General features: G+C 60.8%; 60 protein-coding genes, 2 tRNA genes and 1 pseudogene (1 of these 63 cut by a window edge). 24 read left to right on the plus strand and 39 right to left on the minus strand.

Features of this window, described 5'->3' with window-relative positions; all coding sequences use genetic code 11:
* Positions 1 to 414: 414 nt before the first annotated feature.
* A complete protein-coding gene (locus tag P3C29_RS06410) occupies positions 415 to 1,722 on the minus strand; it encodes an MFS transporter (RefSeq protein WP_275964116.1) in 1,308 nt (435 codons plus the stop codon).
* Between the two features lie 412 nt (positions 1,723 to 2,134).
* Between P3C29_RS06410 and P3C29_RS06415 the strand changes: the two genes are divergently transcribed.
* The 5 genes from P3C29_RS06415 (at position 2,135) to P3C29_RS06435 (ending at position 6,979) form a co-directional block, all read left to right on the plus strand.
* Positions 2,135 to 2,428 carry a hypothetical protein gene (locus P3C29_RS06415; RefSeq protein WP_010171453.1) on the plus strand — a complete coding sequence of 98 codons (294 nt, stop codon included), beginning with the start codon at positions 2,135 to 2,137 and terminating at the stop codon, positions 2,426 to 2,428.
* A 246-nt stretch (positions 2,429 to 2,674) separates the two neighbouring features.
* On the plus strand, positions 2,675 to 5,389 hold the full coding sequence (mgtA, locus tag P3C29_RS06420) for a magnesium-translocating P-type ATPase (protein ID WP_010171455.1): 2,715 nt from the start codon (positions 2,675 to 2,677) through the stop codon (positions 5,387 to 5,389).
* A 60-nt stretch (positions 5,390 to 5,449) separates the two neighbouring features.
* Positions 5,450 to 5,653, plus strand: a complete 204-nt coding sequence (locus P3C29_RS06425) for a hypothetical protein (protein ID WP_275964117.1) — start codon at positions 5,450 to 5,452, stop codon at positions 5,651 to 5,653.
* A gap of 31 nt (positions 5,654 to 5,684) precedes the next feature.
* Positions 5,685 to 6,032, plus strand: a complete 348-nt coding sequence (locus P3C29_RS06430) for a DUF2493 domain-containing protein (protein WP_010171459.1) — start codon at positions 5,685 to 5,687, stop codon at positions 6,030 to 6,032.
* Positions 6,033 to 6,175: 143 nt separating this feature from the next.
* Positions 6,176 to 6,979 (plus strand): hypothetical protein, encoded by an 804-nt coding sequence (locus P3C29_RS06435; RefSeq protein WP_275964118.1) that lies wholly within the window; start codon positions 6,176 to 6,178, stop codon positions 6,977 to 6,979.
* Between the two features lie 175 nt (positions 6,980 to 7,154).
* Here the strand turns inward: P3C29_RS06435 and P3C29_RS06440 are convergent, their stop codons facing one another.
* Positions 7,155 to 7,874 carry a tellurite resistance TerB family protein gene (locus tag P3C29_RS06440; RefSeq protein ID WP_201124308.1) on the minus strand — a complete coding sequence of 240 codons (720 nt, stop codon included), beginning with the start codon at positions 7,872 to 7,874 and terminating at the stop codon, positions 7,155 to 7,157.
* 124 nt (positions 7,875 to 7,998) lie between these two features.
* On the opposite strand from P3C29_RS06440, the gene P3C29_RS06445 reads away from it, so the two are divergent.
* On the plus strand, positions 7,999 to 8,526 hold the full coding sequence (locus P3C29_RS06445) for a DinB family protein (protein ID WP_201124309.1): 528 nt from the start codon (positions 7,999 to 8,001) through the stop codon (positions 8,524 to 8,526).
* Position 8,527: 1 nt separating this feature from the next.
* Here P3C29_RS06445 and P3C29_RS06450 read toward each other — a convergent pair whose 3' ends face one another.
* Together P3C29_RS06450 and P3C29_RS06455 are read right to left on the minus strand one after the other, a co-directional pair.
* Positions 8,528 to 8,983, minus strand: coding sequence for a GFA family protein (locus P3C29_RS06450; protein ID WP_169388626.1), 456 nt, complete (start codon positions 8,981 to 8,983; stop codon positions 8,528 to 8,530).
* A 77-nt stretch (positions 8,984 to 9,060) separates the two neighbouring features.
* A complete protein-coding gene (locus P3C29_RS06455) occupies positions 9,061 to 9,900 on the minus strand; it encodes an SDR family oxidoreductase (protein WP_275964119.1) in 840 nt (279 codons plus the stop codon).
* A gap of 100 nt (positions 9,901 to 10,000) precedes the next feature.
* Between P3C29_RS06455 and P3C29_RS06460 the strand changes: the two genes are divergently transcribed.
* Together P3C29_RS06460 and P3C29_RS06465 are read left to right on the plus strand one after the other, a co-directional pair.
* Positions 10,001 to 10,966, plus strand: a complete 966-nt coding sequence (locus P3C29_RS06460; protein WP_275964120.1) for an AraC family transcriptional regulator — start codon at positions 10,001 to 10,003, stop codon at positions 10,964 to 10,966.
* Positions 10,967 to 11,065: 99 nt separating this feature from the next.
* Positions 11,066 to 11,350 (plus strand): hypothetical protein, encoded by a 285-nt coding sequence (locus P3C29_RS06465; protein ID WP_201124312.1) that lies wholly within the window; start codon positions 11,066 to 11,068, stop codon positions 11,348 to 11,350.
* 188 nt (positions 11,351 to 11,538) lie between these two features.
* Here the strand turns inward: P3C29_RS06465 and P3C29_RS06470 are convergent, their stop codons facing one another.
* Positions 11,539 to 11,730 (minus strand): hypothetical protein, encoded by a 192-nt coding sequence (locus P3C29_RS06470; protein WP_023658809.1) that lies wholly within the window; start codon positions 11,728 to 11,730, stop codon positions 11,539 to 11,541.
* Between the two features lie 115 nt (positions 11,731 to 11,845).
* Between P3C29_RS06470 and P3C29_RS06475 the strand changes: the two genes are divergently transcribed.
* A complete protein-coding gene (locus P3C29_RS06475; RefSeq protein ID WP_275964121.1) occupies positions 11,846 to 12,367 on the plus strand; it encodes a GNAT family N-acetyltransferase in 522 nt (173 codons plus the stop codon).
* A 5-nt stretch (positions 12,368 to 12,372) separates the two neighbouring features.
* Here P3C29_RS06475 and P3C29_RS06480 read toward each other — a convergent pair whose 3' ends face one another.
* The 8 genes from P3C29_RS06480 to deoR form a co-directional block, all read right to left on the minus strand.
* Positions 12,373 to 13,062: an HAD-IA family hydrolase gene (locus P3C29_RS06480; protein WP_201124314.1), complete on the minus strand. Its 690-nt coding sequence runs from the start codon at positions 13,060 to 13,062 to the stop codon at positions 12,373 to 12,375.
* Positions 13,063 to 13,072: 10 nt separating this feature from the next.
* On the minus strand, positions 13,073 to 14,101 hold the full coding sequence (locus P3C29_RS06485) for an ABC transporter permease (protein ID WP_275964123.1): 1,029 nt from the start codon (positions 14,099 to 14,101) through the stop codon (positions 13,073 to 13,075).
* The gene (locus P3C29_RS06490; RefSeq protein WP_010171472.1) at positions 14,098 to 15,594 is read right to left on the minus strand and encodes a sugar ABC transporter ATP-binding protein; all 1,497 of its coding nucleotides are present in this window, start codon (positions 15,592 to 15,594) and stop codon (positions 14,098 to 14,100) included. The genes P3C29_RS06485 and P3C29_RS06490 overlap by 4 nt, the downstream gene beginning before the upstream one ends.
* Positions 15,587 to 16,573 (minus strand): sugar-binding domain-containing protein, encoded by a 987-nt coding sequence (locus P3C29_RS06495; RefSeq protein WP_010171473.1) that lies wholly within the window; start codon positions 16,571 to 16,573, stop codon positions 15,587 to 15,589. Before P3C29_RS06495 ends, P3C29_RS06490 begins: the two co-directional genes overlap by 8 nt.
* Complete coding sequence (locus tag P3C29_RS06500; protein ID WP_201124315.1) at positions 16,570 to 18,090, minus strand: FGGY-family carbohydrate kinase; 1,521 nt, start codon at positions 18,088 to 18,090, stop codon at positions 16,570 to 16,572. The genes P3C29_RS06495 and P3C29_RS06500 overlap by 4 nt, the downstream gene beginning before the upstream one ends.
* Positions 18,091 to 18,189: 99 nt before the next feature.
* On the minus strand, positions 18,190 to 19,206 hold the full coding sequence (locus tag P3C29_RS06505) for a galactitol-1-phosphate 5-dehydrogenase (RefSeq protein WP_275964124.1): 1,017 nt from the start codon (positions 19,204 to 19,206) through the stop codon (positions 18,190 to 18,192).
* 93 nt (positions 19,207 to 19,299) lie between these two features.
* Positions 19,300 to 20,274, minus strand: a complete 975-nt coding sequence (locus P3C29_RS06510; protein WP_275964125.1) for a substrate-binding domain-containing protein — start codon at positions 20,272 to 20,274, stop codon at positions 19,300 to 19,302.
* Positions 20,275 to 20,446: 172 nt separating this feature from the next.
* A complete protein-coding gene (deoR, locus tag P3C29_RS06515; RefSeq protein ID WP_201124316.1) occupies positions 20,447 to 21,205 on the minus strand; it encodes a DNA-binding transcriptional repressor DeoR in 759 nt (252 codons plus the stop codon).
* 143 nt (positions 21,206 to 21,348) lie between these two features.
* Here deoR and deoC point away from each other — a divergent pair, with 143 nt between their 5' ends.
* Positions 21,349 to 22,029: a deoxyribose-phosphate aldolase gene (deoC, locus tag P3C29_RS06520; protein WP_275964126.1), complete on the plus strand. Its 681-nt coding sequence runs from the start codon at positions 21,349 to 21,351 to the stop codon at positions 22,027 to 22,029.
* A 127-nt stretch (positions 22,030 to 22,156) separates the two neighbouring features.
* On the opposite strand, the gene P3C29_RS06525 is transcribed toward deoC, so the two are convergent.
* The 10 genes from P3C29_RS06525 to P3C29_RS06570 all read right to left on the minus strand — a co-directional run bounded on the left by P3C29_RS06525 (position 22,157) and on the right by P3C29_RS06570 (position 29,921).
* Positions 22,157 to 22,579 (minus strand): TonB family protein, encoded by a 423-nt coding sequence (locus tag P3C29_RS06525; protein WP_169388635.1) that lies wholly within the window; start codon positions 22,577 to 22,579, stop codon positions 22,157 to 22,159.
* 65 nt (positions 22,580 to 22,644) lie between these two features.
* Entirely contained in the window at positions 22,645 to 23,067 is a 423-nt protein-coding gene (locus P3C29_RS06530; protein WP_201124318.1) for a hypothetical protein, read from the minus strand.
* 126 nt (positions 23,068 to 23,193) lie between these two features.
* The gene (locus P3C29_RS06535; RefSeq protein WP_201124319.1) at positions 23,194 to 23,604 is read right to left on the minus strand and encodes a RidA family protein; all 411 of its coding nucleotides are present in this window, start codon (positions 23,602 to 23,604) and stop codon (positions 23,194 to 23,196) included.
* Between the two features lie 71 nt (positions 23,605 to 23,675).
* Positions 23,676 to 24,641, minus strand: coding sequence for an agmatinase (locus tag P3C29_RS06540; RefSeq protein WP_275964127.1), 966 nt, complete (start codon positions 24,639 to 24,641; stop codon positions 23,676 to 23,678).
* A 62-nt stretch (positions 24,642 to 24,703) separates the two neighbouring features.
* Entirely contained in the window at positions 24,704 to 25,471 is a 768-nt protein-coding gene (locus P3C29_RS06545; protein WP_275964129.1) for an amino acid ABC transporter ATP-binding protein, read from the minus strand.
* Between the two features lie 12 nt (positions 25,472 to 25,483).
* Positions 25,484 to 26,128 carry an amino acid ABC transporter permease gene (locus P3C29_RS06550; protein WP_201124321.1) on the minus strand — a complete coding sequence of 215 codons (645 nt, stop codon included), beginning with the start codon at positions 26,126 to 26,128 and terminating at the stop codon, positions 25,484 to 25,486.
* Positions 26,129 to 26,138: 10 nt separating this feature from the next.
* Positions 26,139 to 26,795 carry an amino acid ABC transporter permease gene (locus P3C29_RS06555; RefSeq protein ID WP_078742485.1) on the minus strand — a complete coding sequence of 219 codons (657 nt, stop codon included), beginning with the start codon at positions 26,793 to 26,795 and terminating at the stop codon, positions 26,139 to 26,141.
* On the minus strand, positions 26,792 to 28,177 hold the full coding sequence (locus P3C29_RS06560; protein WP_275964130.1) for an MmgE/PrpD family protein: 1,386 nt from the start codon (positions 28,175 to 28,177) through the stop codon (positions 26,792 to 26,794). Before P3C29_RS06560 ends, P3C29_RS06555 begins: the two co-directional genes overlap by 4 nt.
* Positions 28,178 to 28,179: 2 nt before the next feature.
* Positions 28,180 to 28,980, minus strand: a complete 801-nt coding sequence (locus tag P3C29_RS06565) for a transporter substrate-binding domain-containing protein (protein WP_201124323.1) — start codon at positions 28,978 to 28,980, stop codon at positions 28,180 to 28,182.
* Between the two features lie 65 nt (positions 28,981 to 29,045).
* Positions 29,046 to 29,921 (minus strand): MurR/RpiR family transcriptional regulator, encoded by an 876-nt coding sequence (locus tag P3C29_RS06570; protein ID WP_275964131.1) that lies wholly within the window; start codon positions 29,919 to 29,921, stop codon positions 29,046 to 29,048.
* Positions 29,922 to 30,366: 445 nt separating this feature from the next.
* Between P3C29_RS06570 and P3C29_RS06575 the strand changes: the two genes are divergently transcribed.
* On the plus strand, positions 30,367 to 30,918 hold the full coding sequence (locus P3C29_RS06575; RefSeq protein WP_275964132.1) for a DUF2569 domain-containing protein: 552 nt from the start codon (positions 30,367 to 30,369) through the stop codon (positions 30,916 to 30,918).
* Positions 30,919 to 31,020: 102 nt separating this feature from the next.
* Here P3C29_RS06575 and P3C29_RS06580 read toward each other — a convergent pair whose 3' ends face one another.
* From P3C29_RS06580 to pstS, 6 genes are all read right to left on the minus strand, one after another.
* Positions 31,021 to 31,665: a hypothetical protein gene (locus P3C29_RS06580; RefSeq protein ID WP_275964134.1), complete on the minus strand. Its 645-nt coding sequence runs from the start codon at positions 31,663 to 31,665 to the stop codon at positions 31,021 to 31,023.
* Positions 31,665 to 32,363 carry a hypothetical protein gene (locus P3C29_RS06585; protein WP_275964135.1) on the minus strand — a complete coding sequence of 233 codons (699 nt, stop codon included), beginning with the start codon at positions 32,361 to 32,363 and terminating at the stop codon, positions 31,665 to 31,667. The genes P3C29_RS06580 and P3C29_RS06585 overlap by 1 nt, the downstream gene beginning before the upstream one ends.
* A 31-nt stretch (positions 32,364 to 32,394) precedes the next feature.
* Positions 32,395 to 33,156, minus strand: a complete 762-nt coding sequence (pstB, locus tag P3C29_RS06590; RefSeq protein ID WP_010171496.1) for a phosphate ABC transporter ATP-binding protein PstB — start codon at positions 33,154 to 33,156, stop codon at positions 32,395 to 32,397.
* A 76-nt stretch (positions 33,157 to 33,232) separates the two neighbouring features.
* Entirely contained in the window at positions 33,233 to 34,126 is an 894-nt protein-coding gene (pstA, locus tag P3C29_RS06595; protein WP_201124328.1) for a phosphate ABC transporter permease PstA, read from the minus strand.
* The gene (pstC, locus tag P3C29_RS06600) at positions 34,123 to 35,091 is read right to left on the minus strand and encodes a phosphate ABC transporter permease subunit PstC (RefSeq protein WP_010171502.1); all 969 of its coding nucleotides are present in this window, start codon (positions 35,089 to 35,091) and stop codon (positions 34,123 to 34,125) included. The genes pstA and pstC overlap by 4 nt, the downstream gene beginning before the upstream one ends.
* Positions 35,092 to 35,165: 74 nt before the next feature.
* Positions 35,166 to 36,197, minus strand: a complete 1,032-nt coding sequence (pstS, locus tag P3C29_RS06605) for a phosphate ABC transporter substrate-binding protein PstS (protein ID WP_029615931.1) — start codon at positions 36,195 to 36,197, stop codon at positions 35,166 to 35,168.
* 188 nt (positions 36,198 to 36,385) lie between these two features.
* Between pstS and ppk2 the strand changes: the two genes are divergently transcribed.
* From ppk2 to P3C29_RS06620, 3 genes are all read left to right on the plus strand, one after another.
* Positions 36,386 to 37,303, plus strand: coding sequence for a polyphosphate kinase 2 (ppk2, locus tag P3C29_RS06610; protein WP_010171505.1), 918 nt, complete (start codon positions 36,386 to 36,388; stop codon positions 37,301 to 37,303).
* A 131-nt stretch (positions 37,304 to 37,434) separates the two neighbouring features.
* Positions 37,435 to 37,998, plus strand: coding sequence for a phospholipase D family protein (locus tag P3C29_RS06615; RefSeq protein WP_242487078.1), 564 nt, complete (start codon positions 37,435 to 37,437; stop codon positions 37,996 to 37,998).
* A 518-nt stretch (positions 37,999 to 38,516) separates the two neighbouring features.
* Positions 38,517 to 38,927, plus strand: a complete 411-nt coding sequence (locus P3C29_RS06620; protein WP_275964136.1) for an Imm70 family immunity protein — start codon at positions 38,517 to 38,519, stop codon at positions 38,925 to 38,927.
* A gap of 80 nt (positions 38,928 to 39,007) precedes the next feature.
* On the opposite strand, the pseudogene P3C29_RS06625 reads toward P3C29_RS06620, so the two are convergent.
* The 7 genes and pseudogenes from P3C29_RS06625 to P3C29_RS06655 all read right to left on the minus strand — a co-directional run.
* A pseudogene (locus P3C29_RS06625) lies at positions 39,008 to 39,192 on the minus strand (integrase arm-type DNA-binding domain-containing protein); the annotation flags it as partial.
* 145 nt (positions 39,193 to 39,337) lie between these two features.
* Positions 39,338 to 39,424, minus strand: a tRNA-Leu gene (locus tag P3C29_RS06630).
* 449 nt (positions 39,425 to 39,873) lie between these two features.
* Positions 39,874 to 40,494: a LysE family transporter gene (locus tag P3C29_RS06635; protein WP_201124393.1), complete on the minus strand. Its 621-nt coding sequence runs from the start codon at positions 40,492 to 40,494 to the stop codon at positions 39,874 to 39,876.
* A 367-nt stretch (positions 40,495 to 40,861) separates the two neighbouring features.
* Positions 40,862 to 41,905 (minus strand): hypothetical protein, encoded by a 1,044-nt coding sequence (locus P3C29_RS06640; RefSeq protein ID WP_275964137.1) that lies wholly within the window; start codon positions 41,903 to 41,905, stop codon positions 40,862 to 40,864.
* Positions 41,906 to 42,069: 164 nt separating this feature from the next.
* A complete protein-coding gene (locus P3C29_RS06645; protein ID WP_275964138.1) occupies positions 42,070 to 42,678 on the minus strand; it encodes a LysE family translocator in 609 nt (202 codons plus the stop codon).
* Positions 42,679 to 42,777: 99 nt separating this feature from the next.
* On the minus strand, positions 42,778 to 43,701 hold the full coding sequence (locus P3C29_RS06650; protein ID WP_275964139.1) for an alpha/beta fold hydrolase: 924 nt from the start codon (positions 43,699 to 43,701) through the stop codon (positions 42,778 to 42,780).
* A gap of 139 nt (positions 43,702 to 43,840) precedes the next feature.
* Positions 43,841 to 44,164, minus strand: a complete 324-nt coding sequence (locus P3C29_RS06655; RefSeq protein WP_275964140.1) for a helix-turn-helix domain-containing protein — start codon at positions 44,162 to 44,164, stop codon at positions 43,841 to 43,843.
* Positions 44,165 to 44,414: 250 nt separating this feature from the next.
* Between P3C29_RS06655 and P3C29_RS06660 the strand changes: the two genes are divergently transcribed.
* The 3 genes from P3C29_RS06660 (at position 44,415) to P3C29_RS06670 (ending at position 45,864) form a co-directional block, all read left to right on the plus strand.
* Entirely contained in the window at positions 44,415 to 45,044 is a 630-nt protein-coding gene (locus P3C29_RS06660; protein WP_201124397.1) for a CatB-related O-acetyltransferase, read from the plus strand.
* Positions 45,045 to 45,046: 2 nt separating this feature from the next.
* Positions 45,047 to 45,262, plus strand: a complete 216-nt coding sequence (locus P3C29_RS06665; RefSeq protein ID WP_275964141.1) for a hypothetical protein — start codon at positions 45,047 to 45,049, stop codon at positions 45,260 to 45,262.
* Positions 45,263 to 45,480: 218 nt separating this feature from the next.
* Positions 45,481 to 45,864: a DUF1090 family protein gene (locus P3C29_RS06670; RefSeq protein WP_275964142.1), complete on the plus strand. Its 384-nt coding sequence runs from the start codon at positions 45,481 to 45,483 to the stop codon at positions 45,862 to 45,864.
* 118 nt (positions 45,865 to 45,982) lie between these two features.
* On the opposite strand, the gene P3C29_RS06675 is transcribed toward P3C29_RS06670, so the two are convergent.
* Complete coding sequence (locus P3C29_RS06675; RefSeq protein WP_275964143.1) at positions 45,983 to 47,485, minus strand: PLP-dependent aminotransferase family protein; 1,503 nt, start codon at positions 47,483 to 47,485, stop codon at positions 45,983 to 45,985.
* Positions 47,486 to 47,562: 77 nt separating this feature from the next.
* Between P3C29_RS06675 and P3C29_RS06680 the strand changes: the two genes are divergently transcribed.
* Positions 47,563 to 49,233: a M24 family metallopeptidase gene (locus P3C29_RS06680; protein ID WP_275964144.1), complete on the plus strand. Its 1,671-nt coding sequence runs from the start codon at positions 47,563 to 47,565 to the stop codon at positions 49,231 to 49,233.
* Between the two features lie 47 nt (positions 49,234 to 49,280).
* Here the strand turns inward: P3C29_RS06680 and P3C29_RS06685 are convergent, their stop codons facing one another.
* On the minus strand, positions 49,281 to 50,225 hold the full coding sequence (locus tag P3C29_RS06685) for a helix-turn-helix domain-containing protein (RefSeq protein WP_275964258.1): 945 nt from the start codon (positions 50,223 to 50,225) through the stop codon (positions 49,281 to 49,283).
* Positions 50,226 to 50,409: 184 nt separating this feature from the next.
* Between P3C29_RS06685 and P3C29_RS06690 the strand changes: the two genes are divergently transcribed.
* The 3 genes from P3C29_RS06690 (at position 50,410) to P3C29_RS06700 (ending at position 52,081) form a co-directional block, all read left to right on the plus strand.
* A complete protein-coding gene (locus P3C29_RS06690) occupies positions 50,410 to 51,342 on the plus strand; it encodes an alpha/beta hydrolase (protein WP_275964145.1) in 933 nt (310 codons plus the stop codon).
* Positions 51,343 to 51,433: 91 nt separating this feature from the next.
* Positions 51,434 to 51,583: a hypothetical protein gene (locus P3C29_RS06695; RefSeq protein WP_275964146.1), complete on the plus strand. Its 150-nt coding sequence runs from the start codon at positions 51,434 to 51,436 to the stop codon at positions 51,581 to 51,583.
* Between the two features lie 234 nt (positions 51,584 to 51,817).
* Positions 51,818 to 52,081, plus strand: coding sequence for a hypothetical protein (locus tag P3C29_RS06700; protein WP_201124401.1), 264 nt, complete (start codon positions 51,818 to 51,820; stop codon positions 52,079 to 52,081).
* A 179-nt stretch (positions 52,082 to 52,260) separates the two neighbouring features.
* On the opposite strand, the gene P3C29_RS06705 is transcribed toward P3C29_RS06700, so the two are convergent.
* A tRNA-Cys gene (locus P3C29_RS06705) sits at positions 52,261 to 52,334 on the minus strand.
* A 344-nt stretch (positions 52,335 to 52,678) separates the two neighbouring features.
* On the opposite strand from P3C29_RS06705, the gene P3C29_RS06710 reads away from it, so the two are divergent.
* The 3 genes from P3C29_RS06710 to P3C29_RS06720 all read left to right on the plus strand — a co-directional run.
* Positions 52,679 to 53,482, plus strand: a complete 804-nt coding sequence (locus P3C29_RS06710; RefSeq protein WP_275964147.1) for a LuxR C-terminal-related transcriptional regulator — start codon at positions 52,679 to 52,681, stop codon at positions 53,480 to 53,482.
* A gap of 86 nt (positions 53,483 to 53,568) precedes the next feature.
* Positions 53,569 to 54,705: a class II histone deacetylase gene (locus tag P3C29_RS06715; RefSeq protein WP_275964148.1), complete on the plus strand. Its 1,137-nt coding sequence runs from the start codon at positions 53,569 to 53,571 to the stop codon at positions 54,703 to 54,705.
* On the plus strand, positions 54,702 to 54,898 hold the 5' portion of the coding sequence (locus P3C29_RS06720) for an MFS transporter (protein ID WP_275964149.1). It continues 973 nt past the right edge of the window; the window shows 197 of its 1,170 coding nt (coding positions 1-197); the start codon lies at positions 54,702 to 54,704; its stop codon lies beyond the right edge, outside the window. The genes P3C29_RS06715 and P3C29_RS06720 overlap by 4 nt, the downstream gene beginning before the upstream one ends.

Below are 54,898 nucleotides of genomic sequence, written 5' to 3' on the forward strand. Positions count from 1 at the left end.
TATTGAAAAACTGTTCGACTTGGCCAGTAGTGCTGACGAATGAGTCGAGCTTGTTTTTGGAAACATCAATTCCGACGAACGCAGAGTCATGGTCCATAGCGTTTTTCCTCACGTCCAACCTTGCAGAATCGGGCTTTGCGCCCAGGCAACCGTTCGGACTAGTTTAGGAAGGAACCTGCTCCGACCCATGCTCACTCACGATCTCGAAATCAGAGGGCACTACGGTCTGAAGCAGGTGAAAACAATCTTACAAGGGCACACCGAGCCTAGGCGAGGTGCCGAGTGGTGGGGCAAGAGCGTTTTGCTTACTTTTGCGCTTTTCAAAAGTGAGCCGCTGTAAGAGCGGAACCAATCGAAGCCATCACAAAAAAAACGGATATGCCCCACCCCGGAAAAATCAAGCCACGCCGCTGATCAAGCCGGCCACCGACGATGCAGATCATCGATAACATAGTCGTGCCTGTGCACCCCGCCATGGTTAAGCGCCAAGTGCGGATGCCCCTCCGGCAGATCATCATGACGATGGAGCATCTGGATTTGCTCATGACCCGGTCGCCACAGAAAAACGCAAGCCATCAGCGCCAACACCGCTATCACCGCCATCGCGGCAAACGACGCCACCAACCCCGCATTGGCACTCAACCAACCCGCCAGCGGATAAGTGATCAACCAGCAAACGTGAGACAGCGCAAATTGTGCGGCAAACAACGCCGGACGATCTTCAGCGTGCGCAGAACGACGCAACAAACGCCCTCCCGGTGTTTGCGCCAACGAGTAACCAACCCCCAGCACACACCACAACACCCACAACTGGCCGTAACCCGACAACTGGATACCGGCGCTCAACCCCACTATCAACAACCCGCCCCCCGCCAACATCGCCACTCGGTCACTGATGTTTTTCAGAAGCCCGGGCAACGCCAATGCGGCAATCATCGACCCCGCACCAAACGCCGCCAGTGCCATCGCAGTAAACCGTTGCGGCAATTCAAAGCGCGACTGCACGAGCACCACGGTGTTGACGATCACCATGGAGCTGGCCGCCGCCACCGCCAGGTTCAACGCCAACAACCCGCGCAGGCGCGGTGTCGCAAGGAAGATCCGTACGCCGCGGGTGGTGCGTTCATAAATGCTGCGAGGCACCATCGCCCGGGCCTGAGGCAGCAGCACCGAAGACACCAGCAGCGCCGACACCACAAACCCCACTGACGTACCGGCAAACAGGCTGTGGAAGCTGATCACCGTCAGCAATGCGGCGGCCAGCATCGGGCTCACTACGCTTTCCATGTCGTAGGCCAAACGAGCCAGGGACAGCGCCTTGGTGTACTGCTTTTCATCGGTGAGGATGTCCGGGATGGTCGCCTGGAAGGTCGGGGTAAACGCCGCCGAGGCCGACTGCAAGACAAAGATCAACAGGTAGATCTCCCACACCTGCGTCACAAACGGCAGCGCCAGGGCCACCAGCGCCCGGGTCAGGTCCAGGGTCACCAGCATCGCCCGACGTGGCAGGCGCTCGGCGAAGGCCGCGGCCACCGGGGCAACGCCGATATAGGCGGCCATCTTGATCGCCAGCGCCGTGCCCAACACCGCGCCCGCCTGGGCACCCGCCAGGTCGAACGCCAACAAGCCCAGCGCAACGGTGGTCAAGCCGGTGCCGATCAGCGCGATGATCTGCGCCAGGAACAAGTGGCGATAGGTTCTATTGCCGAGAACATCAAACATGGGAAGTTGCCTCGTGCGCAAATACATCAGGATGTTGTTGCGGTATTGTCACTCCGCTTTATCCACCCGGTACAGATCTTTTATCAATAAGTGCGTTGGATACTAGAACTTCCCTCCCCTTTTGTCTGAACGAACTCTGAACCGGTAACAAATTAAGTCATTAAATGTTGACAGGCAGCAACTGCCTGAGTAGATTGCCCGTGCCTGCAACTCCGGGCCATTTTTTAACCTCACAAAAGAAGCCAATGGACACAGTATCTAGTCGCTGTCCGATCACCGTGAATGCGGCGAATCGGGCGCAAAACCCAGAGAAAATGACGGGACTCGCCTTTCCGGCCGAGTAAGCTGCGCTAGAGCCTGACGCTCCAACGTAACTGCCTCACCGGATGCCAGTCCGGTCCCGAGGTGTGTTATGACCTTTCAACTGATTGCTTTGCCTGATCTGCGTACGCTGGCGTCGGCCCTGCGTGCCAAATTGTGCCGCGAGCCCGTAGGCTTTTCGCCTACCCGCAGCGCTTTTGTGACCTCATCCCCCCGCGTGTGCCCGGCTCCCCTGGCCCACTGGCGTATCTGCCCCACCACCGGCCACCTGGTCCAGCAATGGGATCACGCCGACCCTCAAGACCCACAGAGACGGGACGTTTCCGGCCTGGTCGCGCAAGCGAGCCTGATGCTGAGCCTCTACGTGGACGCTCGCGCGGCGTAAGCCGGCTGGAAACAGCAACTTCCTGATTATCCGTTAATTGATTCGCTGGAGTTCTCTATGGACGAAGCCAGTAGTAGCCCGCTGCGCGCTATTTAACTAACACGCTGTTAGCGGGCCTCTAGAAAGTTACTCAACACTTTATTTAAACCGATCGCGAAGTCAGCGACTCGGCATGCTTTCGCTCGCCTGTCATCAGGTAAGTACCGGGTATGTTTTGTCGAAAAATTGGCGACAGGAGTACACACAATGAGCGCAGTAAAAAACCCGAAACTGCACAAGAAAAACGGCACCGACACCGACACCAAGCTGTCGATGCGTGCTGCCCGCGAAGCCCAGAACGGCCTCTCGGCAACCCTCGCCAATGTCCGGGCAACCAAGGATGGCCTGACCGAACTGGACGCCTCTGCCCGCCTGCAACGTGAAGGCTACAACGAGGTGGCCCACGACAAGCCGCCTCACGCCATCGTGCAATTCCTCCAGGCACTGAACAACCCGTTCATCTATGTGCTGCTGACCCTGGGCGGCATCAGCTTCGTTACCGATTACTGGCTGCCGCTGCAGGCCGGTGAAGAAGCCGACCTGACCAAGGTCATCATTATCATGACCATGGTCATGCTCAGCAGCCTGCTGCGGTTCTGGCAGGAACACCGCTCAGCCAAGTCCGCCGAAGCCTTGAAAGCCATGGTGCGCACCACTGCCACGGTGTTGCGCCGCGAACAAGTGGGCTCCACGCCGACCCTGCGGGAAGTGCCGATGCGCGACCTGGTGGCCGGCGATATCGTGCAACTGTCAGCCGGCGACATGATCCCGGCCGACATCCGCCTGATCGAGTCCCGCGACCTGTTCATCAGCCAGGCCGTGCTGACCGGCGAAGCCTTGCCGGTGGAGAAGTACGACACCCTGGGCGATGTCACGCAAAAATCCGCCACCTCCACGGCGGCAGACCAGGGCAACCTGCTGGACTTGCCGAACATCTGCTTCATGGGCACCAACGTGGTCAGCGGCCGGGCGAAAGCCGTGGTGGTTGCCACCGGCCCACGCACCTACTTTGGCTCCCTGGCCAAGGCGATTGTCGGTTCCCGGGTACAAACCGCGTTTGACCGTGGGGTGAACAGCGTCAGCTGGCTGTTGATCCGCTTCATGCTGGTGATGACGCCGATCGTGTTCTTCCTCAACGGTTTCTCCAAGGGTGACTGGAGCGATGCCCTGTTGTTCGCCCTGGCAGTTGCGGTGGGCCTGACCCCGGAAATGCTGCCGATGATCGTCAGCGCCAACCTGGCCAAGGGCGCAACCGCCATGGCCAAGCGCAAAGTGGTGGTCAAGCGCCTCAACGCGATCCAGAACTTCGGTTCAATGGACGTGCTATGCACCGACAAGACCGGCACCCTGACCCAGGACAAGATCATCCTCGAGCACCACGTCAACGCCTTTGGCAACCGTGATGACTCGGTACTGACCCTGGCCTGGCTCAACAGCCATCACCAAAGCGGCATGAAGAACCTGATGGACCAGGCGGTCGTACAGTTCTCGGAACAGAACCCGAAGTTCCAGGTGCCGTTCGCCTACAGCAAGGTCGATGAATTGCCGTTCGACTTTATCCGCCGTCGCCTGTCGATTGTGGTCAAGGATGCGCAAAACGATCACCTGCTGGTGTGCAAGGGCGCGGTCGAGGAGATGCTGAGCATTTCCACCCACGTGATGGAAGGTGACGTTGCCGTCGAGCTGGATGATCGTCGTCGCAACGAGTTGCTGGCGATTGCCCAGGATTACAACGAAGACGGCTTCCGGGTACTGGTGGTTGCCACCCGCAACATTCCAAAGGCGCTGGCGCGCAACCAGTACACCACCGCCGATGAGCGCAACCTGGTGATCCGTGGTTTCCTGACCTTCCTCGATCCGCCAAAGGAAACCGCAGGCCCGGCCATCGCTGCCCTGCGCGAAATTGGTGTGGCGGTCAAAGTGCTCACCGGCGACAACGCCATCGTCACCAGCAAGATCTGCCGCCAGGTCGGCCTGGAGCCCGGCGTGCCGTTGCTGGGCGTGGAAATCGAAGCGATGGACGACGCCACCCTCAAGCTGCGGGTTGAGGAACGCACGGTGTTTGCCAAGCTGACGCCGCTGCAAAAGTCCCGGGTGCTCAAGACCTTGCAGTCCAACGGCCACACCGTGGGTTTCCTCGGCGACGGCATCAATGATGCACCGGCCCTGCGGGACGCCGACGTGGGTATCTCGGTGGACAGCGCGACGGACATCGCCAAGGAATCGGCCGACATCATCCTGCTGGAAAAGAGCCTGATGGTGCTGGAAGAAGGCGTGCTGAAAGGCCGTGAGACCTTCGGCAATATCATGAAGTACCTGAACATGACCGCCAGTTCCAACTTCGGCAACGTGTTCTCGGTGCTGGTGGCCAGTGCATTCATTCCGTTCCTGCCGATGCTGTCGATCCACCTGCTGCTGCAAAACCTGATGTACGACATCTCTCAGCTGGCCTTGCCGTGGGACAAGATGGACAAGGAATACCTGGCCAAGCCACGCAAGTGGGATGCGAAAAACATTGGCCGCTTCATGATCTGGATCGGACCGACCTCGTCGATCTTCGACATGACCACCTTTGCCCTGATGTGGTACGTGTTCTCGGCCAACAGCGTGGAAATGCAGACCCTGTTCCAGTCCGGCTGGTTCATCGAGGGGCTGCTCTCGCAAACCCTGGTGGTGCATATGCTGCGCACCCGCAAGATCCCGTTCTTCCAGAGCAACGCCGCATGGCCGGTGATGATGATGACGTGCATCGTGATCGGGCTGGGCATCTACGTACCGTTCTCGCCGCTGGGCGCGATGGTGGGCCTGGAGCCGCTGCCACTGGCGTACTTCCCATGGCTGGTGGGCACCCTGGTCGCCTACTGCTGCGTGGCACAGCTGATGAAAACCCTCTACATCCGCCGCTTCAAGCAGTGGTACTGATCAACCGCCCCTGAAAAGCGCTGGCTATCGATGGATAGCCAGCGCCTGCGGAGACTGACAATGAACCGACTCATTAGCTACCTCGACAACGCCGCACGCGCGATGCTGGTGTACGGCCTCGCCCAAGCCGCCAAGGCGGTGATGGTGCTGGGCGTACGGCTTTACGTACGCAACCTGCTCAGCGCCGTGGAAATGCGCTTCATGCTGGGCTTTTCCAGCACGTTGAACAGCACCTGCCTCCGCTTGCTGCGCCCGCGTCGATAAATGGCAATACGCAATACAAGGAAACATCACCATGCGCGTCTTGATCTGTGCAGGTCGTCATTACGCCGATACAAAAATGTCCCGCCAGGTGCTGGACGCCTACCACCGCCTGCGCCCGGTGCAGGTATTGATCCACGGCGGCAGCCAGTTCCTGGGCAGCGACGTGGAGGACTGGGCCCGGGAAACCGGCGTGGATGTGGTGCGTTACCCACCCAACTGGCAACGCCATGGCAAGCAGGCCGAGCGTCATCGCAACCAGTTCATGCTCACCGACAGCCGGCCCGACGTGATCATCGCGCTGCCCGGTGGCGACGACACCTCGGAACTGGTGAGCCAGGCCAAGGCCTGCGGCATCCATGTGCTGACGGTAGACAGCTGAATCAACCCTTACTGGAGCATCCAGACAGAACGAAGAACCCAGTTGTAGCGGTACCCAGTTGCACACCCTTTTCTATTTGAATCACGGCGCGTCCCTGCCAAATCCGGCCGGGACCCGCCTCAGGCTGTTGATCGAGGTTCACCATGTACAAGAAACACACCCCTGACGGTTTCACCAAATACCGCAACCGCAGCACCCACGTTACCTTCCATCCCCTGCCCGCCTCGAAGCTACGTGCGGTGCGGCGCAATCTGATCTTCGTTGGCGTGACCCTGGGCGTCGTGCTGGTGCTCAGCCTGATGTCAAATGCCTATGCGGCCGGCGGCTCCTACGTGGTCGACGACGGCGCGATCAATGCCCCGGGCGAATGCAATGTCGACGCCTGGTTCACCGCCAATCGGCACGACGGCTCAACCCACAGCGAAACCCTGGCGCCGGCGTGCACCTCCACTGCCATTCCGTGGTTGCAGTGGACTGCCGCCGTGTCGCGGGCCAACCATGATGGCGAGGGCGAAACCCAGGTGAATCCGCAGCTCAAGGCGCAGTTGTGGGCCCGGGAAGACCTGGGCCTGGAACTGGCCGCGTCTGCCGGCGTGCATTACGCGCTGAACCGGCAGCATTCGTTTGATGGTGCGGACTTGAATGTGCCGTTTACCTGGCAGCCCATGGAGGCCCTGCGACTGAACTTCAACGCGGGCTGGAGCCATGCCTATAACGACGGCGACCAAACCCATCGACCGACCTGGGGCACCGGGTTTGAATACACCCTCGCCGACTCGCTGACGCTGATCGCCGAACGTTACGGCCAGCAAGGCGGCGACCAGGCCTGGCAAGCCGGGCCGAGGGTGCATATCGGCAAGAATGTGGATGTGGACCTGGTGGTGGGGCGCAGTTTGATCGGGGATCGGCATCAGTGGCTGACAACCGGCGCTACACTCAGGTTCTAAAAACCAAGGGAAGTACACACAACCTGTGGTGAGGGGGCTTGTCCCCCGCTGGGCTGCGAAGCGGCCCCAGAAAGGCAACCGCGATCTTTCAGAAATACAGCGGTGGATGAATCAGGGCCGCTTCGCAGCCCAACGGGGGACAAGCCCCCTCACCACGCAAGACTTGCCGCAGCGGCTAAACCTGCCCCTTGGCCTGCTGCTCCAGATGCACCTGCAATGCTGGATCAATCTTCAACTGCCCCGCCAGCTCATCCAGGTAATTGCGCTCCGCATCCTGCTGGTCATCCACCAGCATCACGCTGACCAGGTACACCTCGGCCGCCACCGCCGGGTCTGCGGCAAACTCGGCAAAGTCCGCCGGATTCAGCGGTTTGGCCACTTCGGCATCCAGCCATGCCTGCAACTGCGGATCATCGGTGTGCTTGCCGATCTCGGCCGAGATCATCTGCTGCTCGCGCTGATCAATCTCGCCATCGGCCTTGGCCGCCGCAATCAACGCACGCAGCACGGCGTGGCTGTGTTCCTCGACCTGAGCGCCGGACAATTGGTCAACCGTTTGCAAGGTCTGCTGCGGTGCCGACGCCTGTTGCCGCTGCCAGGCCTGATACGCCTGGAACGCCATCATCCCCAGGGAAGCCAGCGCCGCATAGTTGGTGCCGCTGGTGCGACCTTGGGGCGCCGCACGACTTCCGCCCAACAGGCCACCCAGCCCGCCGAGCAAACCGCCCAGGCCGCCACCGCCGGAAGCTGAAGCGCCACCGCCGCCCAGCAAGCCGCCGAGCAACCCGCCCAAATCGCCGAGCCCGCCCTGGGACGCCGGAGCAGCGCCGCCCTGCTGACGCGTCGAGGCCTGGCCTGCGCGCAGCAATTGTTCCAGTAGATCGCCGGTATTCATGGTGTCACCCTCCCAGGGCGCAGAGTTCCAGATCAACAACAATAGACCGGCTGCGCCAGAACACCATGACCGCCCGGCAGGCACGCACTATCATGCTGCCAACCCCCCATGGAGGACGCACCACGTGACCCGTACCGAGCAGATTGTCTTGATGGCGAGCTACAACCAGTGGATGAACCGCAAGGTGTACGAGGCTGCCGGCGGCCTGAGCGACGAGGCGTTAATGGCCGACCGTGGCGCGTTCTTCAGCTCGATCCTGGGCACGCTGAACCACCTCGCCCTGGGTGATCGCGTCTGGCTCAAGCGTTTCGCCGAGCATCCGGCGCAATTTACCGCGCTGGCGCCGTTAAGCGCGCTGGAAGTGCCGCCACGCCTGGACCAACTGGCGTTCGCCGACATTCGAGAATTGTCGGCCCACCGCGCCTGGCTCGACCGACTCATCATCGAATGGGCACAATCGATCACTGAGCCGGACCTGGAGCAGCCGCTGCAGTACCGCAACATGGCAGGCACGGCCATGAACAAGAATTTTCATGCACTGATGGTGCATTTCTTCAATCACCAGACCCACCACCGGGGCCAGGTGACAACGCTGCTGACGCAGGCCGGGCGCGACGTGGGCGACACCGACCTGCTGGCGCTGATCGACTAGTTCAACCGGCGTTGAACTCGGCGTAGGCCTGTATCAATGCCGGGAAATTCTCTCGCTCCGGCAACTGCGCAAAGCTGTGCTGCGCAGGGGTCGTCGCCCACGGCAGCTTTTCACTGGTCCAGGTTTCAATGAACGGCACATAGTCGCTGACATCATCAAACATGGTGGGCCGTAGGTTGATCAAATCCTCGACGCCGTTGGGGCGGGAAAACATCCAGCTCATGCAGTGCGGGCAGCAGTAATGGCGGTCTACGCCGTGCAGCCCGCCGATCACCGGGTTGCCCTGGGTGATGGTAAATCCGCTGCTGGGGATCAGCGCGCTCAGGGAGAACGCGCTGGACGACATCTTCTGGCAGCCGGTGCAGTGGCACGCCATGGTGATCAACGGTTTTTCGGTCACGGTAAACCGCACCCGATCACAACGGCAGCCGCCTTCCTGGGACTCTTGATTACTCATCTTCCACTCCAGTCACATTGTGTGTGTGCCCGGAGAATAAACGAGCGGGTGCGTCACGAACAGTGATGCCGGTTGGGTTACGGCGTAGAAAAGTCCGTGGAAAATGCCAAGTCCTTTTGCGCGTCCAGTGCCGCCAGGCGGTCACTGAGTTGCTTGTGCATCACGGTATAAGCATCTGGCCCCAGGGCAATGCGCTTGGGCGCGGGGTGCTGGTCGACGCTGGCAATCATGATCGCAACCATCTTGGCCGGGTCACCCGACGAGACCCTGGTGCGGTCTTCGATCATCCGCCGCGCGTGGCTTGAGGGCGAGCGGTCGTAGTCCTCCAGGCGTGCCGCCAGTTGGGCGCTGCGGTAGCGAAAATCCGTGCGTGCGCTGCCCGGTTCGATCAGGGTGCAGCCGATGTTGAAGCAGGCCACCTCCTCTCCCAGAGCGTCGACGAAACCCTCAATTCCCCACTTGCTGGCGTGGTACAGCGAGCCGCCCGGGAACACGGCCTGGCCGCCCATGGTGGACAGTTGCAGAATGCGCCCGCCGCCTTGGGCTCTCAGGTGCGCAAGGGCAGCACGCAGCAGTTGGATGGAACCCAGCAGATTGGTGTCCAGTTGATGTTCGATCTGCGGGTCGGTCATTTCCTCTGCGGCGCCAAACAAGCCATAACCGGCGTTGCTGACTACCACATCAATAGTCCCCAGCGCCTTGAAGGCCTGATCGACCACCCGGCGAATGGCCGGGGTATCAGTCAGGTCCAGTTCGGCCAGCCACAATTGTTCGCCATGGCGTGCTTGCAGGTTGGCCATGCTCGCCAAATCCCGGACCGTGCCCGCAACGCGCTCCCCCCGTGCCAATAACTGCTCGGTCATCTCGCGGCCAAAGCCACTGTTGGCGCCGGTGATCAACCAGGTGCGTGGTGTCATGATCCAATCCTCTGTCGTTATGTTGGAGCCTCCAGTCTATTCATCCTGGCTGGACGATGAATGCGCTAGACTCCTGTTTTTATACGCCAGCGTCTAAATCATGACCGATCCGTTTTCCGAATTGCTCACGTTCATGCAAGCCCGCTCCGTGATGTCCGGCGGCCTGGTCGCGGGCGGGCGCTGGGCCATCGCCTTTCCACCTGCCACCCAGTTGAAGTTCTGGGGCGTGCTGAGGGGTACGTGCTGGCTGAAGATGGAGGGCGAAAGCACGCCCATTGCGGTGAACGAAGGCGACGTGTTTCTGCTGTCGGCCGAGAGGCCTCACGTCATGGCCAGTGACCTTGGTGCAACACCGGTAGACCTGCAGCAAATCCTCGACAAACGAGTGGGTGCCCTGGCTTATCACGGCGCTGGCGACGAGTTCTTCATGATTGGTGGCAAGGTTGAACTCAGCACCGACTCCGAGCACCTGCTGCGTGCCGCCCTCGCACCTTTTATCCACCTGAGCGCCAAGACCCACGCACTGGACACGCTGCATTGGTTGCTCAATCAACTGGTGCGTGAACGTGACCACGATCGGCCCGGTGCAGCGGTGGCCTCATCGCAACTGGCGCACCTGATGTTCATCGAAATCCTGCGATTGCATTTCGAGACGGCGCCGCCGCTGTCGGGCAGTTGGCTGCGCGCCATGACCGACAAACGCCTGGAGCCAGCCTTGCGCCTGATCCATGGAGAGCCGGGAGAAACCCGGCCACTGACGGTATTGGCCAAGGCGTGTGCGATGTCGCGAGCAAGCTTCGCGGCATACTTCAAGGACGTCGCCGGCGTGTCGCCCATGGCTTACCTCACCCAGTGGCGCATGCGCCTCGCTGCCCGGGCGCTGGCTGAAGGCAACAGCTCGCTGATCGATATCGCGCTTTCGCTGGGCTATAGCTCGCAGAGCGCGTTCAGCCACGCATTCAAACGCGAGATCGGCAGCTCGCCGTTGCATTACCAGCAGGTGCTACGGGTATCGACGGGGGCGCAATACCCTCAAACGAACGCCTGGGGCAGCGAACTGTCATAAAAAAGACAGAGCGGTGAAATCAGCCAACAGCTGCCCGCCCTGCCCGCGCGCATCAGCAGATTACCGGTGCGACGCATCCCCCAAGAAGGAGACGCTTACATGGTCATTCACTTCAAGGTCGCCGGGCATCTTGCCTGCGGTCATCACGGCAACAACCTCCCTTCCAGCACTGAGCTGAAGCGGGTCAAATGCCGTACCTGCCGCAATACAGAAGCCTACAAGGAAGCCCGCCGCACCCAACGCAACGCCGCCCGGCGTGCCGCACGCCGATCCAAAGTCGCCCATGCCGCCGGTGACTGGCGCAGCGCCTGGACCCAACGCCTGACCGATCTGCCAGGCCGTCAGCGCCTGCCACGCGGGTTCCGCGGCCAGCCATTCGTCTAGGCTGTACAGGCCACACCGTGGCGAGGGAGCTTGCTCCCGCTGGGCTGCGTAGCGGCCCCAAAATCCGGGGAGCGCTTCGCACTGGAGCGCCAGCCCGGTCAAGCGGGAGCAAGCTCCCTCACCACAGGTATGCATTACCCAATCACCTCCCAATAAAAAGCCCCGGGCTGACCGAGGCTGTTGAGGGTTCACGCATCGTTGGCAACGGGCCTCGACCGCGCCTTGTAACCCGGCAGTGCAGCAGCATACGCCAGTGCCTGCTCACGGGAACCGAAGGACGCCAACCGATCAGCCTTGGTACAGACCCTCCACGGACCACTGTTGACCTGCACGATGTCGTATCCGTTGAGATGCAGCTTGTTCAGCATGGGAGTGCTCATAGTCACCTCTCTCTCCAGAGATAATCCAGGTGTTTGCCCGGTCTACCATACACCCGGGCAAAGCGGTGTAACCTACCGGGCGTCGCACAGGCGTGCACCTCATGGAGCAGGGAAGATGATCACTATCAAACAGGCGACGGTCAGCGATGTTGAAGTGCTGCGTGACATTGGCATCCAAACCTACACCGAGCATTTCTCGGACATCTGGAGCCCGGCGGGCATGGAGGGCTTCCTGGACAAGGACTTCTCCCCCGAATCGCTGCAAGACACCCTTGAGCGTCCCTCGGCGCATTGTTGGTTACTCGCCCTGGATGAACAGGCACGTGCCGTCGGGTTCGCCAAGGTCAACTGGAACCGGGAGGTTCCGGGCAGCGATAAAGCAGGCGCCGAACTGCAAAAAATCTACTTCCTGAAGTCCGCGGCCGGTAATGGCTACGGCCAGCAGTTGCTGGACCACGTACACCAGCTCGCACGCCCCCACCTGCAACCGCTGTTATGGCTCGAAGTACTCAAGACCAACGAAAGCGCCCAGCGCTTTTATCAACGCTACGGGTTTGAACGCCTGGCAGAAATCCCTTTCAGCACCGACATCACAGCGATCCCGATGGTGGTCATGTCCCACCGCTTGGACCGGTAAAAGGCTCATCCCGCATCGGGTAACGGCAAACCCCAAGCCTGCAAGTCAAACGCCTCCAGGCTCAGCAGTCGACCGTCCGCATGCAGGAACTTCTCCTGCGGCATCGCAGGGTCCGGGATGGCCACGGCGTACATCCCCGCCGCCTTGGCCGCCGTGATGCCGAATGGCGAATCCTCGAACACCAGGCAGTCAGCCGGCGCCACGCCCAGCCGTTCGGCGGCCACCAGGAAGATGTCCGGCGCCGGCTTGGCGGCACCCACCTGCGGGTCATCCGCCGTAACGATGGCGTCGAACAAGGCGAACCACTCACGGTGCAAGGTGGTTTTCAGCTCGAAATAGTGCCGCGAAGAGCTGGTGCCCACCGCTATCGGCACACCGTGGGCCGACAAATGCCGCACCAGCGCCTGGGCCCCGGCCATCGCCGCCGCCTGGGGAAAGCGCGCATTCATCAACGGCGTGCGTTCCTGCAGGAACGCCTCGGGGCTCATCGGCAAGCCCACGGCCTGCACGATATAGCTGGCGAGCTCATAGGCCCCCAGGCCGATGGTGTTCTGCTTCATGCTCCAGTCAAACGTGAGGCCGTAGCGGTCGGCAATCATCTGGGTGACTTCGGTGTAGATGCCTTCGGTGTCGAGCAGCAGGCCGTCCATGTCGAAGATCACAGCCTTGATCGGCGCGGATCGCGATGCGTTCATCAAGGTGCCCTCAAGTGCGGCCGGCATAATGGTCGATCAAGCGGTTGAGCAAAATTGCCAGCACGATGATCACCCCGGTGATCGCCATCTGATAGAACGAGCCCAGCCCCAGCAGGTTGAAGATGTTGCGCAGCACCTGCAGCAGCATCACCGCCACCGCCGTGCCCACCACACTGCCGCGCCCGCCGAACAGGCTGGTGCCGCCCAGCACCACGGCGGCAATCGCATCCAGCTCCAGGCCTTGGGCGGCGGTCGGTTGGCCGACGTGCAGGCGTGAGGTCATCAACAAGCCGGCAAACGCCGCCAGGCCGCCGCAGATGGCGAACACCGCAATCGTCACCGCACGCACCGGCACCCCGGACAGCCGCGCAGCCTCCAGGTTGCCGCCGGTGGCGAGCACATACTCGCCAAACACCGTGTAGCGCAGCACCAGCCAGGCGATGACGGTGATCAGGATAAAGATCAGCCCCAGCACCGGGAACGCGATACCCGCGCTGGGCAAGATGTCGATCATCGCCGAGCCGAACGCCGTAAAGCTGGCCGGCAACCCGCCAATCGGCGCTCCATCGGACGCCAGGAACGTAGCCCCGCGCAGCGAGACCAACCCGGCGAGGGTGATGATAAAACTCGGCACTTTGCCAAACACCGTCAGGCTGCCCATCAAGGTGCCGATGGCCAGGCCCACCAGCAACGTGGCCGGCACCGCCAGCCAGCCGCTGACCTGCTGTTGCAGGAGCACAGCCACCAGAATCCCGCCGAAGGCACACAGGCTGCCCACTGAAAGATCGATATTGGCAGTGAGGATGACGAAGGTCATGCCGATGGCAATGATCCCGACAATCGCCCCCTGCTGGAACAGGTTGGCGATGTTGCCGAAGGTCAGGAAGTCATCCGACAGGAACGTCGCCACCACCACGGCAAACAGGAAAATGAACACGAAGTTGTAGCGCATCACCCATTCCAGTACCGCACTGCGACGGCGGATGGCGAGGGCGACAGGCTTATCGAAAACCGGGCTTGGATTGCTCGCAATAGTCATGGTTCTACACTCGTTTTACCGATAAGGATGGCCTGGTCGATCTGGTCGCGGCTGGCACTCAAGGGGTCGAAACACAGCGCATTGCGCCCCTCGTGCATCACCCAGATACGGTCGCAATTGACGTACAACTCATCCAGCTCGCTGCTGGCCACCAGCACCGCCGCCCCTTCCTGCGCCAGGCTGCGGGCCAGGGCGTAGAGGTCGGCCTTGGCACCGACATCCAGGCCGCGGCTGGGCTCGTCCAGCAGCAACAGGCGTGCGCCGTCGATCACCCACTTGGCCATGACCACTTTCTGTTGATTGCCACCGGAGAGCTGACGCACCGGCTGCTCGAGGTTGTCGAGTTTGGTCTGCAAGCGTTGCAGCACCGGGCCGGCGCGGTCCTTGGCCTGGCGATGGGAAAACCAGTTCAGGTGTCGGGTGTGCACCAGACACGCGTTGCGGTAGATCGGCGCGTCCAGCAGCAGGCCTTCAGTCTTGCGGTTTTCCGGCACCAGCCCGACGCCCTGGCGAATGGCCTGGCGCGAGGTTTGCGGGTGATAAGGTTGGCCGAACAGCTCGACATCGCTGTCGTTGCGGCCCACGCCAAACAAGGCCTTGAGCAAGGTGCTGCGCCCCGCTCCGTTCAGCCCGGCAAGCCCGACAATTTCACCCTGGCGCACCTCCAGTCCTTGCACGTCGAGGCCCTGCTCGCCCCGCAAGCGGCGAATGTTCAGCGCGAGGTTTTCCCGGGGCGCCTGGCGCGGGCTGCGCTCCAGCAAATCGCGGTGTTCGCCGACCACGGCGGCAATCAGCGCCTGGTCATCGATCTGCGCCAGCTCATGGGTTTGCAGGGTTCGCCCGGCGCGCAGCACCGTGACCCGGTCGCCGATCTCGCGGATTTCATTCAGGCGGTGGCTGACATACAGCACCGCCACCCCGGCCGCCGTGATCTCGCGGATCACCTGGAACACCCGCTTGAGTTCGGTCTCATTCAGCGCCGCCGAAGGCTCGTCCATCACCACCAGCCGGGCCTCACAGGTCAGTGCCCGGGCAATGGCCGCCAATTGCTGATTGGCAATCGACAGGCTGCCCACCCGGTCGGTACTCGAAAAATTCGCCCCCACCCGCAACAGCGCGGCCTTGGCCAAGGCACTGCGCTTGCCCCGGGAAATAATCCCGAAGCGCTGGGGCGCGTAGCCGAGCATCAGGTTTTCTTCGACGGTCATCTGCGGGATCAGGTCGAGTTCCTGATAGATCATCGCGATCCCGGCCTGACGCGCCTGTTGCGGGTTCTTCAACTCCACACGCTGCCCGGCCACCGACATCTCGCCGCCATCCGGGCGATGAGCGCCGGCGACGATTTTCAACAAGGTACTTTTGCCCGCGCCATTGGCACCCAGCAGGCAATGCACCTCCCCCGGCCGAACGTCGAGGGACGCGTCAGTCAGCGCCACCACATTGGGCGGAAAACGCTTGCTGACATGACGGATATCCAGGGCCAACTCACTCATGATCCTGCTCCAGCAAATAGCGGGCGGTCGCCGCGTCGGTGGCCAGTACATTGACGTAGCCGGCCTTGACGCTGGCGTGGACGATGCGGTGCTTCTGCGCGCCGACGCACACGGCAATGGACCAGGCCTTGTCGCGCAACGCGGCCAACGGCAGGCCCAGGGTGCGGGCGTCGAGTTCGGGCATCACCGGCTCGCCATCCATGCCGATAAAACGGCCCATGATGTCGCCGACGGCGCCCAGGCGCTCCAGCGCTTCGAGCAGCGGGCGGTCGATGTAACCCGACTCCATCAGGACCGAATGATCGGACAACTCCCCCAGGCTGAAACACGCCACCGGCGCCTGCTGGCCGAGGCGCAAGACCTGGGCGATCACCGGGTCTTGCTCCAGCGCTTCGCGGGTGTGGGCATGCCCCAGGATCGCCGGCACCGGCAGCAACGTGGCCTGGCCACGGGCCGCCTGGGCGAAGCGTTCGGCAACGTTATGGCTGGGCTCCCCCATCGAGCGCGTATTGATCGCGCCGTTCAGCAGCACCACGTTGACCCCCTCGTTCCAGCGCGGCACCAACCACTGGGCCATTTTGGTCAGGGTGCGGCCCCACGACACGCCGATCAGTGCCGGCATCGGCTGCAAATTGCACAGGTACCGGGCGGCGGCCTGGGTCACCACGTTCAGCGCGGTGTCAGCGTCCTCCACATCCAGCACCAGCGCTTCACGCAGGCCGAAGCGCCGTTGCAACGCCACTTCCAGCTGCGGCAGGCGGGCCGAGCGGGCGACGATATCGATGCGCACCACCCCGCAATCCCGCGCTTCGCGTAGCAGGCGGCTGACCTGCCAGCGGGTCAGGCCGGTTTCCCGGGAGATATCGCTTTGGGTTTTCTCCAGGTCGTAATACAGCTTGGCCACCTGGACCATCAGGTCATCGCGCTGGGAATCTGCCGACAACCGCGTGGCAAATGACTCTTCAGGATGGGCGCTCATGCTGCCGGCCTTACGCCGAGCGTGCGGTTCGCCGGCGGCTTGCAACTGATGGGCGCGACGCTGTCGGTGGCGGCGCGGTAGCGGCCCAGCAGCTCGATGTATTGTTCGTGGGCGTAAGGGTCCGGCTCGACCAGCCGGCCGATGGTGGTGAAGTCGGTGGCGGCTTCCTGCAGGTTGCCGAACTCGCCCAAGGCGCAAGCCGCCGCTGCTGCGGTGCCGATCAGGGTGAGGTTGTCGTGGGGCACCATTTCGAACGGCACACCGGTGGCGTCCACCGTGGCCTGTAACCACAGCGGGTTTTTCTGGAAGCCGCCTGCCGCAACCACACGGGTGATCTCGATGCCTTCGGAGCGCCAGGTATGAAAGATGTTCGCCGAGCCCAGGGCAATCGCTTCCACCGAGGCGCGGTACAGGTCATGCCGGTCATGGTTCAGCGAGAGGCCCATGATCGCCCCGCGCATGTCCGGCGAACGGTACGGCGTGCGGTTGCCCATCCAGTAATCGAGCACCAGCAAGCCGGTGGAGCCTGGCTGCAGTTGCGCAGCCTGGCGGATCAGGCGCTGGTGACCGGCATCGTCGAGGCCGAACATCTTTTGCGCCAGCCAGTTGAGGATCGAACCGGCGGACACCTGCCCGCCTTCCATCAGCCATTGGCCGTCGAGCAAGGCGCCGGGATACGGCCCCCAGATGCCCGGCACGTCGATCCGTTGCGGGGTGTGCATCAATTGCACCACCGAAGTACCGCCGATGAATAACAGCTCGCCGGCGCCGGTGGTGCCGGCACTGAGCATTGCCATGTGGGCATCGATGCCGCCCTGGGCCACCAGGGTGTCGCGGCCCAGGCCCAGATGGTTGGCGGCATCGGCGCTCAACGGGCCAATGCGGCCGCCGACCTTGATCACTTCCTGAGGGAGTTTTTGCGCCAGCTCCGGCACGCCCAGTTCGGCGTACAGCTCCACCGGAAAACGCTGCTGAAGCGTGTCGTAGTTCCACTTGCAGCTGGCATTCAATTGGGAGGCGACCCAGCGCCCGGTCAGCTGGAAGTTGATCCAGTCCACCGCCTCGCAGATGCGCTCGGCGCGCTGGTACACCTGGGGCTCGTGCTCGGCCAGCCACATGGCCTTGGGCACCAGCCACTCCACGGCGTCACCGCCCTGGTTCATCATCGGGTGGCTGACATGGGCGGTGCGCGCCGACTCGGCTGCGGCGCGGCAATCCATCCATAACAGTGCCGGGGCCAGGGGTTGGCCGTCCGCCTGGGCGACCACCACGGTGGAGGCTGTGGTGGCGACGCACACTGCCGCCACCTGCGGGTGCCCGGCCTGGGCCATCAACTGCCGGCAGGCTTTGCCCAATGCCGACCACCAATCCGCCGGCGCCTGCTCGGCCCAACCCAACTGCGGGTATTGCGTGGCATACGGCGCCTCGGCGACGTGCACCAGTTTGTGGCTGTGCAGGTCATATAAACCGGCCCGCACCCCACCTGTTCCGAAATCCAGTCCCAACAACAAGGTCATCGGTAGTCCTCCTGCGTCTTTTTACGACGACGCTTTTTGTTTTAAGCCCGGCAACGCTCCGCGCTGTCGGGCTTGGCGACACACAGCAAACGGCATGGCTCAGGGACGGAAAATCACCTTGGCCGCCACTTCACTGCGATCGGCATACCGCTTGAACATCGCCGGCAACTCATCCAGCGGCAAGTCGTGGGTAATCATGAACTGCCACTGCAATTCACCGGAAGCCAGTTTGTCGATGGAAGCCGTCCACTCGTCACCCGGGAACGGTGCCGAGAACGAGTTCCACGCGCCGTGCAGGGAGATTTCCTGGCGCAGGAAGTGCGAGAACGTCGCGGTGCTGAGGGCCACGTCGCTGGTGGGAATGCCGATAAACACCACGTGCCCGCCCGCCTTGGTCAGTTGCACGGCCTGGTTGATGGAGCTTGGGTGGCCTGCGGCTTCAATCACCAGTTGGCAACGCGGCAGGTCGGCATCCGCCGCGCCGCTGAGCAGGGTGTGGGTGGCGCCGGCTTCGCGGGCCATGGCAAGTTTTTCTTCGGCGATGTCGATGGCGACGATGTCCTTGGCGCCCATGATCCGCAGCCATTGAATCGCAAACAGGCCGATCGGCCCGCAACCCACCACCGCCCCGCTCTGCCCGGCCTTGAAGTCGGCTTTCCAGATCGCATGCAGGGCAATCGCCGCCGGGTCCACCAGGGACGCGGCAATCGGGTCCATGCCTTGGGGCACCTTGATCAGGTTGCTCAGGGGCACATTGACGTACTCGGCATACGCGCCGTCGCGGCGGCTGCCAAAGTAATCGTAGCGCTCCGAACGGGACGGAAAGCCACGGGCATATTGGTCGCTGCTGACGTCCGGGATCATCGGCGGCACGGTCACCAACTCGCCGATGGCGTAGCCTTCGACGCCGCTGCCGATCTCTTCGATGAAGCCTGCGAATTCATGGCCGCAAATCAGCGGCATCACGTGGGCGCCCTTGCTCAGCATGCGCGGGATATCCGAGCCGCACACGCCGCAGGCTGCGACCCGGACCAGCGCATGGCCGGCCTTGACCGCCGGTTTTGGAACCTCTTCGACCCGGATATCGCCCGGTTGGTACATGACGGCAGCTTTCACAGTGAATTCCTCTGTTGAGTGACGAGTGCGTTCGAACAGGCACCTCCTGCAAGAGGTGCCCGCAAAAATCCATAACGTGGCGGCGCAGATCCGTTAGAGCGCGCCGGGGCGGTATTCGCCGAAGCTAGAGTCATGCTTGACCTCGGCCACGTTGGCCTTGGTCACCACCTGAGTGCCGGCGTCGACAAAGTTCGGCACCGATTTGCCGGCCGCCAGGGCCCGCGCGGCCTCAATGGCGACCTCGCCCAGGTAGCGCGGGTCGTTGAGGGCGGTGGCCACGTATTGATCGCCGCTCTGGATGGCATTCAAGGCCTCGGACAAGCCATCGATCCCGGCCACCAGCACGTCTTTCTTGCCGCTTTCGGTGAGCACTTGCAGCGCGCCCATGGCCATGTCGTCGTTATGCGCGATCACGGCCTTGAGGTCGGGGTGCGCTTGCAGCAAATCCTGCATCGCCGTGACGGCGTTGGCGCGCATGTACTCGCTGTAAGGGCCGTCGATGATCTTGAAGTCGGTGCCGGCCAGGGCAGTGTGGAAGCCCTTGCGGCGTTCTTTCATCACCGTGCCGCCGGCATCGCCCTGGATCTCGATGATCTTGCCCTTGGTCACGCCGCGCTGCTTGAGGGCGGCGAGCAAGGCCTTGCCGGACAGCTCGCCCATCTCGGCATTGTTGCGGCCGATGGTGGTGGCCACCGGCGCATTGATTGCGCGGTCGACGGCAATCACCGGCACCTTGGCGCGCTTGGCCGCGTCGAGGGCGGCGCCCACGGCGTCAGGGTTCACGGCATTGATGATGAGGATGTCGACCTTGCGGGTCAGCAGGTCCTGGATGTCGTTGTTCTGCTTGCTGATATCGCCGTTGGCGTCGAGGAAGATCAGCTCGTCGCCGCCCTTGGCCGCGGCGGCCTTGGCGCCATCGCGCAGCTGTACATAGAAGGGAGATTGCAGGGTGACCTGGCTGAAACCGATCTTCAGATCCTTGGCCTGGGCATTCAGCGCCAGCGCCGAGGCCGCGACAGCCAGTGCAAGGGCCAGCACATGAACAGGTTTACGGGCTATCTGGAGCATGGTGATTCCTATTTTTTATTGTTGTCAGGAGTCGGGCATGGCCTTCAGCGAGGCCATGCTCACAAATGTGAACCGCGATCACATTTGAAAAACTATGCCTTGCTCCCGAGGGTGTCAAGGCTAATTTGTTAAATTCCAAACAAATGAAATAAAAATCACAATACTATTTGAATCAGATCAACAGGATCGCCCCGCTGTCCTTGATCACCTGCTGCTGTGCCGCCTGAAGGCCGGGGTCGCTGACCACCCGCTGGAAGTCCGACAGCTCGGCAAAGTGCGCGGCACGTACCTCGTCGAACTTGCTGTGGTCGGCCACCAGCACGCAGGTTTGTGCCCGCGCCATGACCCGGCGCTTGACCTCCACTTCATTGAGGTTGTAGCAGGTCACGCCGTGGGCCGCGCTCACGCCCGCCGCGGAAATAAAGGCCCAGGCCACGCGGATACCGTCCAGGATGCCCGCTTCGGCATGGCTTTCGAACACCATGTTGCGCCGGTGAAAGGTGCCGCCGCAGAGGATGATGGTGCAGTGGGGCTTTTGCTGGAGCTTGAGCAATACGTTGAGGGAATTGCACAGTGCGGTGAACTCCAGGTCATCCGGCAACGCCTCGATTATGAACGGCGTGGTGGTGCCGCAATCAATAAACACCGTGTCGCCGGGCCGTACCAGGCTGGCGGCCAGTGCGCCGATCTGACGCTTCTCGGCGACGTGGCGCTGATCCTGTTCGGCCACTTGGTAATCAGGCTCCGGCGGCCCGCTGCGGGTCACGTGACCGCCCAGCAAACGCAGGCCCTGCGGGCTGTCTGCCAGGTCGCGGCGCAAGGTCATCTCCGATACACCCAGCAATGCGGCCATGTCCCGCAGGTGAACCGCCGACTCGCCCTGCAAGGCCTTGTGCATGGCCCGAAATCTTTCGCTTTTCTTTGAATCCACTGCGTTCCAGCCCTCGTTGAATGCGCGCCCTTGATCAGGGCAGTCACAAATTCCATTTACAATGTTATTTATTTCACATTTAATGCATCCAACTTAACACAAACCGGCTTTTCCCAGCACCTCATCCTGACAGGACACTTGCCATGCCGACTGATCCGTTGCCGCTCGCGGCCTATATCGACCACACCCTGCTGGCCGCCGATGCCTCCCAGGCGAGCATTCGCCAACTGTGCGACGAGGCTCGCGAGCATGGCTTCAAGTCCGTGTGCGTCAACAGTGCCAACGTGCCGCTGGCCGCTGAATGCCTGCGCAATGCCGCCCCGCTGGTGTGCGCGGTGGTGGGTTTCCCGCTGGGTGCGGGCTTGAGTGCAGCCAAGGCGTATGAAGCAAAGCTTGCGATCGAGGCCGGTGCCGGCGAGATCGACATGGTGCTGAACATCGGCTGGCTGAAGGACGGCCTGCTGGATCAGGTTCGCGACGATATTGCCCAGGTACTGGCGGCCTGCGGCGCGGTGCCGCTGAAAGTCATCCTCGAAACCGGGTTGCTTGATGACCAACAGAAGACCGACGCCTGCACCGTCTGCCGCGAGCTGAACGTGGCATTCGTCAAGACCTCCACCGGCTTTGGCCATGGCGGCGCGACGTTGGCGGATGTGCGCCTGATGCGCAGCRTGGTGGGTGGGCAGATCGGCGTGAAGGCTTCAGGCGGCGTGCGCGACCTGGCGACGGCCCAGGCGATGATCGAAGCCGGCGCCACCCGCTTGGGCAGCAGTTCCGGGATCGCCATCGTCAGCGGTGCAAAGGCGGCTGCGGGCGCTTACTGAAATGAGTGCAGTTGGCGCCCTTTCACAACTCTTTCACAGTCGGGCGCCTATGGTCACCTCAGCTCCTGGTGAAAACCTTTAAGCCCGCGCTCCCCATCGCGGGCTTTTCTTTGCCCGGGATTTGCCCCTAGCGAGCGATGACGTTATTGCTGGAGCTGCGTGGCGCCATACCGCTGCATGTCTGCTCAAGGCAGAATACAAACGGGGCCACCACTTCAATTTCACCTTTGAGCAGCATTGAGGGTGGAGGCGCAGGCACTGGCGATGCCGCCGGAATAAATGCCTCCACTGCCCCCACGAACACATCCGAGCCGGTATGGCTGACGATTTTGTGGCGTATCAGGTTGCCTTTGGCGTCGACGACAAAGGCCACTCTGACCAGACCGGTCAGCCCTTGCAGGCGAGCTTCTTCAGGGTAGGACTTGAACCGGTTGAGGTGGGTGAGCAACTGATATTCCCATAAGCGCTGCTCTGCCCTTTGTTCCTGGTGGTTGGGCCCGCTTGTGCAGGCACAAAGCAGTAAGACAAGTGCGATCCAGCTGTATTTCATAAACGCAGTTCCGTTGACGTTCTGGTGTACTAAGTGAGGCTAATCAGCCGACGCTATGCTGCGTCTCAGGCAGTGGTACTGACGATTGAACCGGTACTGCTTCCACCTTCGGCAGTGACGGCTTGCAACAACGCCGAGGACGCCGACTGCAACGCTGCTGCCGTGGCGGCAATCTGCGTCTGGGCGGCTGCCACGGCTGCAGCTTTGGCGTCGGCGCTTTGATTGCTGGCCTGAGCCTTCTGCATGTTTTGCTGCTGCTCTTGAAGCTGCTTTTGCAGCTCCGCAATTTGCTTTTTCAGTTCCTTGACGGTGTCGGACTCCTGGGACGTCGATGCCGCCTGGCCGCCACCTGCAGCCGGCGCACTCTTGGCCTCTGCGCCCGGGCTTACGCTCAAGGCGCCAGGGTCATCCGTCTTGGAGCTGTCGCTAACGCCGGCTGGGGTTGGGCTGGTGGGGACTGAAGCGAGACTGCTGACGTTAGTGATCATCTCAAATATCCAATTCCGCTATAGATCCTGGTTCATCGGCGCTTTAGCGCAATACTTTAACGCGTTAACCGCGGTAATGCCCGGGCTGGCGGTGATTATCCGGAAAGTCGCCGGCCATGTCTCTGCTCAACCGGGAATCACCGCAATCACGTCGATTTCCATCAACCATTGCGGCTGGCCCAAGGCAGACACCACCAGCCCGGTGGAGATCGGGTACACGCCCTTGAGCCATTGACCGACGACCTGGTACACCTCTTCCCGATAGCGCGGGTCGATCAGGTAAATGGTGATTTTCACAATATCCTGCAGTTGGCTGCCGGCTTCCTCCAGCAGTTGCTTGACGTTTTTCATCGCCTGCTCGGCCTGCGCCCGGGCATCGCCCAGGCCGATCAGGTTGCCGTCGAAGTCGGTGCCCAACTGGCCCCTGACGTACACCGTATTGCCGGCGCGCACGGCCTGGCAGAGGTCGTTGTCCAGCGACTGGTTGGGGTAAGTGTCCTTGGTGTTGAACATCCGTATACGCGTATGAGTGGGCATGATTGACCTGGCTTTATCGACAAGAATAATAATCGGGAAACGCCGTTTCCAGATCTGGAAACGGCGTGTAATTACAGCGGTGGTGCGTCGAAATAATCCGCGCGCACGGCGGCGCCAATCAGGTTCACGATCAGCCGGCCGGCGGTGATGCAACTGATGTTGTTGACGTCGGTCGTCGGGGTGATTTCGACAATGTCCATGCCCACGACCTTGCCCTTGTTGACCAGGCCATGAATCAGCTTGCGCATCTGCACGTAGGTGACGCCCCCCAGCGCCGGGCCGGCAACACCCGGCATGATCGACGGGTCGAGGCCGTCGGCATCAATGGTCAGGTAATAGTTGCCATTGTCGGGAATCCGGTCGAGCACCGACTGCATGCCGTTGTCATGCACCTCATAGGCAGTGATCAGGTGGGCGCCATAGTCCACCGCCGCCTGGAAATCCGTCTGCCGGCCGCTGCCCTGGGCCCGCAGGCCGATCTGGAAGATTTCGCCAACGTGCTCCATCTCCGAGGCGCGGCGGATCGGGCTGGACAGGCCATCGCGCACGCCGTTGATTTCATCTCGCCAATCGAGGTGCGCGTCGATGTGGATCAGGGTGATCGGCCCGCGGCCCTCATAGGCGCGCAGAATCGGGATCGGGATGCTGTGATCGCCCCCCAGCACGATCGGCATGGCGCCTGCGTCGAGGATCTTGCGTACCGCCTGCTCGGCCCGCGCGCCATGGCTGCTGAGGTCGCTCGGGTCGGCGGGCACGTTGCCGCAGTCGACGACCTTCAACGCACGGTTGTCGTAGATCGGGCCACCCACGTCGAAGTCGTAATGGTGCAGCGCACGGCAGATGCGGTCGCTCATGGCGCGAATCGCGTCCGGTGCGCGGCTTTGATCATTGGTGATGTGCTCGGCCACATAAGCCTTGCCGAAAGGCATGCCGATAATCGCGACGTGAGCGTCGAGCTGGTCGAGGTCGGTGCAGATGGGTGACCACAGAAAGCTCTGGTGTTTTTTCGACGGCGGTACGGTCAATGGGAAATCCATGGGTGTCTCCTGGACGGGCAGTGGGAAGGCAGGATGAATGCGTGAAATGACGGGCTGGGCGATCACACTTCCATGGACAGGAAACGTCGCAACTCAGCAGTCTTCGGGGTGGTGAACAGGGTCTCGGGGTCGCCGGCCTCATGCACCAGGCCTTGATGCATGAAAATCACCCGGTCGCTGACCCAGCGTGCAAAGGCCATTTCGTGGGTGACCATGATCAGCGTCATGCCCTCCCTGGCCAGCCCTTCGACGACGCTCAGCACCTCGCCCACCAGCTCGGGGTCCAGGGCTGAGGTGATCTCGTCGCAGAGCAAGACATGAGGGTTCATCGCCAGGGAGCGGGCGATCGCAACGCGCTGTTGCTGGCCGCCGGAAAGCTGGTCGGGGAAGGCATCAAAACGCTCGCCCAGCCCTACGCGGTCGAGTAATTTGCGCGCCTGTTGTTCGGCGCCCGCACGGGAGGCTTTTTGCACCAGGCGCGGGGCGAGCATCACGTTCTGACCGGCACTCAGGTGCGGGAACAGGTTGAACCCCTGGAAGATCATCCCGACGTTCTGGCGCAGTTCGCGCATGGCCTGGCGGTCGTCGTGGCGGATCGGCTGGCCATCGACCACAACGCTGCCTTCCTGGAAGGCTTCAAGCCCGTTCAGGCAGCGCAGCAGCGTGCTCTTGCCCGAACCGCTCTTGCCGATGATGCAGACCACTTCCTTGCGGGCGATCTGCAGGTCGACGCCCTTGAGCACTTCGTTGTTGCCAAAGCGTTTGCGCAGGCCGCGGATATCCACCAGGGCAAAATCGGCCCTGGGGTCATGGGTGTGGGAGGGATTCATATCGGCAAGCCCCTATCGGCGAAGTTTCTGTTCAAGTACGCGGCTGTACCACGACAGCGGAAAGCACAGCGCGAAGTACATCAGCGCGACCGAGCCATAGATGAGGAAGGGTTGGAACGTGGCATTGGTGATGATCTGCCCGGCGCGGGTCATTTCGACGAACCCGATGACCGAGGTCAGCGCCGTGGCCTTGACTACCTGCACCATGAAGCCGACGGTGGGTGCGATGCCGGCGCGCATCGCCTGGGGCAGAATCACGTGGCGCATCTGTTCGCTGAAGCTCAGTGCCAGGCTGGCGGAGGCCTCCCACTGGCCGAGGTGCACAGACTCGACGCTGCCCCGCCAGATCTCGGTGAGGTAGGCGCTGGCGTACAGGGTCAGGCACACCGACGCGGCCACCAACGGCGTGGTTCTTACCCCGAACATGGCGAGGCCGAAATACACCAGGAACAACTGCAACAGCAGCGGCGTGCCCTGGAACAGCTGCACGTACAGCATCACCAGCCCGCGCACCAGGCGGTTGCCGGTCAGGCGCATGACCACCAGCAGCGCGCCCACCAGCCCGCCGCCGATAAACGCGATCAGCGACAGGCCAATGGTCCAGCGCATGGCCAACAACAGGTTGCGGGCGATATCCCAGGCAGAGAATTCGAACATGGGTTTTCCCTCAGCGGCCGAAGATAAAGCGCGGACCGACCCAGTTCAGCAGGCGGCGCAGGGCGATGGCCAGCAGCAGGTACAGGCCCGCGACCACGATGTAGGTTTCGAAATTACGGAATGAGTTGCTGGCGATCTGGTTGGCGGCGTAGGTCAGCTCTTCGGTGGAGATCTGGCTGCACACGGCCGAGCCGAGCATGATGATTACCATCTGGCCCACCAGCGCCGGCCACACGCGCTTGAGCGCCGGCGGCAGGATCACCCGGGAGAAGATCTGCCAGCGGTCCAGCGCCAGGCTTTGGGCCGCCTCGATCTGCCCATCCGGCGTGGCCTCGATTCCCGAGCGGGCAATCTCGCTGACATAGGCCGCCAGGTTGATCACGTTGGCCAGGATCGCGGCGGTCAGCGCGGTCATTTTCAGCCCCAGGGCCGGCAGCCCGAAGAAGATGAAGAACAACTGAATGATGAACGGGGTATTGCGGATCAGCTCGACGTACAGCCCCACTGTCCAGCGCGCCCACCCGGGCCCTTTGCTGCGCACCAGCCCGCAGGCGATGCCGAGCGCGGTACCAAAAACCGCCGACAACAGCGTGAGGCATACCGTCAACAGCAACCCGTTCAGCAACAACGGCCATTGCGTCAGTACCACGGAAAAATCCAGTGTCATGAGTCGGTCTGCTCCACCGCATGTGAGTAAGGCAGGAGGCGGCGAACCCTTGGGATACGCTCCAGCTGTTCCAGATGTTCAAGCAGTGCCTGTGCCTGAGCGGCGGGCATTCCCGGTGTGGCGCAGGCCATGAACTTGTCGTGCAGTCGGGCCCGGGACAGCGGGTTGACCGCCGAGCCCAGGGGCCGTGCGCAAAACCCTTCGACGCTGCCGCCGTCAGTGCGCACAACCTTGACCCATGCGCCTTCCGGGGCCTGATCCAGCCGCTCGGTGCTCCAGCGTTCGCTGCTGTGCATGCTCACTCGTTGCATCAGGCGCTGCATGTCCGGGCGATTGATGATTTCCGGCGTCAGCGCCGCGAGGGTGATGTCCCCCAACAGGCAGGTGCCGGCCATGGCGAACGGCATGCTGAATTGCGCTTGCTGGCGCTGGGTGGGCGAGTCGTGAGTCAGGTTCTGGATCACAATGGGCGGGACGTCGCAGATGATTTCGGCGATGTCGGGGAGCGCGACCGCGCCGCTCCCGAGCAGGTCCTTTAAGGCATCCACGGCCGCATGGGATGACAGGCAAAGCGGGATGCGCTTGATGTCGACGCCCGGATCGAGCAGGTTCCAGTGTGCCCCCGGCAGAGGCAACGCCTTGAGTACGCCCGCGTTGAACATCGCCGCCAGGCCATTGGCATGTTCGACGATATCCACCGGCCCTCGACTGCCCTGCTCCGCCAGCAACGCCGCGATCACGCCCGCCTCGCTGGTGCGCCCGGCCATCAGAGCCTTGGCGTCGGTGCCAAAGCAGGCCTTCGTGGCCGCCGTGCTGGAGAGTGCAATCCCCAGCGCTGAAGCCGTGCGTTCAGCGTCAAGGCCGAGGGCGTGGCACGCCGCCGCGCAGGCGCCCACGACGCCGAGCAACCCGGTGGTCCACCAGCGGCGCTCATAGAGCTGCCCCGTCAATGCCCCGGCCAGTGCGTACTCACACTCGGCCCCCACCACAAACGCCGTCAGCAAGGCTGCGCCATCCAGGTCACGCATCTGCGTCACGGCCAGGGCCGCCGGCATGATCACCACCGAGCCATGGACCACGCCCGGGTAGCAGTTATCGTCGAAATCCAGCGCGTGCCCGGCCGTCGCGTTGACGAAGGCCGCTGCCGGCGCGCTGAGGCATTGGGCATGCCCCGGCAACGCTGAATGCCCGGCGGCGCTGACGGCGAGGCTGATGGTTCGCGCCTGGTTGGCGACGTCACTGTGACTGCCCGCCAGCATGACGCCGAGCGTATCTATCAGGCAGCGCTTGGCCGCGTGCTGCACCGCCAGCGGAATTTGCTCCAGGCGCACGGTCGAGCTCCAGCGCGATAGCGCAACGAGGGTTGGGGTCAAGTCGCTCATGGTTACTCTGGAAGCTCACCGGCCGGGGCTCCCAGCCATTTCTGCGAAATCGCGTCGAGTGTCCCGTCGGCCTTCGCCGCCCGAATGATCTCGTTGACCTTGGTCCGCAGCTCAGGCTGATCCTTGTTCATGCCGATGTAGTTCGGCGAGTTGGACAGCACTACCTTGAGCGCGATGTCCAGGTTCGGGTTTTTCTGCTTGAGGGAGGCCGCGACCGTGGTGCCGATGGCGACCATTTGGGTCTGGCCCGACATGAACGCGGAAATGGTGCTGTTGTTGTCCTCGAACCGCTTGGCCACAGCCAGTGGTGCGGTGTCGGTCAGCTCGCGGTCCTGCATCGAGCCCCGGGTAACCGACACCGATTTGCCCGCCATGTCGGCCAGGGACTTGACCGGTAATCCAGCGGCACCGAACACCGCGTCGAAGAACGGCGAGTAGGCAATGCTGTAGTCGATCACCTTCTCTCGCTCCGGGGTCTTGCCCAGCGACGAGATGGTGAAATCGGCCTTGCCCGACTGGATGTAGGCCACCCGGTTAGGCGCGGTGACAGGCACCAGCTCAAGCTTCACCCCCAGCTTGTTCGCCATCAGGTTGGCGACGTCGATATCCAGGCCCTGGGGCATCATGTCGGGGCCTACATAACCGTAAGGTGGATAGTCCACCGGCACCGCAACACGCAGTTCCTTGCTTTGCAGAATGTGATTCAGCGCGTCGCCAGCCTGCACGAACGGGCTGGAAAACAGTGCGCAGAGGGCGGTCACGATCAGGGTTGTCTTAAATGGCTGGTGCGGGTTCACGTTCATGCGGATGCTCCAAGGGTTAAACGGCTCAGGGTTCGAAAACAGCTGCGGTTGAGGCGGACGACCGTTCACCCCAGGTCCCACCACTCGCCGAGGCTCAGCAGTTGTTCTTCGGTGTGGGTGACCGAGGCTTCGGTGTTCTGGCTGGAGCTGGCCGACATCAACGCCACGAGGATTTCGCTGACCAACATGGCCGGCACGATGGTGTCGTAGAAGGACGGTGTCTGGTTTTTCACGATGATGGTTGCCGCCGCCAACCGGGCGGTGGGCGATGTGACGCTGTCGGTGATGGCGATGACGCGCACGCCCTGCTGGTGCAGGTAATTGGTCAAGGTGATCAGGCGCCGTGAATAGCGCGGCAAACTGCACACCAGCGCCACATCCTTCGGGCTGGTCTGGTTGATGATCGACATCACGCCGCTTTCGCCGGCCCCTTCAACCAGGCGCACGTTCTTCGCGAAATACGAGGCCACGTGAGAAAACTGAAACGCCACGCCGAACGATGAGCGCATGCCCAGGCAATAGACCTGGCGGGCACCCGCCAGCAGAGCCACCGCGCGGGAAATCGATTCGAGATTGTCCTGGCTGCACATCAACTGGATCTGTTCGATGGCGTTGTTGGCCATGTCCTCAATCACCCGGTGCGCGCCGACACGTTGCTTGAGTTCCACCAGATCATGGGCCCGGGAACCATAGGCGCTGTTATGCCCACGCAATGAATCGATGAACACTTCGCGCAGCTCGTCATACCCGGCCATGCCCACTCGTTTGGCCAGGCGGGTCATGGTCGAAGGCGGCACATTGGCCAGGCGCGACAGATCCCGCATGGACATCACTGCGACCTCGTGCGGGTTATCCAGAATAAAACTGGCGGCAGCGCGTTCCTGTCGGGGGAAGGTGTCGAACTGCTGTTTCAGATGTGCGCAAAGACGATCACGGTCCATCGGCATAACCACGAATGACTGCGGAAGATGCAGGTGAAATTGCAACAGCTGTGCCAGAAAAAAATCGAGTGATTCAAATGAACCAGTATTCGCGGCGCGTGTTTTGGCGCAGGTGGCATGTGCTCAGCCGCCTGCCACCCAAATTCGATTGGCCTGATTCATTCTTTGATTCGCCTGGATCAGCGAGCGGCGGGTGCAGAGGCGATGAGGACCGGGCATTCGCGTGCAGATGACGCTGTGTACGCGTTTAGATGGTGCGGCGCACCGGGCTGGTGCGGGAGGCAGGTATTGCTCGATGGGCATGCCGGGTCAATCCGATATAGTATGCCGACTTATCACCCACTCCATTTGCTGGAAGCTAAACGAACGTCATCTTCCGCGCGAAGAATCGTGCGCCGCAGGTGGTCTCCCCCTCGTCAGTAACTCAACTGTTTACGGAATGAACATGCAAAACAATACAGATTTAAAGGGATTGAGTGGCTGGCTGATATTAGTTGGAATCGGCTTGATCTTTAGCGTTTTCCGCCTGGCCTATCTCTTCATCCCGTTGTACTACTCTATTTTCACAAACGGCACATTTGACAGCGTCACGACCCCTGGAACAACGTTTTACAACCCGTTCTGGGGCGCCCTGTTGATTTTTGAAGCGGTCTTCAACTCCCTGCTGACCTTGACGTATCTGTATCTGGCTTATCTGTTTTTCTCAAAGCACTACCTATTCCCAAAAATTTATATAGCCACACTCACCGCCGCCGTTATTTTCATCCCTTTGGACGCCTGGTTTGTCTCACTTATCATGCCTGGTCAACCCACATTCGACGTCAACACCGTAAAAGAATTTATGCGGGGATTAGTGTCCGCCACCCTATGGATTCCTTACATGCTCGTCTCTAAAAGGGTAAAGGCAACGTTTGTAGAATCCAGGCCTGAGGCGAAGCCGAACCCGGTCGTTCAGACGGACATCGTCGCCGGCAATAACATGGGAAGTGGCGATTAACAGCCGCAACGAAATCAACCCGCTCACGCCCGGCACCAGGCCGGGCCCACCCTCAGTCAGGGTCAACCGGCCCCAGATTCCTGCTGCCGACAAGATGTGTTTTCAGGCAGCCGGAGAAAGCACTTCCGAGCGCTGTGGTGCGGCCTGGGGACGTCTGAGGCGTTGCTGACCAGCCAGTTGGGCCTGGACTACAGCGACCGCATCCAGGACCCTCTGCGCCCAGTGCTCATCCTGCGGGTTCACGACCACCACACGAAAGCCGTGATCATGACCTTCAAGCTGCACGCCCTCGGAATCATCGACATGCAAGTCGATATCAAAGGCCGGCGGGAATTTCGAGGGCGTGTTCGACAGCCCGCGCACCGTCAGGGCGCGGTTATGCAGCACACTGTTAACCACCCCGTCGACGCGAATGCCGTAGAGCATCAACCAGCGCCTGATGTAGGAAGGCTCTCTGCCGGACGATGTGTAGACCCAGATACTGCAGCCCTGGCGGCGCAGCTCGCGGGTCAGGGAACGTGTGCCAATACGCAACGGCTCACCCAGCCAGCGGTGAACACAGTCCGGCAGCCAGCTTGGCTCGACGGCAGAATGATGGAGTTGGCAGGCCAGCGTGTCATCGATGTCAAAGGAGATACGGATGCGCGGGCGCTTGAACACACGCATGGGCATGGCCTGCCGGACGGCTTGCAAGACGCTCCTGCCGGAGGTCCGGCATTTGCTGGCAAGCGTTGGATGCCCGCTCATTAATGGCCTCCCTGGTAGAGGGTCTGCGGTACGTCGCTCAAGAAAAACACCTCGGGATCAGGAGCCTGTTCCTCCAGGAAGGCGGCGTATTTTTTCTTGATCTTGGGCAATTCATACAACGCCTTGACTCCATGTTTGGCAGAGTTGCGGATCACCGACGAGGGATTGAAGTAGCCCTCGGCATTTTCAAGCGTCAACACGAACGGCGGCAAACCTGCGCGCATGAGCAAATAGCTGACGATCAGCGACCCGCTGCGGTTGTTGCCTTCGATGAACAATTGCGGCTTGCTGAGGATTCGTACATAGACACCGGCTGCGCGCTTCCAGACGGATTCACTGCGATACGCGCAGTACCAGTTGTACAAGTCCTTGATGCCGCCTTCAACGTTGTTGAAAAAGTGCTGCTCGGTCGCCTCCAGGTGATGACTGTACTCCTGGCGACGTGCCGGATCCGTGCCGCAGAGCACGGTGGCATTGATCTCCAGCATCAGGTCCAGGTGCTGAAGGTCAAACAGGTCGACACCCCGTGCGACATAATCGTCAATCAGCGCATAGCCCTCAAGCACGTTGAGCAGCACTTCGTCGGTAAAGGGGTCGCGCGGCTCGGTAAAGTGCCGGCTGAGCTCGGCAAAGCGGCGCTGTACCTCACGCAGTGCGCGTTCAATCGCAGGCAAATCAAGGCGACGTGGAGCAGACATTGGCAATCCTGGGAAACGGTAAAGGGGCCGGTCAGCTGAACTTGCCGCTGATGTAATCCTCGGTCATTTGTTCACGCGGGCTGCCGAAGATCTGGGTGGTCGGGCCCATTTCAACCAGGTACCCGGTGCGCGTGCCCTGGGAGATGTCCACCGAGAAAAACGCGGTGGTGTCAGCCACACGAATGGCCTGCTGCATGTTGTGGGTCACCAGGGCGATCGTGTAGTCCTTCTTCAACTCGATCATCAGCTCTTCGACCCGGCGGGTCGCGATCGGGTCGAGTGCGGAACAGGGCTCATCCAGCAGCAACACTTCCGGCTCGGTGGCAATGGCGCGGGCAATACACAGCCGCTGCTGCTGGCCACCGGAGAGCGACAGGCCGCTGACCTTGAGCTTGTCCTTGACCTCGTCCCACAGCGCGGCGCCTTGCAAGGCGTGCTTGACGCGGTCGCCCAGGTCGCCCTTGTAGCGGTTGAGGCGCAGGCCGAAGGCGACGTTGTCGAAGATGCTCATCGAAAACGGGTTTGGCTGCTGGAACACCATGCCGATGTAGCGGCGGACGACCACCGGGTCTACACCCTTGCCATACACGTCCTGCCCGAGGAAATGCACGTGGCCCTCGAAGCGAAAGCCCTTCACCAGGTCGTTCATGCGGTTGAGGCTGCGCAGCACCGTACTCTTGCCGCAGCCCGAAGGACCGATGAAGCCGGTGATCTTGTTTTTCTCGATCGGCACATGGCTGTCACGCACCGCCATGAAGTTGCCGTAGAAAATCCGGTCCAGCTTGCAGTCCATGACCACTGGTTCCTGGGTGACAAACGGAGCGGCTATTTGCGCAGTTGATACGTTCAAAATTCAGGTGCTCCCGTTCTCAATACTTGGGCTTGCCGAAAATCCGGCTCACGATATTCACGACCAGCACGATCATCACCAATACCAGCGAGGCCGCCCATGCGAGCTCGAGCTGGTTGTCGAAAGGCATGCCGGAGAAGTTGTAGATCAGCACGGCAAGGGATGCCGTCGGGTTCATGACCTCCAGGCTGCCGTCGTGGAAGATCCAGTAGTTGCTGAACAGCGCGGTAAACAGCAACGGCGCGGTTTCACCGGCAGCACGTGCCACGGCGAGCATGACGCCCGTGAGGATCGCCGGCATGCCGGTGGGCAGGATGATTTTCCAGATGACCTGCGAACGGGTGCAGCCCATGCCGTAGGCGGCGTCCTTCATGATCTTGGGCACCATGCGCATCGACTCTTCCGCCGTCAGCACCACGATGGGCAGCATCAGTACCGCCAGGGCCACGCCACCTGCTGGCGCCGAGTAGGTGCCGGTGGTCATCACCACCAGGGCGTAGGCAAACACCCCGGCCAGGATGGAAGGCAGGCCGGTGAGCATTTTGGCGGCAAAGCGCGAGGCGTTCGCCAATTTGCTGTCCGGCCCCAGCTCAGCCAGGAAGATGGCGGCCATGATGCCGACCGGAACCGCGATGGCAGCAGCGATACCGACCATCACAAAGGTGCCGGCCATGGCGTTGCCGAAACCGCCGCCCGTCTCGAAGCCCGTCGGTGGCAGTTCGGTGAACACCTCCAGGCTCAGGCGTGCGCCGCCACGGGTGATCAGCATGTAGAGCACGGAAATCAGTGGCACGCTGGCCACCAGTGCGCCAAGCCACACCAGCGTGGTCAGCACCAGGCTGCGCAGGGCACGACCTTCAAACTTGCGCTGCAGGCTGGGCACCGCGCTGAGGGGGGACGTAAGGTCAGTCATTGTTTGGTACCCCGCTGGGCGTAGAGCATGATCATCGAACCGATGACGTTCACCAGCAGCGTGATGAACATCAGCACCAGGGCGGCATACATCAACACCTCAATCTCGTTGGGCCCGGCTTCCGGGAAGTTCAGCGCCAACAAGGCGGCCAGCGTGTTGGCCGGTGCAAACAGGGAAAGCGAAATGTTGTTCGCGTTGCCCACCAACATGGCCAGCGCCATGGTTTCACCCAGTGCGCGGCCGAGGCCGAGAACCAGGGAGCCGAAGATGCCGGTGGCGGCGGACGGCACCATCACTTTGAGAATGGCTTCCCAGTGGGTGGTCCCCATGCCGTAGGCAGCCTGCTTGGTTTTCATCGGGACGCTGGTGAGGGCATCCTGGGAAACGGCGGCAATCGTCGGCAGAATCATGATGGCCAGTACCAGCGCGGCCGGGAGCAACCCAGGCCCGCTCAAGGACGTGCCGAAAAAAGGTATCCAGCCCAGCTCGCTGTTCAGCCAAGCCGTCAGTGGACGAATCGCCGGGATCACTACGTAGATGCCCCACAGGCCGTAGACGACGCTGGGGATGGCTGCGAGCAATTCGACGATGGTGCGAAACACGGCTGCCAGCTTTGCCGGCAGAAAATCCTGGGTCAGGAAAATCGCCATGCTGACGCCAAAAAAGCCTGCAATCAGCAGCGCGATCAGGGCGCTGTAGAGCGTGCCCCAAATGGCCGGCAGGATGCCGTACTTGCCTTGGTTAACGTCCCAGACGCTGCCAAAAATCACGTCAAAACCGTGCTTTTCCATGCCGGGAAGGGCCTTGCGTCCCACCTCGAATACCAAGGCGGCGACCAATGCCAGAATCAGTACCACCCCGATTCGTGCAAGCGCACGGAACGTGCGATCCACCAGGAAGTCCTTTGCCGAAGGTGGCTGGCAGGCAGAATCCGGGTTAACCGGTACGACGAAAGGTTTGTTCATTGGCTAATTCCGGACCAGGGGGGAAACGCTCCCGGCATGGCTGACAGCACACACCGGGAGAGACCTCACGCGCATTACTGGATGTTGGCGGACGCTTTGCGAACCTGTTCGACAACCGATTGCGGCAGAGGGATGTAACCCATCGAGTCGGCGATTTTCTGCCCCTCGGTCAGGCTGTATTCGACCATTTCACGCATGGCCTTGGCCTTGGCCGGGTTACCGTTGTCCTTGCGGAAGATCATCCAGGTGTAGGAAGTGATCGGGTAGGACTTGGCGCCGTCCGGGTCCGGCAGCCAGGCCACCAGGTTTTCCGGCATTTTCACCGCGGCCAGTGCCTCGGCACCGCTTTCAGCGGTCGGCACTACGTAATGACCGGCCTTGTTCTGCAGCTGGGCGAAGTCAACCTTGGCCAGCTTGGCGAAGCCGTATTCGATGTAGCCGATGGCGCCCGGGGTCTGGCGCACGGTGGCGGTCACACCGTCGTTTTTAGGCGATTTGATGAATTTGTCACTGGCTGGCCAGTTGACGGTGTTGCCTTCACCCAGCGCCTTCTGGAACTCCGGGTTGATCGCTGCCAGGTGTTTGGTGAATACCGCGGTGGTACCGCTGGAGTCTGCACGCACGACCACGGTGATTGGCGTATCGGTCAGCTTCAGGTCCGGGTTGGCAGCGGCGATCTGTGGATCGTTCCACTTGGTGATCTTGCCCAGGAAGATGTTGGAGTAGACGTCCCGTGGCAATTTCAGCCCTTTTGGGTTGCCTGGCAGGTTGTAGGCCAGCACGATTTCACCCGCGGTCATCGGCAGCAGCTGCACGCCTTCGGCAACCTTGGCGATGTCTTCGTCTTTCATGGCCGAGTCGCTGGCAGCGAAATCGACGGTTTTATTCAGGAAGTCCTGTACACCCGCGCCGCTGCCCTTGGATTGGTAATCCACCGTGACACCTGGGGTCTTCTTGCTGAAATCCTTGAGCCAGGTCAGGTAGATCGGCGCCGGGAAGCTCGCACCGGAACCGGTCAGGCGAACGCTTTCCGCAGCAAAAGCCATAGAGCTGGCACAAAGAGATACCGAAACGGCGAGTGCAGCGGACTTCATCAAGCTCTTCATTAAGGAAACTCCTTGTGATAATTGGCCTCCGCACTCTGCAATAGGGTTGTTACAGTTTTATGAAAATTGGGTGGCGACGCGCTTTTGTCCCCATTTGCCACCTCAATAGCCGGGTTTTCCGATGTAATTACTTCGTAACAAGTTGCGACTAACACTCAGCCACTCCCCTCCCGACGCGAGCGCCTCCCATGTTTTCAACAGAAGAAGCCTTGATACAACGCATCCACCGTGAGCTGCTGGATCACAGTGACGAAGAGCTGGAACTGGAGTTATCCGAAGACGGGCATGACCTGAATGCCCTGTTTGATGAGCACGTTGAGGAAAGCAGCGAGAAGGCCGCGCGACGGATCTACTTCAGCGAACTGTTCCGCCTGCAAGGCGAACTGGTGAAGCTGCAAAGCTGGGTGGTCAAGACGGGCCACAAAGTGGTGATTCTGTTTGAAGGGCGCGATGCAGCCGGCAAGGGCGGTGTCATCAAGCGAATTACCCAACGACTCAACCCCCGAGTCTGTCGTGTGGCCGCCCTGCCCGCCCCCAACGACCGCGAACAGACGCAGTGGTACTTCCAGCGCTACGTCTCACACCTGCCGGCCGCCGGTGAAATCGTGCTGTTCGACCGTAGCTGGTACAACCGTGCAGGCGTCGAACAGGTCATGGGGTTTTGCAACGAAGATCAGTACGAGGAGTTCTTCCGCACCGTCCCGGAGTTCGAACGCATGCTCGCCCGCTCCGGCATCCAGTTGATCAAGTACTGGTTCTCCATCTCCGACCAGGAACAGCACCTGCGCTTTCTGAGTCGCATTCACGACCCGCTCAAACAGTGGAAACTCAGCCCGATGGACCTGGAGTCGCGCCGGCGCTGGGAAGCCTACACAAAGGCCAAGGAAATCATGCTGGAGCGCACCCACATCGCAGAAGCCCCCTGGTGGGTGGTGCAGGCCGATGACAAGAAGAAGGCCCGGCTCAACTGCATCCATCACCTGCTCGGGCAGATGCCTTATGAGGAAGTGCAGCTACCGGTGATCGAACTGCCGCAACGCGTCAGGCAGGAGGACTATTCCCGCAGCCCGACGCCACCGGAACTCATCGTGCCTCAGGTTTACTGAGGCAGGCCAAGCACAAATCACCCAACGCTGATCACTGCCTTCGCGGTACGCACCGCACTGAAGGATTCACGTTGCCTTGGGCGGCACCTCAGGTAATCTCAGACGTGGCAGGTCCAAAGGGGGGCCTGCCCATGAATGCAAGGTCTTTCGGCATGATGAGATTGCGACACGTAGCCCTGGTGGCCCTGCTCGGCGCCCCCTGTCTTTCTTATGGGGAACCCACTATTCAAGTTGGTTTTTCCCCGGAAGGCTCCGCCAGGAAACTCGTTCTGGAAACGATTAAGGGTGCCAGGCACAGCATCCAGATGCTTGCTTACGCCTTTCAGGCGCCCGACATCATGCAAGCGTTGGTAGACGCGAAGACCCGTGGCGTGCAGGTACGGGTGGTGATCGACAAGAAGCGCAACCTGGGTAAAACGAGTAAAGCCGCCATGGACTTTGTGACCCGCAACGGGGTGGAGTTGCGGACCAACGACCAATTTCACCTCCACCACGATAAGACGATCATTGTTGATGGCAACACCGTCGAAACCGGCTCCTTCAATTTTGCCCAGTCCGCCGAAACGGCCAACTCCGAGAATGTTGTAGTCATTCGCGATAGGCCGGAGGTAACACGCCAGTACGTTGCGCACTGGCAATCGCGATGGGAACTTGGGGAGCCCTACCCTTCACCGTCCCCCCGCGGGCTTCAGTGATCGGCATCCTTTTCTCCAGGCGAAAAAAAACGCTCAAGGCGGGAATCAACGGGTAGTCTATGAGCTCAACGCACGGAGGCATTTATGAAGCACAAGGCAATTTTTCTTCTCGCTGCTCTGCTCGCCGGCTGCTCTGCTTACAGCGAGCGAGGCAGTGATGAAGGTGGCAGCAAGAACGGAAAGAATGGTGAATCGGTTAGATGTGACGCTTCCCCCCCAAACCAGCCAGGGTGTTACACCCCTCGCCCCTCATGGAGCTGGTGGCCGTCTGAGAAAATCCATCTACGGTTGGGCCCACAACCCTGATGGGCAGCCTTTTTTGATTTTTTGGCCGCAGCCATATTGAGAGACTCTGATACGCCAAAGGTCTGGATTCAAATCCAGACATCAGTGATGCTAACGGGAAATCACTATTCTCAGTTTCCCGTGGCTTAGTGCAGCCACGAGCAGTCATTTTCAGGGAACATTCGCTCGATACTTATCACATCGGCGGCAACACCACTTTGGGAAGAGTGCAGATGACAGTCGAAGTAACGGTAGGGTCAATCACGGAAGAGTTCGGTGCTCCGTCGTTCGTGCACTCTTTTTTCTCAACGATCAGCGTGCATTGTGAACCCCACGGTTGGGGCTCCCATCTGCCACATCTGATGAATGAACTCTACCAAGGGCGCCTTCCTCATATGAGTGCCTTGCCTGCACTGGCCGAACTAAGGCTGGCGAAAGCCACGCTGGACAACTTACCCCCTTCTTCTGTCGTCTGGGACATCGAGAATCGTCAGTCCATACCACCTTGGGGCAATGACATCTCTGCGCACATCACGAGCCTTGGCAACTACTTTGTGTCGAGCAGCGGACTCGATGTCTTCCAGGTACTCGAATGTGTGCTAGCCGCCTCCGCCGAAGAGCATCAGGATGTCGTTCTACAGTGACGAATACATTCGGCTACTGGCCAAGAACGTCTCTCCAAGGCTTCACTGTCGATAGGCGCAGACTACAGTTTTTACTGCGTGAGGGCTCTCGCCTGGTAGCGGCGCTGGCGCGCTTCGCTCAAAGTGTTTCGGAAGAGGTGCCCAGGAATATGCGAGGTTTCGAGCCTTTGGCGGCTACGAATAATGCCAGCCCGGCGGTATCGCTGAGGCTGTAATCCTTGTCTTTGGGCTTTGCTTGCCTGACGGCCGTGTCAGCAAGAGGCATTTAGTACATCGCTTTAGTCAGTCGAATTCAGATGTGCTGACCCATGTACTGAAAATATTGAGAAGGGATAACAACAAGAAAGCCCCGGCCGGCCAGTGCCTGCGGGGCTTTTTGAGAAGGGTTGATAACCCCTGAGAATCGAAAATGGTGCCCGAAGCCGGAATCGAACCGGCACGCCCTTACGAGCGGGGGATTTTAAGTCCCATGCGTCTACCAGTTTCGCCATTCGGGCGGTAGCGCTATACAGCGTGCCAAGCAGCTTCTAAAGCCGTTGAGCGTTGCAGCAGGCTAGGGAATATATAGATCCAGCCCCCTCGATGCAAGGTCGGGGGCGGCCTTTTTCAAACAAACAAGCTGCACCCCGGCAAACAAAAAAGCTCGCCAGATCAGTGATCTACAGATTTAGTCGGCGGTAGCGGGCAATGGTGAGGCGCACCGGTTCGCCACGTCCGGCACTCGCCCCCAGGCGCACTACGAAAAATAAGTCATCACCGCAATAACCACCGAAACCCAAACCAGGGTCATCAAAAACGACAGCGCAGCCAACGTTTTGCCCATTTGCCTACTCGCCCGATGAAAATTGCGTCAGTGAGTCGCCCTTATACCGTCCCCGGGTGCTCCGTGGTGCTATCCAGCGCCGCGTGAGAATAGCCAAACCTGGCACGTTCTGCCTAAGCAAATTCAACCAGCCCGCAAGGCCGCCAGTTTCAGCCCGAAGCCGATCAGGAAGACGCCCGCCAACTTCTGCAGCCCTTGGGAGACCTTGGCATTGGCGCGCAGTTTCGCCGCGAAAAAGCCGGTCAGCGTCACTACGATCAGGCCATACAGCAAGGTCAACGTCGCCACCGTGGCGCCCATCAAGGCGAAGGTCTGAAGGCCAGGGTTGGCCGCCGGGTCGATGAACAACGGGAAAAAAGCCATGTAGAACACGATGGTTTTCGGGTTGAGCAGCGCGATGGTTGCGCCCTGGCGCAGGTAGTGCCGCGGCTTGATGTCGAGGATCGGTGCCGCGCCAGGCTTGGCGAACAGCAAGCTCGCACCCAGCCACATCAGGTACGCCGCCCCCAGCCATTGCACGGCGTGAAACGCTACCGGGTGGGTCTGCAGAATCGCCGCCACGCCGGCCACCGCGAGCCACATCAGTACCTGGTCGCCGAGGATCACGCCAAAGGTCGCCGCCATACCGGCGCGGAATCCGCCCTTGCCCGTCGACGTAATCAGCGCCAAGTTTCCCGGGCCCGGAATCAGCAACAGGATGATAAAAGCGAGCACAAACGAGCCGTAATCAGTCACACCCAACATGGGATTACCTCAATGGAAAAATGAACGGGATAGGCCCGCACCCTCTTTCATAACGCCACTGAGCCGCTGTTTATTCCCTGATACCCGAAAATCGCCCTCCCCGGCTTTACAGCTCCTGCGGCTCCCGGAGCCATCTGATACGCTTTTTTCTTGTGCATCTGCCCCTGTATCGAAATTCGCCCAGCCCTGACAATACTCCCACTCCCGACACGCCCGTGGAGCCCGACAGGAAACGTCCTGCCGGCCCGTTCATTTCGGAGGCCTTATGGCTAAGATGGCATTTTTCCTGTTCGGTTTTCTTGCACTGACCATCGCGATTGGTCTGCTTGCCACCATCTCACCGGTCTAGGGTTCACCGTCAGCGTACTCAGCGAAACGTAACCATCTCAAAGTCCGCTGACGTTCCCGCCGACTGCCTTGCCAGTTCACTGATCGCTATCGTGCGTACCTGTGCCCCTTCGTTCCACGGGTTGGTGTAGCTCAGCATGCCCGTCGCCGGGTTGATCTGGATGATCGCAAAGGCGTGCCCGTCGCCTCTGGACCAATCCCCATTGCGCGCCGGCTTGCCGCCGAACACCACCGCCGCCTGGCTGCCCACGGCACTGGCGTTTTTCAGCAGGAAGTCGGTGATGCCCTGGGGGGTGTTTTCGGCATCGGCCAGGCGCTGGTGATCGCCGTATTGGCCCGCCAGCAGTTCCATGACTTTATTGGTGGGCAATGCGCCCTTGGCCGGGTCGAGCTTGAAGTACTGGAACATCGCGCCGACCGCTGCAGCGGCAGGCGGATCGCCCTTGCCGTATTGGTCCAGGTCGCCCGCCTGTAAATGGTAGACCGTGGCGGGGTCGCCCGGCAGGCTGACATTGAAGCTGCCATCGGCGTTCCTGGTAACGCCCTTGTGCAGGATCGCCGCCCCCGTGCGCGTATTGGCGAACGCCCTGACTACCGAGATGCCGACGCAATCACCTTCGCTGGTCTGATTCAGATGGGTGCCGACCGGCTCTGCGATCAACGCCCCGCCCAGCGTTGGCTTCCACGGACCGGCGTCGATCACGCTGCCCTCGGCATCGCGGCGCAGTGCATTGATGCTGCCATCGGCGCTGTAGCTGCCGTCACTCAGGGACACGACGATGTTTTTTACATCAGTGCGCAGGTTCTCCCGCGCGCCGCCGTCCCGCTTCATCGCGTCCTGAAACGCCTGTGCTGCAACGATGATGCGCTGGCGTGTGGCGTCGTCCGGTCGGGCGCCACGGCTTTGGTCCAGGGCCTGGAGCAGTTGATGGTAGGTGGTTTCAATAGCGCGAATGCCAACCTGGGGAGCGGCAACGGCTGTGCCGGCAGACGCCATCGCGAGGGTAAACGTGAGGAACGAAAAACGCAGGTGTTTCTGATAACGACCAGGGATTGGGAGCACGGTCGGGCATCTCGTATAAGGAAGTTTGGAAGCGATACGTCGAACCAACCTCCCGTTCAATCGCTTCGTGCCGCAACATCCCGTAGCAGGCCTGAAAACAACGGCGAGCATGCAATAAGCCGCCAAAAAGCGTCAATGGCGGCCTGTGGCTATGCCCGGCAGCTTCAGCCGGCAAAAAACATCGGATACAAAGACAGCACCAACAACCCCGCCATGGACCAATTGAACAGCCTCAACCAGCGTGGCTCGCGCAGCACATTGCGCAAGCCGCTGCCGCACCCGGCCCATACACAGACACTGGGCAGGTTCACCAGGGCAAACACCGCTGCAATCAACAGCACGTTGGTGACATAACCCTCGGCAGGCGTGTAGGTGGTGATCGCGCCCAACGCCATGACCCAGGCCTTGGGGTTGACCCACTGGAACGCTGCCGCACCGAGAAAGGTCATGGGTTTGCGCTTGTCATCGGTGTCATCGGACATCGCGCTGGAGGTCGCAATCTTCCAGGCCAGGTACAGCAAATACGCGGCCCCTACATAACGCAATACGGTATAGGCCCAAGGCAGCGCCTTGAACACTTCGCCCAGCCCCAGCCCCACGGCGATCACCAACAACATGAAGCCAATACTGATGCCCAGTGCATGGGGAATCGAACGGACAAAACCGAAGTTCACCCCGGACGCCAACAACATCGTGTTATTGGGACCGGGCGTGATCGAGGAAACGAAGGCGAACAGCGCAAAGGCTGACAACAGGCTTGAAGACATGAACATGGCGCGACATCCAAACGAAATACGGTGGCCACGACAGTAGAACGTTGCGCCGGTGTGCGCCCCGTACAGCTACGGGGAGATACAGGCATACACTTTTTGTCAGGCCTGAGCGTTCAAAAACTCCCGATAGCGCGCCACCGTTTGCGCTGTTTGCTCGACCATCGGCAAGTGGCCCACACCGTCCATACATTCCAGCCGGGCATGGGCGATGCCCTGGGTCCACGTTTGCGCACTGGCGATTGGCGCCATCCGGTCCTCGCGGCCCCACAGCAATAGCGTGGGAACCTGCACATCCTTGAGCCACGGTTCCAGTCGCGGGCTGCCGGAAAAATCCGAGAAAATTTCAGCAAGCGCATCGCGTCGCTCGATATAGGCCTGTGCTTCAGCGGCCAGCAGCACTTCCGGTATCCACGGCGCAGATGCCATGGTCATCGAGAAAAACCGGTCGAATTGTGCCCGCGAGTGAATCAGGAAAGGGTTGTCGCCCTGGTTCACCAACTCTTCCACTTCATTGGGCTGGGGCAAGAGCACGCCGACCGGGCCGATCAACGCCAGTGACACCACACGCTCGGGGTGATGTGCGGCCAGCCAGGTGGCGACATAACCGCCCATTGAGCTGCCGACCACATGGACGGCATCGATCCGGCAAGCATCCAACAGTTCGATCAACCTCTGCGCCTGGGCCGCGATGCTGTAGTCCGCGCCGTGCTCGAAACGGTTTTTGCCATGCCCGGCAAGGTCAGGGATGACAACGCGATAGTCCGCCGTAAAGTGCCGGGCAAAGCCGAACCACACGCCTTTGTCGGCGCTGAAACCGTGGATCAATAGCAGCGGCGGCGAGCTGACAGGGCCACCTTGATAGGTTGCCAGAGTCATACGCTGAATGGACACCAGCACCTCTTTCAGCCGGGCGCGCCTGGCCTCCACCGTCGCAATGAGCGCAAACAACAGGTTCCCGACCCGTGGGTAGGTCCACCACACCCACACTGCAGCCACCACCAGCAAGACGGCGATCACGAGCATCAAGGCTTCTCCGAACATGGAAACGACATACACGATTCCAGACTGCGTACGACGAGAAGAATTACAGCATGCCTATGAATACCTTCCAACAAACGGTCGATGGTTCGTGTTTCGTCGACCGGTGACTGGCCCGGCGCCGTTAAGTGTCGGACAGCGAGGAAGTGATTTGCGCAATCGCGTCCTGATCCATCCCGTCCAGCGTGCGGTAGTGGTTGATGATCAACGTTTCCTTGTCGCTCAAGTCGTCCTGGCTAATGACCGCCCGCTCCCCCGTCAGCACGTAAAGCACGTCTACGCCCTTGCCCCGGATGGCGATCAGGTAATCGGACTTGGGCATCCGCGCGCCACTTTCATAGTGCACCTGGGCATTGGCGGCGACACCGCCAATCGCACCGAATTCCTGCTGGGAGAGCCCGAGAGCCTTGCGTTCTTCTTTCAGGCGGGCGCCGAGCCGATCGTCCATGGTGGGTACCTCAATAAGCGTGTTTAACACCCACCATACGCTTATGTGCAGGAGCAGGGTCCATTCATTCGGATAGGAGCCTATTGCGCACGCATGCAAGCGAACCTGTGCGGCAGGTCATCGGCCTTTCCGAGCGGTACGCCGTTATGTCGAAGGATGTTAAGGGCCTGCGGAGTATTGAGCCTTGCATCACTCCGCCTCATTCCTCAGGATAGCGCTCTTCATCTCAACACCGGCAAAAGGCTACTGCATGAAGCTGTTGCGTAAATGGCGTGAACATCAAGAGCGCAAGGCACTGCGCGCACTCCCCCAACTTGAGCGTGCTACGCAAAAGTTGCGCAATCGCTACCCGAAGTACACGTTTGGTGTTGGCACCTACGGCGATTTGAAGGTTCACGACTGGAATGAAGGCACCACACTACGCGTAGGCGCTTATACGTCCATTGCCGGCAACGTCGAAGTGTTTCTAGGCGGCCACCATCGTACCGACTGGCTGAGTTGCTACCCCTTCCCCGCCAAGATCGAGGAAGTTGCGCACATCACTGACTTCGGCGGCAGCAAAGGTGACGTGGTCATTGGTAATGATTGCTGGATAAGCTCGCAGGCGATCATCCTGTCGGGCGTGACCATTGGTGACGGAGCCGTGGTTGCCGCAGGGGCCGTAGTGACCAGGGACGTTGCGCCTTACGCCATCGTGGGTGGCAACCCGGCCAAGCCTATCCGCTGGCGGTTTGATGAGCCTACCCGGTTGATCCTTGAGCAATCGGCCTGGTGGCACTGGCCGGTTGCAGAAGTACGTGAAGTGGCGCACCTGCTGTGCAGCACTGACATCAAGCCCTTTGTCGAGTATTTGAAGCAGAGGGCCACCGAGGCGAAATAACCATGACGCTCCATGAAGAAAACCCATCGGCCGCCACTGTACGTCGGCCCCCACGAGGGTTCTGGCGCTGGCTGCCCCTTGGGGGCTTGATGGGTTTTATCGCGGTTACATCAGTGATTTTGCTGGGTGCGCAGCCGCCCGAATGGATGTTCGTGGCGCTTAACGTTGGCTGGGCGCTTGTTGCGTTGACGTTGCTGGCAAAGCTTTCGGGTGTGTGAGGCGCCAGGTGAACCAGCAAGGATCGCTCGGTGCAGTGCCTCATCAGCGCCCTACAAACAACGTGAAACAACGCACATTTATGGAATTCCAATATTGAAGGTCAAAAATTGACCAAATAATATCGGGCTCCACCCGGGCGCTCACTTCTATACGGATATTGTTCTGCGCCTGCTCGGGCTCCCACACGTGCGCAGGCAATCAAACATTGAGGTTTGCCATGCGTCTTTCCACACTCGCGCCAGCCGCCGCCCTGTTCAGCCTGCTCACCCTGCCCGTCCATGCCGCCGATCTGTCTGCCCTCACGGGAGCCCTGTCGTCTGCCTTGGGTGGCGCCAGTAACAACAACACCAACACCGTGAACGCCAATACCGCCTCCTGCCAGCAACAGGTTCGTGATCTGCAGGCCAATATCAATGCGGCCAATGCCAAGGGCGACACCTTGCGCGCGACGGCCTTTCAGGCGGCGCTGACACAAACCAACAAAAGCTGCAGCAACAGCACCTACAACACCCAGGCGCAAGTGAACACCAACCCCCAACACCAGCAAAACGTGAATAAGGCAGCGGATGCGATCAACGCCATTGGCGGCCTGTTCAAATAAGGTGGAATGCCCGGTGAGAAAGGCCTGCGATCGCGGGCCTTTTCTTCGCCTATCGAAACTTCGCGGTGTGTAAGACTTCGTCTGGTGAAGTCATGTCGACCGGCAATGCACAGGGCATTTAAGACAGATCAAACTTGGGAAGCGCCTGCGCCGCCTGAGCCAAGCGCTGCGTGGCGATGCGGATTTCCTCCTGGTTGAGCGAGGCGAATCCCAAACGCAGGGCATTCTCTGGGTGATCAAAGGGTGAAAACAGCCGACCACCGCGCACCACCAAGTCCAGCTCCAGCGCTTTTTCAGCCAGTTGATCGACGTCGATTGAGTCGGCAAACCTTACCCACAGCGCCAGCCCGCCTTCCGGTTCCTGCACGGAGATCTGCTCGCCAAAAGCCTCCAGCAGGCAATCGAGCAGGGTTTCCCGACGCCGACGGTATTCTTTGGAAACCCGACGCAGATGCTTCTTCAGCTCGCCATTGTTGATCAAGTCCGCGAGCATCCGTTGCATGACTGCATCACCCTGCCCCAGGCTCACCGCCGCCTTGCGCTCGAGCACTTCGATGACATTCGATGGCGCAACGATGTAGCTGCAACGGAAGGTGCTGCCCAGGGATTTGGACAGCGAACCGATGTAGATCACATGACGCTGCGCGCTGTCGCTGGCCAGAGGCAAATAGGGCCGTCCGGCAAAGTGGTACTCGTGGTCGTAGTCTTCCTCGATGATGCAGAAGTCATGCTGCCGGGCCAATTCCAGAAGTTGCTGCCGACGCCCGGCACGCAGGCTGACGGTGGTCGGAAACTGGTGATGGGGCGTGACATACATCATCCGCACGTCGTGCATCCGGCACAGCTCGGCGAGTTGATCGACACGGCAACCTTCGTCGTCCAGGTCGACGGTGACCAGTTGCGCGCCCAACTGGCGGAAAATCTCCCAGGCAGGCGGGTAACTCAGGCGTTCGACCACCACCACATCACCGGGCTTGATCAGCACGCTGGCCGCCAGGTACAGCGACATCTGGACACCTTGGGTCAGGCAAATCTGGTCCGCTGCGACCATCAGGCCGCGATTATGGCGCAACATTTCGGCGAGGGCGTTGCGCAGGTATTGACCGCTGCCCTCGCTGCCATGGCGCACCGTGTTGGTAGTAAAGCTGTAGCGCAAGGCATTACGGTAGTAGCGGTGCAGGACGGCTTGCGGCAGTAAGCGATGGTCACAGGCGCCATTGTCGAAGAACAGCGCGCCCGGCCGCTGTTGCAGCGCAGTCACCTGCTCGCCCGGCGTGAAATAGACCGCCGCCGGCGTGTCCCGCAGCGCCAGGGCAAATGCCTTTGGTGCGCGGGGGGCAGCCACCGTGCCTGTCGCCAGTTGCGTACTGACGAACGTGCCACGCCGCTGAATGCTGACCAGCCAGCCCTTGGTCACGCCCTCCTCGTAGGCCAGGATCACCGTCTTGCGGTTGACGTCCAGCAACTGCGCCATTTCCCGCGTGCCGGGCAACAGCGTTCCGGGGCGCAGGCGGCCCTCGGCAATCGCGCTCACCAGGCCCTCAATGATTTTTCGATACGACGCCTGCGACTGCGCCCCGTCGAGCTTGAGCAGAGGGCGCCATTTGCGAAGCTGGACCATGTGAATTATCCAAAACTGGAGGTTCTTATGGTCCTAGTCTACCGCAATAATCGAACCTCAATTGCCCCGAGGTATTTATGCATAACCGCCATGTCGTTGAATTGTTGCCCTCGGGCAAGTCCTTCGAAGCCGCCGATCAATTGCTGCTCGACGCCATGCTGGCCAGCGGTCTCGCCGTGCCCTTTTCCTGCCGGCGCGGCGCCTGCGGGTCGTGCAAGGTCAAGGTGGTGTCAGGCGAGTATCGAGAAAAGATGCGCACACCAGACACCCCGGCGCCCTCCTACCCGCTCGCGGCTGACGAGATGTTGCTGTGCCAGAGCCATGCCTGCAGCGACATGCGCCTGGAAATTCCCGGCTGGTCATTGGACACGCCAACGCTGGAAGTCAGCGCACAGGTGATCGGCAAGCGCGCACTGAGCGGCGATATCGTCGAGCTGGTGTTGCAGACGGCCCAGCCACTGGAAGTGCGGCCCGGCCAGTACCTCAGGTTTCGCCTCGACGATGGCGACAGCCGCTGTTTCTCCGTGGCCAATTTGCCCGCGCAGGAGCACGGCCGGCTGGTGTTTCATATTCGCCAGGTCAGCGGCGGCCTGTTTTCCGAACGCATCCTGTCGACCCTGCAAGCGGGCGATGCGGTGAAACTCGAAGGCCCCGTGGGCGCCTGCACCTGGCAACACGAAGATGAGCGCCCTGTGGTGCTGTTCGCGACCGGCACCGGCTATGCCGGCGTCAAACCCTTGTTGCTGACAGCCCTGGCCCGCCAAGCCGAGGTCACCCTGTACTGGGGTAACTCGGCACCGGCGGACTTCTACGACGCCGAGTTTCTCGAATGGGCCAGCGAGGCCCATCCACGCTTTCACTGGCATCGAGTCCAGGCGGCAGACGCCCGCGTGCAACAGGTCGCACTGGCACAGCCCCATAACTGGGCCGATAGCCAAATCTATGCCTGCGGCAATAGCACGATGATCAACCAGGTCCGCGAAACCTGCCTGGCAGCGGGTGCGCAGGCGCATCGGTTTGTCGCCGAAGCCTTCGTCCCCAGCGGTGCGTCGACCCAGGCGTCGTCACTCAAGACGCTGGACCCGGTGCTGGAAAAAGTCGGCCCGCGCTACTCGCTTGACGGCATGCTCGCGGCCCGCGAGCAAACGGTGAGAGCCCTGGCCGCCATCGCCGACCAATGGAAAGTCGGCATGACCACTGCGCAAGCGCTGCAAATGGCCAGCCAGACATTGCAGGACATGGGCGCGTCTCACACCTGGCACCCCACCTATATACGTTTTGGCGACGACACCGTCCGTACCCCGCGCCAGGGCGTCGACCTGCTACGCGAGCTGCGTGCCACCGATATCGCCGTGGTCGACCTGGGCCCGGTGTGGGACGGCTATGAAGGCGACTATGGCGACACCTTCGTGTTCGGCGAGCACCCGCTGCATGACGCATGCGTGAAGGCACTGCACCAAGTGTTCGACGAAACCCGCGACGCCTGGCACCGCGGGCTGACCGGACGCGAGCTCTATGACTTCGCCGAGCACAGTGCCCTCTCCAAAGGCTGGCGCCTTGAACGCAACCTGGCCGGGCACCGCATCGCCGACTTCCCGCATGCGCTGTTCGGGCAGGACAAGTTGGCTGAAGTGGAGATCGTACCGAGCGAGATGGTTTGGGTGCTGGAGATACAGCTGTGCCATCCCACACTGCCGATCGGGGCGTTCTTCGAGGACATCCTGATTGGTGAGGCCAACCGGGCCTAGTCGGGGCGGCGGTTGATAGCCTGAAACCGCGCGCTTTTTCTGCCAGCCTACCGGTGATAAGCCTTTCGGTAGGTGGTGGGACTCACGCCCACGATCGACAAGAAGTGTTGACGCAAAGAGAGGCTTGTACCAAACCCGCAGGCGTCAGCGATTGCCTCAACGCTATGGTCGGTGGTTTCGAGGTGCAGTTGAACGGCTTTGATTCGCTCGTTGGTGAGCCACTGCCCAAACGTCGAGCCGGTCAGTTGCTTGAAGTGCCGGGTGAAACTGCGTCGACTCATCGCCAGCCTCTGCGCGACGTGATCGATTGACAACGGTTGGCCCAGATTGGCCCGAAGCCAGTCGAGCAACTGGCCGAGACGCTGGTCGCTGGCGCCTTGAGGCACCGGCTGGCTGATGAACTGAGCCTGGCCGCCGTCGCGATGAGGCGAGACGAGCAGTTGGCGCGCCAACGCATTGGCAACCCCCCGCCCGTAGAGACGCCTGACGATGTGGATGCAGCAATCGAGCCCCGCTGCCACGCCCGCCGAGGTCAGTACCTGTTCTGCTTCGACATACAGCACTTTGGGGTCCACTTCGATGCGCGGGAAATCTCGCGCCAGATGCGCCGCCCAGGCCCAGTGCGTGGTTGCCCGCTTGTCGCACAGCAGGCCCGCGTGGGCAAGTACGAACGCCCCCAGGCACAGCCCCACCACCAACGCGCCGCTTGCATGGGCGGCCTTAAGGGTTTCGACCAGTGCATGCGGCGGCGCTTCGGCGACATCACGCCAGCTGGGGACGATGACAATATCGGCCCCGACGACCTGATCCAGACCATGGTYGCACTGGACGGCAAAACCGGCGTTGGTCATCAGCACCCCATCCTCGCCAGCACAAACCACCAGCTCAAACCAGGGTGAATCCCCCACCCTACGGTCTTTACCGAACACCAGGCAGGGAACGGAAAGGTGAAAGGGACTGATTCGATTAAAGGCGATGACCGCCACTCTCACACTTTTTTTCACAGAGACGGGCCTGATCAAGATTGGCCCGATTCTAATGAAAAATGGTCATTGGGCCAATGGTGCCGATACTGAGATACGTCCACTCTGACCTCAGCTGCATTTCACCGGGAATGCGCAATTCAGAGCTCAGGCCTCAATGAACATCGCGACTTTTTGCACACTGGGAGTACTTATGACGACGCTGTCGATGACCGAACCGGCGCAAGCGGCCGGACCTGTACCTTCCCTCCCCTATACCAGCGAGTCCACTGCCTATCACTGGTCCAGCGTGGACGGCGTGAAGGTGTTCTATCGTGAGGCCGGCCCCAGGGACGCGCCAACCCTTGTGCTGCTGCATGGCTACCCTTCGTCGTCGCGCATGTGGGACTCACTGATACCACTGCTTGCCGATCGGTATCACGTGATCGCCCCCGACTACCCCGGGTTCGGCAAAAGCGACGCGCCCTCCGCTGCGACCTACGCCTACACCTTCGACCATCTGGCCGAGACCATGAGCAAGCTGCTCACACAATTGAAAATCGATGAGTACACCCTGTTCATGCAGGACTACGGCGGCCCGGTAGGCTTTCGGATGATCCTCAACGCCCCGCAAAAACTGCACGGCATCATCATCCAGAACGCCAATGCCTATAACAAAGGCCTGGGTGCCAAATGGGCAAACATCGCCAAGTATTGGAAGGCCCCTTCCGAACATCCCGAGCAAGTCGATGCGTTCACGGGGTACGAGGGCACGAAGCAGCGTCATCTGGGCACCAGCCCCCATCCCGAGCGCTATAACCCGGATGCCTGGGAAGACGAGTTTGCCGCCTTATCCCGTCCGGGCCAGCGGGCCATACAGTCGGCGTTGTTGCTGGACTACCAGAACAACGTCGCCTCCTACCCTAAATGGCAGCAATGGTTGAAAGACAACCAACCGCCCATGCTGGTCATGTGGGGAAAATACGACCCGTCGTTCATTGTGCCGGGGGCCCTGCGCTACAAGGATGACGTGCCGGGTGCCGAGGTGCATGTCCTGGAGGCGGGCCATTTCGCACTCGATGAAAAAACCGAACAGATCGCCAGCCTGACGCGCCTGTTCATGGCGCGCATTACTGCCGGTAAATAGTCAGCGCTTCCTGAGGGCTTGGTCATCTCGGCCCTCAAGGATGTAAACGCTGATGAACAAAGCCCCCCCTGGCTGCCGTAGGGAGCGGCTTATGGATGCTTGCCAGATATATCCGGAAGGCAATCTTCAAGAGGCAGGCGCAGGCTACTTCGTTTTAGTCGATTGGGTGGCCATCCAGCCAAATACGACGACCATCACAATCGGCATGATCATCTTGCTTGGCGGGACCGAGCCCGAGTAGGCCTGGAAGCCGAGCAGCAGCAACTGCAAGACGTTGCCTATCACGCAAACAAGAAACACCCATCGCAAGTACCTTGGAAACATCTGTCCATCCTTAGAGTAAAAAAAACGCGATACTAGTCGGGTTGGGATTGGAAGCCAAGGCTGCGGGCGCCGTTTGAAACGCACTTGCCGATAACCAAACCAATGCCTCATCGTTCGGGGCTTCAAGAAATGTTGTAGCGGGTGCAAGCATATGAAAGAAATCTATCTATTGGTCGAGCACGGCATGGATCAAGGCGAGGTGTACATACTCGGCTGGTTCGATAATGAGAAAAAGGCCAAGGAGGTGGCCGAAATGAAGGAGTGGGAGGCATACCATGCCGCCATCAACCGTGAGCATTCATGGTCAAATCACAAACCGCTCCCGCCAGACCAGACTAACTACCGTCGTTTCTGGGTCAAAGAAATTTCCAAATATGAACCGGCTCCCAGCATCAAGCCCTCGGCGGTTCACTGAGAGCCAGGATGATTCAGAAAGCCACGGTCAGCGCCGCCGAGCGAAAGGTGCAGGCGCTTTCCGGCGAGCGGGATCCCTCAGGGTCAGACCAGTGTTCCCGACATCATCCCCCGGCACCTAATACTTTCCCGCGCCCAATAAAAAACCCCGTAGACGTTAATCTACGGGGTTTCTAAGAGTGGAGGCCGAGGTCGGAATCGAACCGGCGTAGGCGGATTTGCAATCCGCTGCATAACCATTTTGCTACTCGGCCTCAAACGATTAATGCCTTACAACCGACATTCACCGCATACAAACTTGAGTGGGCTATGTGAAGCTTGCCTCTACTCTATCTCATTGAAAACATTGAAGTTTTTAATGCTTCAGTGCGTTCGATGGGCGCAATTATGTACTCATTTGCCAGGGCTTGCAACCCCTTGATTTCAAAAAATATTCTTCCACCAGGCAGTACAGCGGGTGCACTGGGCGGCTCGATACGCAAAGTAACAGCCAGCTACGGGGCTGGCGCCCAAGGCGTGGCCAGTAAACGCGAACCAACGCCCTGGCGTCAACATTTGAAGGCCTTGCGTGGCGCCTGCCCGTTAGCCGGTATGAATCTTGCTGAAGCTACTGATCCAATTCTGCTGGGGCGGCAACGGCATCATGGCACTCAATCAGATTCTGGCGCTCAAGGAGGTCGCCGGTTGGCACAGGGACTTGGCCGGGCTGTTCGATCGTCAACTGGACAGTGAGTTGCCGACGCTGCTTTGTGGTGCGATGCGCCAGTTCATCGATCACGACAATTTCATCCTGAAAGTTTATGACGCCGGCAGTGACCGGCCTACGATCATTGCCCATGACATCCCCGCCCACCGCCACCCGCAGTATTTCGGCGCGTATTTTTCTTCCGCCTACAAACAGGATCCGCTGTTGCAGCGTATGGCCCACGGCACCGGCGCGCAGATCGTGCAGATCAACAGCGCGACCTGTGCCCTGGAAAGCAGCGCGTATTACCAGACGTATTACCACGAGCTGCAGCTTAATGATGAAGTCGACATTCTGTTGCCAATGGAGTCGGGGCAATCGCTGGTGCTGTCGATGGGGCGGCGCGATGGCGTAACTCAGCGCGATGAGCTGGCGACGCTGAACAGTGTCTACCCCCTGGTTGAGTGCCTGCTGCGCAAATTCTGGAAGCAGCACGCCTCCCCGCTCGCAGGTGCCCACGAACAGCCTGTATTGACCAACCGCGAGCGCGAGGTGATCCAGTGGATGCTCAATGGCAAGGGCACCAAGGAGATCGCGCGGTTGCTGGATATCAGCGTGCAGACGGTCAAGGTGCATCGCCGTAATGTCTACGCCAAGCTCGGGGTGAGTACCGAGTTGCAACTGTGCAGCCTGCTGGCGGCCAAGCCGCTCCCGTAACCCGCCCTACCCCCATAGAGGCATTTTCTCGCCCTTGTCGCCCTCCTACTCTGCAGATTCGTTCACTGGCTGTGAGGATCTGTTCGATGAAGGGGACCGCCATGAAGACCGGGTTTGTCTGGCATGAAATTTACATGTGGCACTCAACCGGCCGCCACGCCGGGGTGTATCAGCCAGGGCTGACGATTCAGCCTGGGGTACCGTTCGAGGAAGCTGAAACCAAACGCCGCTTCAAGAATCTGCTGGAGGTCAGCGGGCTGGGCGAGCAATTGCAGCCGATCAAGGCCCTGGCCCTGACCGAGCAGCAACTGCTCGCGGTGCATACACCGGCGTATCTTGAGCAATTGCAGCAACTAAGCGACGGGCCGGGCGGCCTGGTGTGTGCCAACACGCCGGTGGGCCACGGCAGTTACGAGATCGCGGCGCTGGCAGCAGGCGGTGTGGTCGCCGCGGTGGACGCAGTGCTGCAAGGCACCGTGCGCAACGCCTATGCGCTGGTACGCCCGCCCGGCCATCATGCCGAACCGGACCAGGGCATGGGGTTTTGCCTGCTGGCCAATGCGGCGCTGGCAGCCCGACACGCCCTGGACCAGCACGGCTTGACGCGCATAGCGATTGTTGACTGGGACGTGCATCACGGCAACGGTGCACAACGCATCTTCTGGGACGACCCGCGCGTACTGACCGTGTCCATCCACCAGGACGGCAATTACCCCGCGCATACCGGCCATGCGCATGAGCTGGGCGGCGGCGCGGGCACGGGTTACAACCTCAACGTACCGCTGCCCGCCGGTTGTGGCGAAGGCGCATATCTGGCGGCCTTCGATACCCTGATTTTACCGGCGCTGCGCGCCTATCGCCCGCAATTGATCATCGTGCCCTGCGGTTTCGATGCCGGAGCGTACGACCCGTTAGGCCGGATGATGCTCCACAGCGACAGCTACCGGGCCATGACCCAGCGCTTGATGGACCTTGCCGACCACTGCTGTGACGGCCGCCTGGTGCTGTGCCACGAGGGCGGCTACGAACCCAACACCGTGCCTTACATGGGCCTGGCGGTGATGGAAACCCTCAGCGGACAGCGCACTGCCATTGTCGACCCCAACCTGGCGGACATGCGCGGCATCACCGGCCAGGCACTGCAACCCCATCAACAGCAATGGATCACCCACTTGCAGCACGTGCTGCACAGCCCCCTATTCGAAGAAGGACTCCGCACATGAGCAGTCTGTCCGTTGCACAACGCTACGTGTCCAACGCCGGCCTGCGCCTGGCCGCGGTGGTGATCTTCTCGGCGATCGGCCCGCTGGTGCTATTGGTAGCACCGGCGCTCGCCAGCCGTTATATCGTCGAACTGGGCTTGAACACCCAGCAAGTAGGTTTTCTATTCACCATGGAACTGGGCGCCATGGCGGT

The organism is Pseudomonas sp. 1912-s (assembly GCF_029269205.1).
Taxonomy (GTDB): domain Bacteria; phylum Pseudomonadota; class Gammaproteobacteria; order Pseudomonadales; family Pseudomonadaceae; genus Aquipseudomonas.

Coding starts and splice junctions, on each gene's coding strand:
- P3C29_RS06410 (WP_275964116.1), bottom strand. CDS start 1,722: ATGTTTGATGTTCTCGGCAATAGAACCTATCGCCACTTGTTCCTGGCG.
- P3C29_RS06415 (WP_010171453.1), top strand. CDS start 2,135: ATGACCTTTCAACTGATTGCTTTGCCTGATCTGCGTACGCTGGCGTCG.
- mgtA (WP_010171455.1), top strand. CDS start 2,675: ATGAGCGCAGTAAAAAACCCGAAACTGCACAAGAAAAACGGCACCGAC.
- P3C29_RS06425 (WP_275964117.1), top strand. CDS start 5,450: ATGAACCGACTCATTAGCTACCTCGACAACGCCGCACGCGCGATGCTG.
- P3C29_RS06430 (WP_010171459.1), top strand. CDS start 5,685: ATGCGCGTCTTGATCTGTGCAGGTCGTCATTACGCCGATACAAAAATG.
- P3C29_RS06435 (WP_275964118.1), top strand. CDS start 6,176: ATGTACAAGAAACACACCCCTGACGGTTTCACCAAATACCGCAACCGC.
- P3C29_RS06440 (WP_201124308.1), bottom strand. CDS start 7,874: ATGAATACCGGCGATCTACTGGAACAATTGCTGCGCGCAGGCCAGGCC.
- P3C29_RS06450 (WP_169388626.1), bottom strand. CDS start 8,983: ATGAGTAATCAAGAGTCCCAGGAAGGCGGCTGCCGTTGTGATCGGGTG.
- P3C29_RS06455 (WP_275964119.1), bottom strand. CDS start 9,900: ATGACACCACGCACCTGGTTGATCACCGGCGCCAACAGTGGCTTTGGC.
- P3C29_RS06460 (WP_275964120.1), top strand. CDS start 10,001: ATGACCGATCCGTTTTCCGAATTGCTCACGTTCATGCAAGCCCGCTCC.
- P3C29_RS06465 (WP_201124312.1), top strand. CDS start 11,066: ATGGTCATTCACTTCAAGGTCGCCGGGCATCTTGCCTGCGGTCATCAC.
- P3C29_RS06470 (WP_023658809.1), bottom strand. CDS start 11,730: ATGAGCACTCCCATGCTGAACAAGCTGCATCTCAACGGATACGACATC.
- P3C29_RS06475 (WP_275964121.1), top strand. CDS start 11,846: ATGATCACTATCAAACAGGCGACGGTCAGCGATGTTGAAGTGCTGCGT.
- P3C29_RS06480 (WP_201124314.1), bottom strand. CDS start 13,062: ATGAACGCATCGCGATCCGCGCCGATCAAGGCTGTGATCTTCGACATG.
- P3C29_RS06485 (WP_275964123.1), bottom strand. CDS start 14,101: ATGACTATTGCGAGCAATCCAAGCCCGGTTTTCGATAAGCCTGTCGCC.
- P3C29_RS06490 (WP_010171472.1), bottom strand. CDS start 15,594: ATGAGTGAGTTGGCCCTGGATATCCGTCATGTCAGCAAGCGTTTTCCG.
- P3C29_RS06495 (WP_010171473.1), bottom strand. CDS start 16,573: ATGAGCGCCCATCCTGAAGAGTCATTTGCCACGCGGTTGTCGGCAGAT.
- P3C29_RS06500 (WP_201124315.1), bottom strand. CDS start 18,090: ATGACCTTGTTGTTGGGACTGGATTTCGGAACAGGTGGGGTGCGGGCC.
- P3C29_RS06510 (WP_275964125.1), bottom strand. CDS start 20,274: ATGCTCCAGATAGCCCGTAAACCTGTTCATGTGCTGGCCCTTGCACTG.
- P3C29_RS06525 (WP_169388635.1), bottom strand. CDS start 22,579: ATGAAATACAGCTGGATCGCACTTGTCTTACTGCTTTGTGCCTGCACA.
- P3C29_RS06530 (WP_201124318.1), bottom strand. CDS start 23,067: ATGATCACTAACGTCAGCAGTCTCGCTTCAGTCCCCACCAGCCCAACC.
- P3C29_RS06535 (WP_201124319.1), bottom strand. CDS start 23,604: ATGCCCACTCATACGCGTATACGGATGTTCAACACCAAGGACACTTAC.
- P3C29_RS06540 (WP_275964127.1), bottom strand. CDS start 24,641: ATGGATTTCCCATTGACCGTACCGCCGTCGAAAAAACACCAGAGCTTT.
- P3C29_RS06545 (WP_275964129.1), bottom strand. CDS start 25,471: ATGAATCCCTCCCACACCCATGACCCCAGGGCCGATTTTGCCCTGGTG.
- P3C29_RS06550 (WP_201124321.1), bottom strand. CDS start 26,128: ATGTTCGAATTCTCTGCCTGGGATATCGCCCGCAACCTGTTGTTGGCC.
- P3C29_RS06555 (WP_078742485.1), bottom strand. CDS start 26,795: ATGACACTGGATTTTTCCGTGGTACTGACGCAATGGCCGTTGTTGCTG.
- P3C29_RS06560 (WP_275964130.1), bottom strand. CDS start 28,177: ATGAGCGACTTGACCCCAACCCTCGTTGCGCTATCGCGCTGGAGCTCG.
- P3C29_RS06565 (WP_201124323.1), bottom strand. CDS start 28,980: ATGAACGTGAACCCGCACCAGCCATTTAAGACAACCCTGATCGTGACC.
- P3C29_RS06570 (WP_275964131.1), bottom strand. CDS start 29,921: ATGGACCGTGATCGTCTTTGCGCACATCTGAAACAGCAGTTCGACACC.
- P3C29_RS06575 (WP_275964132.1), top strand. CDS start 30,367: ATGCAAAACAATACAGATTTAAAGGGATTGAGTGGCTGGCTGATATTA.
- P3C29_RS06580 (WP_275964134.1), bottom strand. CDS start 31,665: ATGAGCGGGCATCCAACGCTTGCCAGCAAATGCCGGACCTCCGGCAGG.
- P3C29_RS06585 (WP_275964135.1), bottom strand. CDS start 32,363: ATGTCTGCTCCACGTCGCCTTGATTTGCCTGCGATTGAACGCGCACTG.
- pstB (WP_010171496.1), bottom strand. CDS start 33,156: ATGGACTGCAAGCTGGACCGGATTTTCTACGGCAACTTCATGGCGGTG.
- pstA (WP_201124328.1), bottom strand. CDS start 34,126: ATGACTGACCTTACGTCCCCCCTCAGCGCGGTGCCCAGCCTGCAGCGC.
- pstC (WP_010171502.1), bottom strand. CDS start 35,091: ATGAACAAACCTTTCGTCGTACCGGTTAACCCGGATTCTGCCTGCCAG.
- pstS (WP_029615931.1), bottom strand. CDS start 36,197: ATGAAGAGCTTGATGAAGTCCGCTGCACTCGCCGTTTCGGTATCTCTT.
- ppk2 (WP_010171505.1), top strand. CDS start 36,386: ATGTTTTCAACAGAAGAAGCCTTGATACAACGCATCCACCGTGAGCTG.
- P3C29_RS06615 (WP_242487078.1), top strand. CDS start 37,435: ATGAATGCAAGGTCTTTCGGCATGATGAGATTGCGACACGTAGCCCTG.
- P3C29_RS06620 (WP_275964136.1), top strand. CDS start 38,517: ATGACAGTCGAAGTAACGGTAGGGTCAATCACGGAAGAGTTCGGTGCT.
- P3C29_RS06635 (WP_201124393.1), bottom strand. CDS start 40,494: ATGTTGGGTGTGACTGATTACGGCTCGTTTGTGCTCGCTTTTATCATC.
- P3C29_RS06645 (WP_275964138.1), bottom strand. CDS start 42,678: ATGTTCATGTCTTCAAGCCTGTTGTCAGCCTTTGCGCTGTTCGCCTTC.
- P3C29_RS06650 (WP_275964139.1), bottom strand. CDS start 43,701: ATGCTCGTGATCGCCGTCTTGCTGGTGGTGGCTGCAGTGTGGGTGTGG.
- P3C29_RS06655 (WP_275964140.1), bottom strand. CDS start 44,164: ATGGACGATCGGCTCGGCGCCCGCCTGAAAGAAGAACGCAAGGCTCTC.
- P3C29_RS06660 (WP_201124397.1), top strand. CDS start 44,415: ATGAAGCTGTTGCGTAAATGGCGTGAACATCAAGAGCGCAAGGCACTG.
- P3C29_RS06665 (WP_275964141.1), top strand. CDS start 45,047: ATGACGCTCCATGAAGAAAACCCATCGGCCGCCACTGTACGTCGGCCC.
- P3C29_RS06670 (WP_275964142.1), top strand. CDS start 45,481: ATGCGTCTTTCCACACTCGCGCCAGCCGCCGCCCTGTTCAGCCTGCTC.
- P3C29_RS06675 (WP_275964143.1), bottom strand. CDS start 47,485: ATGGTCCAGCTTCGCAAATGGCGCCCTCTGCTCAAGCTCGACGGGGCG.
- P3C29_RS06680 (WP_275964144.1), top strand. CDS start 47,563: ATGCATAACCGCCATGTCGTTGAATTGTTGCCCTCGGGCAAGTCCTTC.
- P3C29_RS06690 (WP_275964145.1), top strand. CDS start 50,410: ATGACGACGCTGTCGATGACCGAACCGGCGCAAGCGGCCGGACCTGTA.
- P3C29_RS06695 (WP_275964146.1), top strand. CDS start 51,434: ATGGATGCTTGCCAGATATATCCGGAAGGCAATCTTCAAGAGGCAGGC.
- P3C29_RS06700 (WP_201124401.1), top strand. CDS start 51,818: ATGAAAGAAATCTATCTATTGGTCGAGCACGGCATGGATCAAGGCGAG.
- P3C29_RS06715 (WP_275964148.1), top strand. CDS start 53,569: ATGAAGGGGACCGCCATGAAGACCGGGTTTGTCTGGCATGAAATTTAC.